49 protein-coding genes (1 of these 49 running past the window's edge) are annotated in these 57671 nt (G+C 70.0%); 23 read left to right on the top strand and 26 right to left on the bottom strand.

Annotated features, from left to right (window positions below; genetic code table 11):
• Positions 1–49 precede the first annotated feature (49 nt).
• Entirely contained in the window at positions 50–502 is a 453-nt protein-coding gene (locus tag OG395_RS20825) for a hypothetical protein (RefSeq protein WP_327244310.1), read from the top strand.
• Here OG395_RS20825 and OG395_RS20820 read toward each other — a convergent pair.
• The 5 genes from OG395_RS20820 to mce all read right to left on the bottom strand — a co-directional run bounded on the left by OG395_RS20820 (position 483) and on the right by mce (position 7913).
• A complete protein-coding gene (locus OG395_RS20820) occupies positions 483–1262 on the bottom strand; it encodes an ABC transporter permease subunit (protein ID WP_266981409.1) in 780 nt (259 codons plus the stop codon). The two genes, OG395_RS20825 and OG395_RS20820, sit on opposite strands and share 20 nt — an antisense overlap.
• A gap of 5 nt (positions 1263–1267) precedes the next feature.
• The gene (locus OG395_RS20815) at positions 1268–2281 is read right to left on the bottom strand and encodes an ABC transporter ATP-binding protein (protein ID WP_327244309.1); all 1014 of its coding nucleotides are present in this window, start codon (positions 2279–2281) and stop codon (positions 1268–1270) included.
• Between the two features lie 86 nt (positions 2282–2367).
• Positions 2368–3306, bottom strand: a complete 939-nt coding sequence (locus tag OG395_RS20810; protein WP_327244308.1) for a cellulose-binding protein — start codon at positions 3304–3306, stop codon at positions 2368–2370.
• Positions 3307–3491: 185 nt separating this feature from the next.
• Positions 3492–7319, bottom strand: coding sequence for a polarized growth protein Scy (gene scy, locus OG395_RS20805; protein WP_327244307.1), 3828 nt, complete (start codon positions 7317–7319; stop codon positions 3492–3494).
• A gap of 165 nt (positions 7320–7484) precedes the next feature.
• The gene (gene mce / locus OG395_RS20800; protein WP_327244306.1) at positions 7485–7913 is read right to left on the bottom strand and encodes a methylmalonyl-CoA epimerase; all 429 of its coding nucleotides are present in this window, start codon (positions 7911–7913) and stop codon (positions 7485–7487) included.
• A gap of 135 nt (positions 7914–8048) precedes the next feature.
• Between mce and OG395_RS20795 the strand changes: the two genes are divergently transcribed.
• The 4 genes from OG395_RS20795 (at position 8049) to OG395_RS20780 (ending at position 15188) form a co-directional block, all read left to right on the top strand.
• Entirely contained in the window at positions 8049–9251 is a 1203-nt protein-coding gene (locus tag OG395_RS20795; RefSeq protein ID WP_266981400.1) for an acetyl-CoA C-acetyltransferase, read from the top strand.
• Between the two features lie 41 nt (positions 9252–9292).
• Positions 9293–10252 (top strand): methylmalonyl Co-A mutase-associated GTPase MeaB, encoded by a 960-nt coding sequence (gene meaB / locus OG395_RS20790; protein WP_266981398.1) that lies wholly within the window; start codon positions 9293–9295, stop codon positions 10250–10252.
• Positions 10253–10414: 162 nt separating this feature from the next.
• The gene (locus OG395_RS20785) at positions 10415–12913 is read left to right on the top strand and encodes a protein kinase domain-containing protein (RefSeq protein WP_327244305.1); all 2499 of its coding nucleotides are present in this window, start codon (positions 10415–10417) and stop codon (positions 12911–12913) included.
• A gap of 28 nt (positions 12914–12941) precedes the next feature.
• On the top strand, positions 12942–15188 hold the full coding sequence (locus OG395_RS20780; protein WP_327244304.1) for a protein kinase domain-containing protein: 2247 nt from the start codon (positions 12942–12944) through the stop codon (positions 15186–15188).
• Here OG395_RS20780 and OG395_RS20775 read toward each other — a convergent pair whose 3' ends face one another.
• Positions 15189–15818, bottom strand: a complete 630-nt coding sequence (locus tag OG395_RS20775) for a PepSY domain-containing protein (RefSeq protein WP_327244303.1) — start codon at positions 15816–15818, stop codon at positions 15189–15191.
• A 120-nt stretch (positions 15819–15938) separates the two neighbouring features.
• Here OG395_RS20775 and OG395_RS20770 point away from each other — a divergent pair, with 120 nt between their 5' ends.
• Both OG395_RS20770 and OG395_RS20765 read left to right on the top strand, forming a co-directional pair.
• Positions 15939–16598 (top strand): response regulator transcription factor, encoded by a 660-nt coding sequence (locus OG395_RS20770; protein WP_327244302.1) that lies wholly within the window; start codon positions 15939–15941, stop codon positions 16596–16598.
• Positions 16595–18085, top strand: a complete 1491-nt coding sequence (locus OG395_RS20765) for a sensor histidine kinase (RefSeq protein ID WP_327244301.1) — start codon at positions 16595–16597, stop codon at positions 18083–18085. The genes OG395_RS20770 and OG395_RS20765 overlap by 4 nt, the downstream gene beginning before the upstream one ends.
• A 75-nt stretch (positions 18086–18160) precedes the next feature.
• On the opposite strand, the gene OG395_RS20760 is transcribed toward OG395_RS20765, so the two are convergent.
• The 4 genes from OG395_RS20760 to OG395_RS20745 form a co-directional block, all read right to left on the bottom strand.
• Positions 18161–18637 (bottom strand): MarR family winged helix-turn-helix transcriptional regulator, encoded by a 477-nt coding sequence (locus OG395_RS20760; protein ID WP_327244300.1) that lies wholly within the window; start codon positions 18635–18637, stop codon positions 18161–18163.
• Positions 18638–18775: 138 nt separating this feature from the next.
• Positions 18776–19543, bottom strand: coding sequence for an AIM24 family protein (locus tag OG395_RS20755; protein WP_327244299.1), 768 nt, complete (start codon positions 19541–19543; stop codon positions 18776–18778).
• Positions 19540–20190, bottom strand: coding sequence for an AIM24 family protein (locus OG395_RS20750; protein WP_327244298.1), 651 nt, complete (start codon positions 20188–20190; stop codon positions 19540–19542). Before OG395_RS20750 ends, OG395_RS20755 begins: the two co-directional genes overlap by 4 nt.
• Positions 20190–20822: an AIM24 family protein gene (locus OG395_RS20745; protein WP_266990470.1), complete on the bottom strand. Its 633-nt coding sequence runs from the start codon at positions 20820–20822 to the stop codon at positions 20190–20192. Before OG395_RS20745 ends, OG395_RS20750 begins: the two co-directional genes overlap by 1 nt.
• A 211-nt stretch (positions 20823–21033) precedes the next feature.
• On the opposite strand from OG395_RS20745, the gene OG395_RS20740 reads away from it, so the two are divergent.
• Together OG395_RS20740 and OG395_RS20735 are read left to right on the top strand one after the other, a co-directional pair.
• Positions 21034–21384, top strand: a complete 351-nt coding sequence (locus OG395_RS20740; RefSeq protein WP_327244297.1) for a DUF3817 domain-containing protein — start codon at positions 21034–21036, stop codon at positions 21382–21384.
• Complete coding sequence (locus OG395_RS20735) at positions 21381–21674, top strand: MTH1187 family thiamine-binding protein (RefSeq protein WP_030916057.1); 294 nt, start codon at positions 21381–21383, stop codon at positions 21672–21674. The genes OG395_RS20740 and OG395_RS20735 overlap by 4 nt, the downstream gene beginning before the upstream one ends.
• A 56-nt stretch (positions 21675–21730) precedes the next feature.
• On the opposite strand, the gene OG395_RS20730 is transcribed toward OG395_RS20735, so the two are convergent.
• Positions 21731–22729, bottom strand: a complete 999-nt coding sequence (locus tag OG395_RS20730; RefSeq protein ID WP_327244296.1) for an ArsR/SmtB family transcription factor — start codon at positions 22727–22729, stop codon at positions 21731–21733.
• A 74-nt stretch (positions 22730–22803) separates the two neighbouring features.
• Here OG395_RS20730 and OG395_RS20725 point away from each other — a divergent pair, with 74 nt between their 5' ends.
• The 4 genes from OG395_RS20725 (at position 22804) to OG395_RS20710 (ending at position 26976) form a co-directional block, all read left to right on the top strand.
• Entirely contained in the window at positions 22804–24285 is a 1482-nt protein-coding gene (locus OG395_RS20725; RefSeq protein ID WP_327244295.1) for an MFS transporter, read from the top strand.
• A gap of 10 nt (positions 24286–24295) precedes the next feature.
• A complete protein-coding gene (locus tag OG395_RS20720; RefSeq protein WP_327244294.1) occupies positions 24296–24805 on the top strand; it encodes a MarR family winged helix-turn-helix transcriptional regulator in 510 nt (169 codons plus the stop codon).
• 62 nt (positions 24806–24867) lie between these two features.
• Positions 24868–25200, top strand: a complete 333-nt coding sequence (locus OG395_RS20715) for a DUF3817 domain-containing protein (RefSeq protein ID WP_327244293.1) — start codon at positions 24868–24870, stop codon at positions 25198–25200.
• Positions 25201–25275: 75 nt separating this feature from the next.
• The gene (locus tag OG395_RS20710) at positions 25276–26976 is read left to right on the top strand and encodes an acyl-CoA mutase large subunit family protein (protein WP_327244292.1); all 1701 of its coding nucleotides are present in this window, start codon (positions 25276–25278) and stop codon (positions 26974–26976) included.
• 19 nt (positions 26977–26995) lie between these two features.
• On the opposite strand, the gene OG395_RS20705 is transcribed toward OG395_RS20710, so the two are convergent.
• Positions 26996–27625 (bottom strand): TetR/AcrR family transcriptional regulator, encoded by a 630-nt coding sequence (locus OG395_RS20705; RefSeq protein ID WP_327244291.1) that lies wholly within the window; start codon positions 27623–27625, stop codon positions 26996–26998.
• Between the two features lie 318 nt (positions 27626–27943).
• Here OG395_RS20705 and OG395_RS20700 point away from each other — a divergent pair, with 318 nt between their 5' ends.
• The 4 genes from OG395_RS20700 to OG395_RS20685 all read left to right on the top strand — a co-directional run bounded on the left by OG395_RS20700 (position 27944) and on the right by OG395_RS20685 (position 32107).
• Entirely contained in the window at positions 27944–28921 is a 978-nt protein-coding gene (locus tag OG395_RS20700; RefSeq protein WP_327244290.1) for a tetratricopeptide repeat protein, read from the top strand.
• Positions 28922–29519: 598 nt separating this feature from the next.
• On the top strand, positions 29520–30158 hold the full coding sequence (locus tag OG395_RS20695) for a DUF6230 family protein (protein WP_327244289.1): 639 nt from the start codon (positions 29520–29522) through the stop codon (positions 30156–30158).
• A gap of 97 nt (positions 30159–30255) precedes the next feature.
• Positions 30256–30843 carry a DUF6114 domain-containing protein gene (locus OG395_RS20690; protein ID WP_327244288.1) on the top strand — a complete coding sequence of 196 codons (588 nt, stop codon included), beginning with the start codon at positions 30256–30258 and terminating at the stop codon, positions 30841–30843.
• Entirely contained in the window at positions 30833–32107 is a 1275-nt protein-coding gene (locus OG395_RS20685; RefSeq protein WP_327244287.1) for a hypothetical protein, read from the top strand. The genes OG395_RS20690 and OG395_RS20685 overlap by 11 nt, the downstream gene beginning before the upstream one ends.
• Positions 32108–32209: 102 nt before the next feature.
• On the opposite strand, the gene pyk is transcribed toward OG395_RS20685, so the two are convergent.
• The 3 genes from pyk to pta form a co-directional block, all read right to left on the bottom strand.
• Positions 32210–33640: a pyruvate kinase gene (gene pyk, locus OG395_RS20680; RefSeq protein ID WP_327244286.1), complete on the bottom strand. Its 1431-nt coding sequence runs from the start codon at positions 33638–33640 to the stop codon at positions 32210–32212.
• 74 nt (positions 33641–33714) lie between these two features.
• The gene (locus OG395_RS20675) at positions 33715–35007 is read right to left on the bottom strand and encodes an acetate kinase (RefSeq protein ID WP_327244285.1); all 1293 of its coding nucleotides are present in this window, start codon (positions 35005–35007) and stop codon (positions 33715–33717) included.
• Between the two features lie 5 nt (positions 35008–35012).
• On the bottom strand, positions 35013–37085 hold the full coding sequence (gene pta / locus OG395_RS20670; RefSeq protein WP_327244284.1) for a phosphate acetyltransferase: 2073 nt from the start codon (positions 37083–37085) through the stop codon (positions 35013–35015).
• A gap of 272 nt (positions 37086–37357) precedes the next feature.
• Between pta and OG395_RS20665 the strand changes: the two genes are divergently transcribed.
• Positions 37358–38383 carry an ATP-dependent 6-phosphofructokinase gene (locus OG395_RS20665; protein WP_327244283.1) on the top strand — a complete coding sequence of 342 codons (1026 nt, stop codon included), beginning with the start codon at positions 37358–37360 and terminating at the stop codon, positions 38381–38383.
• Between the two features lie 167 nt (positions 38384–38550).
• On the opposite strand, the gene OG395_RS20660 is transcribed toward OG395_RS20665, so the two are convergent.
• The 6 genes from OG395_RS20660 to OG395_RS20635 all read right to left on the bottom strand — a co-directional run bounded on the left by OG395_RS20660 (position 38551) and on the right by OG395_RS20635 (position 44927).
• Positions 38551–39174 (bottom strand): helix-turn-helix domain-containing protein, encoded by a 624-nt coding sequence (locus tag OG395_RS20660; RefSeq protein WP_327249400.1) that lies wholly within the window; start codon positions 39172–39174, stop codon positions 38551–38553.
• A 165-nt stretch (positions 39175–39339) separates the two neighbouring features.
• A complete protein-coding gene (locus OG395_RS20655) occupies positions 39340–40167 on the bottom strand; it encodes a carbohydrate ABC transporter permease (protein ID WP_327244282.1) in 828 nt (275 codons plus the stop codon).
• On the bottom strand, positions 40167–41057 hold the full coding sequence (locus OG395_RS20650; protein WP_327244281.1) for a carbohydrate ABC transporter permease: 891 nt from the start codon (positions 41055–41057) through the stop codon (positions 40167–40169). Before OG395_RS20650 ends, OG395_RS20655 begins: the two co-directional genes overlap by 1 nt.
• The gene (locus OG395_RS20645) at positions 41054–42415 is read right to left on the bottom strand and encodes an extracellular solute-binding protein (RefSeq protein ID WP_327244280.1); all 1362 of its coding nucleotides are present in this window, start codon (positions 42413–42415) and stop codon (positions 41054–41056) included. The genes OG395_RS20650 and OG395_RS20645 overlap by 4 nt, the downstream gene beginning before the upstream one ends.
• Positions 42416–42561: 146 nt before the next feature.
• Positions 42562–43236, bottom strand: a complete 675-nt coding sequence (locus OG395_RS20640; protein ID WP_327244279.1) for a response regulator — start codon at positions 43234–43236, stop codon at positions 42562–42564.
• The gene (locus OG395_RS20635; RefSeq protein WP_327244278.1) at positions 43233–44927 is read right to left on the bottom strand and encodes a sensor histidine kinase; all 1695 of its coding nucleotides are present in this window, start codon (positions 44925–44927) and stop codon (positions 43233–43235) included. The genes OG395_RS20640 and OG395_RS20635 overlap by 4 nt, the downstream gene beginning before the upstream one ends.
• A gap of 130 nt (positions 44928–45057) precedes the next feature.
• On the opposite strand from OG395_RS20635, the gene OG395_RS20630 reads away from it, so the two are divergent.
• The 3 genes from OG395_RS20630 (at position 45058) to trxA (ending at position 47388) form a co-directional block, all read left to right on the top strand.
• Positions 45058–46422 (top strand): cation:dicarboxylate symporter family transporter, encoded by a 1365-nt coding sequence (locus OG395_RS20630; protein ID WP_327244277.1) that lies wholly within the window; start codon positions 45058–45060, stop codon positions 46420–46422.
• Between the two features lie 216 nt (positions 46423–46638).
• On the top strand, positions 46639–47043 hold the full coding sequence (locus tag OG395_RS20625) for a MerR family transcriptional regulator (protein WP_327244276.1): 405 nt from the start codon (positions 46639–46641) through the stop codon (positions 47041–47043).
• A 3-nt stretch (positions 47044–47046) separates the two neighbouring features.
• A complete protein-coding gene (trxA, locus tag OG395_RS20620) occupies positions 47047–47388 on the top strand; it encodes a thioredoxin (protein WP_327244275.1) in 342 nt (113 codons plus the stop codon).
• Positions 47389–47398: 10 nt separating this feature from the next.
• On the opposite strand, the gene OG395_RS20615 is transcribed toward trxA, so the two are convergent.
• A complete protein-coding gene (locus OG395_RS20615; protein ID WP_327244274.1) occupies positions 47399–48343 on the bottom strand; it encodes a TIGR04222 domain-containing membrane protein in 945 nt (314 codons plus the stop codon).
• Between the two features lie 129 nt (positions 48344–48472).
• On the opposite strand from OG395_RS20615, the gene OG395_RS58405 reads away from it, so the two are divergent.
• Both OG395_RS58405 and OG395_RS20610 read left to right on the top strand, forming a co-directional pair.
• Positions 48473–48769 carry a DUF4259 domain-containing protein gene (locus tag OG395_RS58405; RefSeq protein ID WP_442818580.1) on the top strand — a complete coding sequence of 99 codons (297 nt, stop codon included), beginning with the start codon at positions 48473–48475 and terminating at the stop codon, positions 48767–48769.
• Positions 48770–48811: 42 nt separating this feature from the next.
• On the top strand, positions 48812–51022 hold the full coding sequence (locus OG395_RS20610) for a HelD family protein (RefSeq protein WP_327249399.1): 2211 nt from the start codon (positions 48812–48814) through the stop codon (positions 51020–51022).
• Here OG395_RS20610 and glgB read toward each other — a convergent pair.
• From glgB to OG395_RS20590, 4 genes are all read right to left on the bottom strand, one after another.
• Positions 50979–53477 carry a 1,4-alpha-glucan branching enzyme gene (gene glgB / locus OG395_RS20605; protein WP_327244273.1) on the bottom strand — a complete coding sequence of 833 codons (2499 nt, stop codon included), beginning with the start codon at positions 53475–53477 and terminating at the stop codon, positions 50979–50981. The two genes, OG395_RS20610 and glgB, sit on opposite strands and share 44 nt — an antisense overlap.
• A 93-nt stretch (positions 53478–53570) precedes the next feature.
• Positions 53571–54974, bottom strand: coding sequence for a maltokinase N-terminal cap-like domain-containing protein (locus OG395_RS20600; RefSeq protein ID WP_327244272.1), 1404 nt, complete (start codon positions 54972–54974; stop codon positions 53571–53573).
• Between the two features lie 310 nt (positions 54975–55284).
• Positions 55285–56991 carry a maltose alpha-D-glucosyltransferase gene (gene treS / locus OG395_RS20595; RefSeq protein WP_327244271.1) on the bottom strand — a complete coding sequence of 569 codons (1707 nt, stop codon included), beginning with the start codon at positions 56989–56991 and terminating at the stop codon, positions 55285–55287.
• A protein-coding gene (locus OG395_RS20590; RefSeq protein WP_327244270.1) for an alpha-1,4-glucan--maltose-1-phosphate maltosyltransferase crosses the window boundary here: on the bottom strand, positions 56988–57671 show its end. It continues 1386 nt past the right edge of the window; the window shows 684 of its 2070 coding nt (coding positions 1387–2070); the start codon falls outside the window, past its right edge; the stop codon is at positions 56988–56990. The genes treS and OG395_RS20590 overlap by 4 nt, the downstream gene beginning before the upstream one ends.

Raw genomic sequence — 57671 nt, 5'->3', positions numbered from 1 at the left:
ATGACCGGATGCCGACTGCCGGTCAGCGGTCGTCGATCTCAGAGCCCGGGTGCATCCGCGCTGCCTGGAGACGTCGCCCTTCGACGGCAGCCGTGTCATCTGCAAGAAGTGGCTCAAGGTCCTGGACGAGAAGGGGCAGCGGGCCGACGAGCCTTCGTGGCTCGCCGTGGAGCGAGGGGCGCCCTTCACCGTATGGATCCCGGTGGACGCCACCGTGGGGCAGCTGCCTCTCTCCAGTATTCAGGGCAAGGATCTGTCCGCGTCGGAGGACGCCGAACTCATGGTGAGGCTGACGACGCGGGCGGTGGGACTCGGCAGTGAGGTGGCTGACGAGCGGTGGTTCGACCTGGACGCGGCCCGGGGCGACTTCGAGCTCGGCCGGTTCGTCCCGCTCAAGGCGGACCCTGAGCGGGACGTCTGGCAGTGGGAGGGCTGGGAGGACTTCGACTCGATACCGACCGAGTCCGAGTCGGACCTGTCGGCTACGCGTCCCGCTTCTTGAGCACGAGGTACCCACCGATCAGCGCGGCCACCACCCACGCGGCCAGAATGCCGAGTCCGCCCCACGGCCCGTACGGCGCCGGCTCGCTGTTCATGGCGGCCGGAACCACCTGCATGATCTTGGAGCCCGCCTGGTCGGGAAAGTAGCGGGCCACGTTCTTGGCGCCCGGGACCGCCGACAGGATCTGCGAGACGAGGAAGAAGAACGGCATCAGGATGCCGAGCGACAGCATCGAGCTGCGCAGCATCGTCGCCACACCCATGGAGAAGATCGCGATCAGCCCCATGTAGATGCCGCCGCCGAAGACCGCGCGCAGGACATTCTCCGCACCGATGTCCGTGCGATGGTCGCCGAGGAGTGCCTGGCCGAGGAAGAACGTGGCGAAGCTGGTGGCCAGCCCGACCACCAGCGACAGCACGCCGGCGACCAGGATCTTGCTGAAGAGGAACGAACCGCGCTGCGGCACGGCCGCCAGCGAGGTACGGATCATGCCGGAGCTGTACTCCGTGCTGACCACCAGGACACCGAAGACCACCATCGCGAGCTGGCCCAGGACCATCCCGGAGAAACTGAGGAGGGCCGGGTCGAAGGTGGCCTGCTCCGCCGCGGGGAGTTCGTCGAACTGGGAGTTCATCAGTGCGCAGAGCGCCGCGCTCATCGCCGCGGTGACGGCGAACGCGGAGATCAGGGTCCAGGTGGTGGAGGAGACCGTACGGATCTTGGTCCACTCGGAGGTCAGGACCGCGGGTACCGATGCCATCGTCGTCACGCCCCCTTTCCGGGGCCGGAGGTGCCGGACGTGAAGCTGTCGTGCTGCTGGTTCCACTGCTCGCCCCACTGGGGGCCCGCGGGCGGTGGCGGCCACCCGGCGTGGTCCGCATGGGCGTGGTACTCCACGGAGTCCGCCGTCATCTGCATGAACGCCTCCTCCAGCGAGGCCCGCTGGGAGCTCAGCTCATGCAGCACGATCTGGTGCTGCGCGGCCAGCTCGCCGAGCTGTTCGCTGGTGGAGCCGTCGATCTCCAGCACCCCGCTCCCCGATTCGACCGCGACGATGCCCGCCTCGTGCAGCACATCGCGCAGCCGTTCCTGCTGCGGGGAGCGCATCCGTACATAACCGCGGGAGTTCTGGTGGATGAAATCGGCCATCGAGGTATCGGCGAGCAGGCGGCCCTGGCCGATGACGATCAAGTGTTCCGCGGTGAGCGCCATTTCGCTCATCAGATGCGAGGAGACGAAGATCGTCCGGCCTTCCGCAGCGAGCGTCTTCATCAGATTGCGGATCCAGTGAATTCCCTCGGGGTCCAGACCATTGACGGGTTCGTCGAACATCAGGATCTCGGGATCACCGAGCAGCGCGGCCGCGATTCCGAGCCGCTGGCCCATTCCGAGGGAGAACGACTTGGACTTCTTCTTCGCCACCGCGGTCAGGCCGACGGTGTCGAGGACTTCCGGGACGCGGTTCTCCGGGATGCGATTGCTCTGCGCGAGACAGAGCAGATTGTTGTACGCGCTGCGTCCTCCGTGCATCGACTTGGCGTCGAGCAGCGCACCGATGTGTTTCAGGGGCTCCGACAGCTCACGGTAGTGCTTGCCGTCGATCCGCACCGATCCGCTGGTCGGGTTGTCGAGATCGAGCATCATCCGCATCGTGGTGGACTTGCCCGCCCCGTTCGGGCCCAGAAAACCCGTCACCATTCCAGGCCTGACCTGGAATGAGAGGTGGTCGACGGCAACCTTGTTACCGAAGCGCTTGGTGAGGCCATCAAGCTCGATCATGCGCTCACGCTAGAACGGCCACGCGCCCGGCGCCACCACAAGGGCGGAACCGGGCGCGCAAAGGGTACAGCTGAGGTACCGAGGCGTCAGCGGGTCTGCTGAGCCGGGACACCACGGGTGACGGGCTCGTCGTCCACCGGCGAACCCGCGGCGGCCACCGCGGCACCGGTCAGCGTCGCCAGCATCTCGCGGACGTTGGTCAGCTGCGCGTTGATGGAGTCGCGGCGGTTGGTGAGCGCCGCCAGCTCGCGCTCCGATTCGCTGCGGATCCGGTCGGCCTTGGCGTTCGCGTCGGCCACGATGTCCTCGGACTGGCGCTGAGCGGTCTCCACGGTCTGACGCGCCCGGCGCTCGGCGTCCGTACGGAGCTTCTCGGCCTCCAGGCGGAGTTGCTCGGCGCGGTGCTCGATCTCGGCGAGGCGCTTCTCGGCCTTGGCCTGACGGGACGCGAGGTCGCGCTCCGACTGGTCGCGGCGCTTGGCCAGGTTGGTCTCGAAGTCCGCGGCGGCCTGGGCGGCCTTGGCGCGGGTCTCCTCGAAGAGGGCGTCGGCCTCCTCGCGCTTCTGCGCCGCGTCCTTCTGGGCCTCGGTACGGAGCGCGTTGGCCTCACTCTTGGACTTCTCGACGATGCGGACGCCCTCGTCCTCGGCCTTCGCCTTGCGCTCGGCGGCGAACGACTCGGCGTCGTTGCGCACCTGCTGGGCGGCCGACTCGGCGAGCTCGCGGTGCTGCTCGGCGGCGCGACGGGCCTCCTCGCGCAGGTCCTTCGCCTCCTCCTCGGCGAGGCGGAGAATCTTCTCCACACGCGCACCGAGCCCCGCGTACGACGGCTCTGCGTCGTTCACCTGGGCCTGGGCGTTCTGCGTTTCGAGGTGAAGCTCCTCGATGCGCTTTTCCAGAGACGTGATGCGGGTCAGAGCACTATCACGGTCGGCGACCAGCTTGGTAATGCGGTCATCCACCTGACCGCGGTCGTAACCACGCCGCACGAGCTCGAAGCCGAAGGGGGAGGAAGGGTCACTCATGGGGTTCCTGTCGAAGTAAGACCGGTGAGGTGATAGAGGGAATCCTAGGGGCCTGGGCGGCGTGTCATCGAGTGGATGCCCGTTTGATCTGGAGAATGACACCCCTTTTGAGTGGCTGACCCCCGGAACCCTTGCCACTCGGAGGGTTGAACGTTCTTGTCGAAGCACGTGACACGGTCGGTCGACTACCCATCGGACGACTTGCCACTCGATCGAGTGCCTGCCGAGGCTCCGGCTTTGACGCCGGTGGACCCGCCACCCGCACCCTTTCCGCCGCCCGTCGGTGCCTCGAAGGACTCCAACGCCTCCAGTACGTCCTGGACGCGGGAGATCTCCGTGTTGATGTCCTCGCGCCGGCGCACCAGGACGTCGAGCTCGCGCCGACCCTCGTCGACCGTCCGCTTCGCCTCCTGCTCGGCGTCGGCCCGCAGCTTCTCGGCCTCGCGGACCATGGTGGCCTTCTTCTGCTCGGCCTCCTTCAGCAGCGACTCGGCCCGCTTGACCGCGGCGATCCGGACCTTGCTCGCCTCCGAATTCGCGTCCGCCAGCAGCTCCTTCGCCTTCGCCGCGGCCTCCTCGCGCTGTTCGGTCGCCGCCTTCATCAGCTTGTCGACGCGCTCGCCCGCCGTCTTCATCTGCTCGGAGGTCTCCCGTCGGGCACGGTCGTGCAGCTGCTCGATCTCGCTCTCCAGACGCGTCCGGAGCTCCTCCGCCCGCTCGCGAATGGCCGTGGCGTCCCGGCGCGCACCGACCAACAGCTCGTCCGCGTCCGTACGCGCCCGCTCCACCAGGGTGTTGCCCTCGACGGTCGCCTCGGAGGTGATCCGCACGGCCTCCTTGCGGGCCGCGCCGACCATCGTGTCGGCCTGCTCCTCGGCCTCGGTGGCGGCGCGCAGCGCCTCCTCCTGGGCCTTGTTCATGAGCTGGTCTGCCTGCTCGGCGGCGTCCGCACGGCGCTTCGCCGCCGCCTCGCGCGCCTCGTCGAGCAACCGGTCCGCCTCCGCGCGGGCCTCGCCGCGCAGCTGCTCGGCCGCCGCCTCCGCGTCGGTGCGCACCCGCTCCGACTCCTCACGGGTGCGTGCCGCGTGCTCCTGAGCCGAGCCGACAGTGGCCGCCGCCTCCGCGCGCAGCCGCTCCGCCTCGTCGGTCGCCTCACCGAGGAGCCGGTCGGCCCGGGCCGTGGCGTCGCCGACGAGGGTCGTCGCCTGCTCTGTCGCCTCGGTGCGGATCCGCTCGCTCTCGCCCGTCGCCTCGCCGACGAGCCGGTCGGCGTGCGTCGCGGCGTCCGAACGCATCCGGTTGGCGTCCTCGCGGGCCTCCGCACGGCTGCGGGAGGCATCCTGCTCGGCCGAGGCCAGCGCGTCCGAAGCCTCGGTGCGCATCCGCTGGCTGTACTCCGCGGTGTCCGAGCGCAGCCGATCCGACTCGGTGATCGCGTCGCTGACGGTCCGTTCGGCCATCGCCTTGGCGGCCTCGGACTCCTCCTGCGCCTCCCGGCGGATCCGGCTCGCGTCCTCGCTCGCCCGCTCCCGCTCCGCGTACGCATCGGCGCGGACCCGGTCCGCCTCCTCCTGCGCCTCGGCCTTCGTCCGCTCCGCCACGTGCTCGGCGGTGGAACGCAGCCCGGCGATCTCCGCCTCGGCCTGCTCCTGGAGCCCGGAGACCGAGTCCCGTACCTGCTGGGCGGTCTGCTCGGCCGCGGAGACCATCTCGGTCGCCCGCGCGTCCGCCTCCTCGACCAAGCGGTGCGCCTCGGCCTGCGCCTCCTCGACCCGCTTGCGGGCGGAGGCGAGAAGCTCCTCGCTCTGCTCGCGGGCGCGCTCGCGCTCCTGGTTCGCCTCGGTGCGCGCCGCGTCGAGAGTCTCCTCCGCCTCGCGGCGGCGCCGGTTCGCCTCCTCCTGCGCGGCGGCCAGCGCCTCGGCGGCCTCGGTGCCCACGCGTTCGGCGGCGGCCGCGGCCTCGGCCCGTACCCGGTCGGCACTGTCCTGGGCCTCGGACTTGAGCCGCTCCGCCTCGGCGGCCGCCTCGCTGCGCAGCCGTACGGCGACGGACTCGCCCTCGGCACGAGACTGCGACGCATCCGCCGCGGCCTCGTCGCGCAGCCGCTCGGCCTCGGTCTCCGCCTGCGTCTGCAGGGCGCGCAGCCGCTCGGCGGCCTCCGCGCGCAGTCGCTCGGACTCCTCGTTGGTCTCGCGGCGGATGCGCTCCGCCTCGCCGCGCGCGTCAGTCAGCGTCTGCTCGGCGGCCGTGACCCGGTCCGTGGCCTCGGTGCGCAGCCGGGTCAGCTCGTCGGCGGCCTCGGCCTGGCGGGCGGCGACCGCACGCTCGGTCTCCTCCCGGAGCGCGGCCGCCGCCTGCTCGGCCGTGGCCGTGGTGGACTCAGCCTGCTCCTCGGACTCCGTACGCAGGCGGTCGGCCTCGGCACGGGCCCGCTCCAGCGCCTCCTCGGCCTGGCTGCGCAGGGCCGTGGCGCGCTCGGCGGCCTCGGTACGGACCCGGTCGCTCTCGGTGCCCGCGGCGGTCCGCAGTTCCTCGGCGTCCGCCTTCGCCTTGGACAGCAGCTCCTCGGCGGTCTTCGCGCCTTCCTCGATCTGCTGGACGGCCTCGCGGCGGGCCTCGCCCCTGATCCGCTCGCCCTCGGCGACCGCCTCGGAGCGCAGCTGCTCGGCCTCGCCGCGCAGCCTGCGGGCCTCCTCCTGCAGTTCGACGGTCCTGGCCCGGTACTCCTCGGTGTCGTCCTTGGCCGCGCCCTTGAGCTGGTCGGCCTGTTCGGCGGCCTCGCCGCGCAGCCGGTCCGCCTCGGCTTCGGCCTCGCGGCGGATCCGGTCGGCCTCCTCGCTCGCCGCCTTCGTGGTCGCCCGTGCGTCGTCGGACGCCTTGGTCAGCACCTCCTCGGCGGTCCTGGCCGCCTTGGCGAGCTGGGCCGCGGTGTCCTCGGCGGCCGCCGTGCGGGCCTTCTCGGTCGCCTCGGACTTGATCCGGTCCGCCTCGGCGCGGGCGTCGGCGAGTGCCTGCTCGGCTTCCGCCTTCAGCGCCTCGGCGTCCTTCGTGGCCTCGCCGACCAGCCGGGCGATCTCCGACTTGGCCGTACGGGTGCGCTGCTCGTTCTGCGACTCGGCGCCGGCCAGCCGCTTGACCGCGGCCTCCTTCGCCTCGGAGAGGACCTTTTCCGCCTCCAGGCGGGCCTCGCGCAGTTGCGTCTCGGCCTCTTGCATGCGCTGCTCGGCGGCCCGGTTCAGTTCGGCCGTCTGCTGCCGGGTCTGTTCGGTCTCCGCGGTCGTGGACGTGCGCAGCTGTTCGGCGTGGCTGGTGGCCTCCTGCGCCTGGCTGGAGGCGGCGCCCAGCAGGCGCTCGGCGTCCTTGCGGGCGCGCAGCAGGATCGCTTCGGCCTCGGAACGGGCGGACTCCGCCTCGGAGCCGAGCCGCTGCCGGGTCTCGTCGGCGAGCCGGGCGGCCTCGGCGCGGGCGCCCGCCAGGGACTGCTCGGCCTCGGCCCGGGACTCGTCGAGCAGCCTGCGGGCCTGGGACTCGGTCCTGGCCCGGAGCTGCTCGGCCCAGGCGACGTTCTCGTTGACATGCGACTCGACGGTCTGGCGGCGCTCCGCCAGCTCCTGGTCGAGGCGCTGGCGTCGCTGCACGGCCTCGTTGTGAAGCTCGGCCTGCAGCCGCGCCTGGTGCTCGGCGTGCTCCTGCAGGATCCGCTGCGTCTGCGCCCGGGCGTCACGGAGCTCGCGTTCGGCGTCGGTGCGCAGCTGGTCGGCCTGGATCTGGGCATTACGGAGCAGTTGTTCGGCCTGGTAGCCGATGTCCGCGCTGTCGTAGGCGGGACGGGTCGCGAGATTGCGCCGAGCCTCGTGCAGCTTGGCGCGCAAGACCTCGACCTGGTAACCGAGGTCCTCGGCGTGCTGGACGGCCTTCTCCCGGTCGGTCTTCAGCCGGTCCATCTCGGCTTCGAACCGCGAGAGATGGTCGTCTTCAGCTCGGTGGCTCTCCTGGCGTTCGTAGCCCCGCACTGCGCGGTCCCATCCGTCCCCTGGTCGCAACTCTCCAAACGAGTACCGCTCGCCGGCGAACGGTCCCCCGGGGAATGGTGACAGATCAACGGCTGGGGACGCGGCGCGGCCCCGACCCGGCCCCGGCCCGGAACCGCCCACTCTACCGGGCCGGGTATCCGGAGGTCAGTGCTCCGCTCGGGACGTGACCAGTTCGGTGAGAACGCCATGGCAGTCCTTGGGGTGCAGGAAGGTGATCCGTGACCCCATCGACCCGGTCCTGGGCTCGTCGTAGAGCACCCTGACCCCCTTGGAACGGATGTTCGCGGCGTCCTCGTCGACGTCTGCGGTGCCGAAGGCGATGTGGTGGACCCCTTCGCCGTTCTTGGCCAGCCATTTACCGACGGCCGAGTCCTCGCGCGTGGGTTCCAGGAGCTGGAGGTAGGAGGCTCCGCCGTCCGAGGTCTCGTTGATCTTGAGCATGGCCTCGCGCACGCCCTGCTCCTCGTTGACCTCGGAGTGGAAGACTTCGAAGCCGTAGGTCGAGCGGTAGAACTCGACAGTTCTGTCGAGGTCGAAACAGGCGATTCCGATGTGGTCGATTCGCGTCAACATGGACAACAGTGGAGCGCTCCACCGATGGTTACGCAACGTGCGCGCGATCACACCCGCTGCAGGATGACGGGCGGGGTACCGCTCAGTACATTCGAGTAAACCCTCGTTCACATCTAATCCAAGGGGCCGTGCCTCATGTCTGGAACGACCGGTACCACCTCAGTGATCGTCGCGGGCGCCCGTACGCCCATGGGCCGTCTTCTCGGCTCCCTGAAGAGCTTCTCCGGAGCCGACCTCGGCGGCTTCGCCATCAAGGCCGCCCTGGACCGGGCGGGCATCGGCGGCGACCAGGTCGACTACGTGATCATGGGCCAGGTGCTCCAGGCCGGGGCGGGGCAGATCCCGGCACGCCAGGCCGCGGTCAAGGCCGGTATCCCGATGAACGTTCCCGCGCTCACCGTCAACAAGGTCTGCCTCTCCGGTCTCGACGCGATCGCCCTGGCCGACCAGTTGATCCGTGCGGGTGAGTTCGACGTCGTCGTCGCCGGCGGCCAGGAGTCCATGACCAACGCCCCGCACCTGCTCCCGAAGTCCCGCGAGGGCTACAAGTACGGTGCGATCGAGATGCTCGACTCGATGGCGTACGACGGTCTGACCGACGCCTACGAGAACATCCCGATGGGCGAGTCCACCGAGAAGCACAACACCCGCCTCGGCCTGAGCCGCGCCGACCAGGACGAGATCGGCGCCCTGTCCCACCAGCGCGCCGCCGCCGCCCAGAAGAACGGTCTCTTCGAGGCCGAGATCACCCCGGTCGAGATCCCGCAGCGCAAGGGCGACCCGATCCTCTTCTCCAAGGACGAGGGCATCCGCGCCGAGACGACCGTCGAGTCCCTCGGCAAGCTCCGGCCCGCCTTCGCCAAGGACGGCACGATCACCGCGGGCACCTCCTCGCAGATCTCCGACGGCGCCGCCGCTGTCGTCGTGATGAGCAAGGCCAAGGCCGAGGAGCTGGGCCTGGACTGGATCGCCGAGATCGGCGCCCACGGCAACGTGGCGGGCCCGGACAACTCGCTCCAGTCGCAGCCGTCCAACGCGATCAAGCACGCGCTGAAGAAGGACGGCCTGAGCGTCGAGGACCTCGACCTCATCGAGATCAACGAGGCGTTCGCGGCCGTCGCCGTCCAGTCGATGAAGGACCTCGGCGTCTCCCCGGAAAAGGTGAACGTCAACGGCGGCGCCATCGCGCTCGGCCACCCGATCGGGATGTCCGGCGCCCGCGTGGTGCTGCACCTGGCGCTGGAGCTGAAGCGGCGCGGCGGCGGCACGGGTGCGGCGGCGCTGTGCGGTGGCGGCGGTCAGGGCGACGCGCTGATCATCCGCGTCCCGGGCAAGTAGTCCTCGTAACGTACGCACAGAGTGAACCGAACGGAGCGGTGATGGTGGACGTCCCCACCCTGGTCGAGCAGGCCCGTGAAGGCCGGCCGCGGGCCGTGGCCCGGCTGATCTCCCTGGTGGAGGGGGCGTCACCGCAACTGCGCGAGGTGATGGCGGCCCTCGCGCCACTGGCCGGGAACGCGTACGTCGTCGGCCTCACCGGTTCACCGGGTGTCGGCAAGTCGACCTCGACGTCGGCGCTCGTCTCGGCGTACCGGCGGGCCGGCAAGCGGGTCGGCGTCCTCGCCGTCGACCCGTCGTCGCCGTTCTCCGGCGGCGCGCTCCTCGGCGACCGGGTCCGGATGTCGGAGCACGCCTCCGACCCCGGCGTCTACATCCGCTCCATGGCCACCCGCGGGCATCTGGGCGGCCTCGCATGGTCGGCGCCGCAGGCGATCCGGGTGCTGGACGCGGCGGGCTGCGACGTGATCCTGGTGGAGACGGTCGGCGTCGGCCAGTCGGAGGTGGAGATCGCCTCCCAGGCCGACACCTCGGTGGTGCTCCTCGCGCCCGGCATGGGCGACGGTATCCAGGCGGCGAAGGCCGGAATCCTGGAGATCGGCGATGTGTACGTCGTCAACAAGGCCGACCGGGACGGCGCGGACGCCACCGCGCGCGAGCTCAACCACATGCTGGGTCTCGGGGAGTCCCGCGGCCCCGGCGACTGGCGGCCGCCGATCGTGAAGACGGTCGCAGCCCGGGGCGAGGGCATCGACGAGGTCGTCGAGGCCCTGGAGAAGCACCGGGCGTGGATGGAGGAGCACGGCGTCCTGGCCGAGCGCCGCACGGCGCGCGCGGCCGGCGAGGTCGAGACGATCGCGGTCACCCGACTCCGCGAACGCATCGGCGACCTGCACGGCGACCGCCGCCTCGGCGCCCTGGCCGAACGCATCGTGGCGGGCCGCCTGGACCCGTACGCGGCGGCGGACGAACTGGTGGCGGGGATCACGGGCGAGTCCTGACGGGAGGGTTCCGGCGGGAAGTGCTGAACGACGAGGCCGGGGGCGGCGTGCGGGCCGCCCCCGGCCTCGCCGTTCGTGGAGAACCACGCCTGCGCGGAATGTGTCGAGTGCATGGAAGGATGCCGTCGGACGCATGTCATGCACACCGGGGGGAAGCGACACATGCTGGGGCCGCTGCGCGAGGATTCGCCCGGACGGATCGGGCCGTACGGTGTACGGGCCCGGCTCGGCGCGGGCGGTATGGGAGAGGTCTTCCTCGGTGACCGGGGGGACGGCAGCGCACCCGTCGCCCTGAAGACCGTGCGCCGGGACGTCGCGCAGGATCCCGGCTTCCGCAGCCGCTTCCGCCGCGAGATCGCGGTCGCCCGCTCCGTCACCAGCCCCTTCCTCGCGCCGCTGCTCGACGGGGACGCAGACTCCGAAGTGCCCTGGCTGGCCACCGGATACGTGGCCGGGCCGACCCTGTCCGCCGCGATCCGCCGGGCCGGCGCGATGGACGAGGGCGAGGTACGGATGCTCGGCGCCGGGCTCGCCCGCGCGCTCGCGGCCGTCCATGCGGCCGGCGTCGTGCACCGGGATGTGAAGCCCAGCAATGTGATGCTTGCCGAGGACGGTCCGCGGGTCATCGACTTCGGGATCGCGCGGGACGGCGGCGCCGCCCCGCTGACCACCACCGGCCGGATGGTCGGCAGCCCCTCCTTCATGTCTCCGGAACACGTGGCGGGCAGCGGGCGCGTCACCTTCGCCTCCGACGTCTTCTGTCTCGCTTCCGTGCTCTGCTTCGCCGCCACCGGCCGCGATCCCTTCGGTGACGGGCCGGTCGCCGCCGTGCTGTACCGGGTCAAGTACGTCGAGGCCGATCTCGAAGGCGTGCCGGACGCGCTGCGCGCCGTTCTCGCCGACTGCCTGACCGCCGAGCCCGCCGACCGCCCGACCGCCGCCGGACTCGTCGAGCGGCTCGCCCCGGGCGCGGCGCGGCAGTGGCCCGAGCCGGTACGGCAGCACATCGCCGAGTACGGCAGGGAACTGGCCCGGGTCCGCGCCCTCGACGGACCGCTGCTGCCCGGCTACACGCCGACCGAGGCGGCCGTCGGCAGCCGGGCGCTGATCCATCAACTTCCCACCCAGGGAACTGATTTCGCTCCCGGTCTGCATGTCGCGCATACGCAGGGCCCCGGGCTCCCCCAGGCCGGAGGCCCGCCCCGGCGGCGCGCCCTGGTGGCCGCTCTGGTGGCACTGGTCCTCGCGGGTGCGGCGACAGGCGCGATCCTGGCCCTGCGCAACAACGACGCTGGCAACAACACTGCTTCTTCCGGAGGGAGTTCGCCCGCGCCCGTCGCAATGGTCGCCGGAGTGGACGAGGACGGTGGACTGGACGGCTCGGGCACGGTTCCGTACGGCCGACAGGTTCGTCCCGCGGGATGGAAGCCCTGGCGGGGGAAGTTCACCAAGGCTCCGCTGGGCTGCACGGCGGGCAACCGCGTGGTCGTGTGCCGGATGGTGGACGGCACCTATGAGGCGCTGTCGGCAGCCGACGGCAGGCACTTGTGGTCCCGGGACGCGGGGGAGACCGGACGGTCCGCCGGCTACGGGCCGCGCGGGCAGTTCTTCATGCCCGCGGGCGCCACCCGTCCCGCCGTTTCCGGCGACACTGTCGTGATCGTCGCGGCGCAACGGGTGCAGGTCCTGGACGCCAGGACCGGCAAGGTCCGCTGGGACGCGCGGGCCGGCGGGGCCTATACGCCGGAGAGCAAACCGCTGGTCGCCGACGGCATGGTCTTCGTCGCGTCGCTGCAACTGCCCGAAGGCACAGAGCTCCTGGCGTACGACCTGCGGACCGGGACCGAGAAGTGGCGCGCACCGCTGGCCAAGAAGGATCTGGCCTCTTTCGAGAAGCGCAACTACTGGCCGCTCGCCGCCCAGGACGGGGCGCTCTACGCCATGACATCGGATGGTGTGAGGGCCTATCGGATCAAGGACGGCAACGTGCTCGGCACGGCCGCCGGACCGACGACGCAGACGACAGGTGACGAGATTCCCGACACCGGGTGCGACTCCGTCAGAGTGCGCGGATCCGCGGTCTTTTGCCCGACCTACGTGTCCACCGGTGAACGCGGCGACTTCCGGGGTGACCTGACCCTTCTGCGCTTGAAGGGACCGGGGCTGGGCGAGCCGGACGAATACCGCCTGCCCAAGGGATCCGTCGCTGACACGCTGCTGGGCGCGGTCGCCGACAACGTCGTGACCTTGCGGCGGCAGGCGCTCGAAGCCACCGACCAGGCCGGTGCCGCCCAGCCGCAGATGATTGTGGTCGGCGGGGCGGACGAGAGCGCCGTCGGCCGGTACCCGCTGAAACTGTCGGCGCCGGGCGGCCGGTCGAACCCCACCTCCGACCCCATGATCGTGGCGGGCCGGGTGGTGTGGGCGGACAGCTCCGCGCTGTACACCGTGCCGCTCGGTAGGGACGGCAGGCCGGGCGCGGTCCGCCGGACGGTGCTCAACGGGGCGCCGGGCCCGACGGTCGCGCCGGCGTACGACGCTGTCACGAACGGCGTGGACTTCGAGAAGGAACTCCTCGACCCGGTCCTCCTGCCCGTTGGCGGCGTGGTCCATGTGATCTACGACCAGGGCACGGTGGTCTCCGTGCCGCTGCCCGAATGAACCGTCCCCGGGTGAAGTGGAGTGTGCGGTGATCGAGCCGCTTCCGGCCGGACGACGTCGGGTGATCGGTCCGTACGAGTTGCTCGGGCTGCTGGGCGCGGGCGGCATGGGCGAGGTGTATCTGGCCAGGCCGGTCGTGCCCGAGGACGGGCGTCTCGTCGCGCTGAAGACCATCCGCGCCGATCTCGACCTCGACGACGGTTTCCGCATCCGTTTCCGCCGCGAGATCGACGCCGCCGGTCTCGTGCACAGTGAGCACACCGCGGCCCTCGTCGGTGGCGACTCCGGCGACCGGCTGCCCTGGCTGGCGACGGAGTATGTCCCCGGTCCCTCGCTCGCTGAAGCAGTCACGCGCAGCGGTCCGCTGCCGGAGCCGGTGGTACGGGCGCTGGGCGCCGGTCTTGCCCGTGCCCTCGCCGACATGCACGCCGTGCGCGTGCTCCACCGCGATCTCAAGCCCGGCAACGTGCTGCTGGGCACCCACGGGCCGAAGGTGATCGACTTCGGGATCGCCCAGGCCTTCGACGCCACTCAGCTGACCCGGACCGGGGTCGTGGTGGGCAGCCCGGGCTACATCTCGCCCGAGCACGTCAACGGCTCGCGGGCGCTCGTACCGGCGTCCGATGTGTTCTGCCTCGGCGCGGTCCTCGCCTTCGCGGCGAGCGGACGGGGGCCGTTCGACGACTCCGACATGGCGGCCGTGATCTTCCGGATCTCCCAGGGAGATGCCGAACTGGCCGGTGTGCCGACGCAGTTGCGTGTGGTGATCGAGCGATGCCTCAGCAGCAGCCCTGCCGACCGGCCGACCCCGCAGGAACTGATCGCCCTGTTGCAGCCGAGGGAAGCGGCGCCGGGGGGATTCGTATGGACGGACGGGGTGCGGGCGCAGCTCGCCTCGTACGAGGCCGATGCCCGCGCCTGTGTCGACGCGGTTCCACCGGCGTCGGCGGACCGGCCGATGCCCGCGCACCCTTCCCGAACGCCGACCTTCCCCGGGTATGCCCCTGCAGTCGGTACGACCGTGGCGGGCGGCGCATCCCGGAACGGGCGGCTGCGCATGGGAGCGGCGGTCGCCGCTGTCGTCGTATCTCTCGTGCTCGGCTTTGTGCTCCTGCCCGGTCTGTTCAAGCCGGGCGGAAGCGGCGGTGGTGCGGCGACCGGTGCCGGCCCGAGCGGGTCCGCGGCCACGCCGGCCGTGAAACGGCCGACCGGACCGGTCGTCGTTCCCGCCGCGGACGCGGGGCACACCGGAGACTTCGGGAGCGCGGGCGCGGACCGCTCGCTCCGGTCGGTCGACTGGCATCCTTGGAGTGCGAAAGTCGCGGACGGCGAAGTGGGATGTGTGCTGGCGAGCGCGGCACTGGTCTGCGCCGGAACCGGAGGCGTCACCGCGCTGAATGCCGCGGACGGCTCACAGCTGTGGAAGGCGGGTGCCGGGACGGGGGCGGCGTTGATGGGTGGGGCGGTGAAGGACACTGCCTACGCCTTCGCGGACGGACGCCTCGTCGCGTTCCGCATCCGGGACGGCCATGAGGCGTGGAGCCTGCCGCTCCCCGCCGGGCAGCGCGCCACCACCGCTATCGAGAAGGACGACGTCCTCCTGTACGTCACCCAGGACGAAGGAGCATCGGCGGGGAAGCTGTATGCCCGTCGACTCACCGGCGACCGCGCGCAGTTGTGGACGCGCCCGGTCGACGGGGGCGACGTCACGCTGGCCGCCGCCGGGGACCGGGTCGTCGTAGTGGGCCGTTCCCTCGACGTTCTGGACGCCGCGAGCGGCCGGCCGGCCGGACGAGTCGAGAACGGTGGAGACCGGTGCGGCTCACCGGTGCTCGCCGGGCACGAGCTGCTCTGCACGGCCGACGTCGGCCTGAACGTCATCGATGTGAACTCCCCGCAGCAGGGCGGGCGGACGATTGCCGAAGGGATCCATGCCATCAGGCAGCCCGCCGTCTCGGACGACGGCACGGTCGTCGTGACCGCCGAGAACCAGGTGTACGCGTACGGTCTTGCCGACGGCGGACTGAAGTGGACCAGCGGTGACACACTCGGCTTCGACGGCACGCCCCATGTGGTGGGTGACCAGGTCGTTGTCACCACAGAGGAGTCGATGGAGTCGTACGACCTGCATGCGGAGGGGAACAACGAGAGCAGGAGTGGGAAGCGCTACACCGGCTGGCCCGGGAAGAAGACCGAGCCGGTGCTGATCGCGAGCGGCGACATGAACTTTCTGATCTTCGCCACAGGGCTGGTGGTCTCGGGGTACGGGCTCTGATCAGTCGTCGCCGTGGTCGTCCCCGTGGCGGCCGTCGTCCGGTCGGTCCGCGGTGACCGCGGCGGTCTTCGCGTCCACGTTCAGCTCGTGACGGTTGCCGTCCTTGCCCGTGATGTCGACCTCCCAGTGCAGCGCGCCGCTCCGGCCGACGGTGTCGTCCAGCTCGATCGAGGTGACCGTGCCCGGCGCCGCGCGCAGTGCCGCGTCCACCGCCGCGCCGAGCGGGACCGGCGCCGAGCGGGGAGCGTGCCGGCCGCGGTCGTCGTTGTCGTCGGAGGCGTGCGTGCCGAGCACCTTCGCGCTGCGCGCGTCGACCGTCACGTCGTGCCAGGTCCGGTCGGAGCCGTACAGGTCGAGCTCCCAGACCGGCTTGCCGTCCTCGTCGTCCCGCTCGGCCTCGGTGACCGTGCCGGGGACCGCCTTGACGGCCGCCGCGACGGCGTCGTCCAGGCCGACGGGGGTGGTGGCGTTGCGGCTGCTGTCGTCGTGGCCGACGCGGGTGGTCGCGTTGCGACTGCTGTCGTCATGGCTGTCCCGGCCGTGGCCGTCCGCAAAGGCGACGGCTGTGGCGGTCCCGCCGCCGATGAGTACGGCCGCGGTGACGGCGGCGACGACGATCTTGCGCTTCATGTGGGTTCCTCCCCTGTCGGATGGCCGATGTGCGATGTCCTCCACACTGCGGGGGCGATGCTGAACGCAGGCTGAAGCCACCTGAAGCCGTCTTCAGGTTCGGTTTGCGACTCTGTGCGTATGCGCCTGTTGATCGTGGAGGACGAGAGACGGCTGGCGATGTCCCTGGCCGGGGGACTCACCGCCGAGGGCTTCGCCGTGGATGTCGTGCACAACGGCCTCGAAGGGCTGCACCGCGCGAGCGAGGGGGTGTACGACCTCGTGATCCTCGACATCATGCTGCCCGGGATGAACGGCTACCGGGTCTGCGCCGCTCTGCGCGCCGCCGGTGACGAGGTGCCGATCCTGATGCTGACGGCGAAGGACGGGGAGTACGACGAGGCGGAGGGGCTCGACACCGGCGCCGACGACTATCTGACCAAGCCGTTCTCCTACGTGGTGCTGGTCGCCCGGATCCGGGCGCTGCTGCGACGCCGCGGCGGTTCCGCCTCGCCCGTGATCACCGTCGGCGCGCTGCGGATGGACACCGCCGCTCGCCGCGTTCTTCTCGGCGAGGACGAAGTCACGCTCACTGCCAAGGAGTTCGCCGTGCTGGAGCAGCTGGCTCTGCGGGTGGGCCAGGTGGTGAGCAAGGCGGACATCCTGGAACACGTCTGGGACTTCGCGTACGACGGGGACCCGAATATCGTCGAGGTGTACGTCAGCGCACTGCGCCGCAAGCTCGGCGCGGCGTCCATCCGTACGGTGCGGGGCGCCGGCTACCGGCTGGAGGCGCTGTGAGGTCGGTACGGGCCAGGGCCGCGGCCGGCGCCATGGTCGTGGTCGCCGTCGCGCTGATCGGTGCGGGGATCGCCGTACTCCTCGTGCTGCGCGCCAACCTGACCGATCAGGCGGGCCTGCAGGCGGAGGTGGCGGCCCGGGAGGTCGCCGGGCAGCTGGCCCTCGATGTGCCGTACGGGCGGCTGGACCTGCCCGACGTGGAGGAGCACCCCGTCCAGGTGACCGACGGGGACGGGCGGCTGGTCGCCGCGTCCAAGGAACTGGAGGCGGTCTCCGGGACCGGCACCGACCGGGTCACGCCCAACGCGTCGCCGACGCCGGGAAGTTCCGGCAGCGGCAGCGGCAGCGACGACGACGGAAGCGGCGACCGCCACGGCGGCGACGACCACCGCGACGACGACGCGAACACCCCTGCCCGCGGTGAGGTGTCCACCGACGACCCGGACTTCACCAACGGCACCGCCACCGTCGACGGCGACACGGCCGACTACCGCTTCGCCGCCGTCTCCGCGACCACGAGCACCGGCGTGACCCTGACCGTCCACGCGGGCGCCCCGCTCGCCACCGAACAGAAGGCGGTGGGCAGTGTGCGCGCGGCGATGCTGATCGGGCTGCCCGTCATGCTTCTCGTCGTCGCCGCGGTGACCTGGCTGGTGACGAGGCGCGCGCTGCGGCCCGTCGAGGGCATCCGGGCGGAGATGGCCGCGATCACGGCGTCCGAGGACCTGTCCCGGCGGGTGCCGGAGCCCGGTTCGCGCGACGAGATCGCCCGGCTGGCCCGTACCACCAACGAAACCCTGACCGCGCTGGAAGCCTCCGTCGGCCGGCAGCGCCGCTTCGTCGCGGACGCCTCGCACGAGCTGCGCAGCCCGATCGCCTCGCTGCGCACGCAGCTGGAAGTGGGCGAGGCCCATCCGGAGCTGCTGGACCTGCGCGGCGCGGTCGCCGACACCGTACGACTCCAGGCGCTGGCCGCCGATCTGCTGCTGCTGGCCCGGCTGGACGCGGGGGAGCGGCCGGGGAACACCCCGGTGGACCTGGGCGCTCTGGTCCACGAGGAGGTCTTGCAGCGCACCGGCGACCGGATCCCGGTGGCGATGTCCGTACCGGAGTCGGGGCACCTCGAAGTCACCGGATCGCGCGGGCAACTGGCGCGCGTGATCGGCAACCTGCTGGACAACGCGGAGCGTCACGCGGAGAGCTCGGTGGCCGTGTCCGTCTTCAGGGATCACGGCAGCGTGGTCGTCGCGGTCACCGACGACGGGGCGGGCGTCCCGGAACCCGAACGCGAGCGCGTCTTCGAACGCTTCGTCCGCCTCGACGATGCGCGGTCCCGGGACGAGGGCGGCGCGGGTCTGGGACTCCCCATCGCGAGAGACGTGGCCCACCGACACGGAGGCACTCTGACAGCGACCCGAGCCGCAGAGGGCGGCGCCCGCTTCGCACTGCGCCTGCCCGGAACGGAATCAAGCCCATCGGGCGACTGAGGACAGAGCCCGCGCCCCCGTGCATCGCCGCATCCCCGTGCATCGCCGCCCCCGCACACGCGCGCCCGGGGCGTGCTACGGCTTGCCCCGCCGCCCCCGCAGATGCTCCGCAACCGGCGTCAGCGCCGCATGCAGGTCCGCCAGTGCCTCCGGCGTCAAAAGGTCCATGAAGTGCTTGCGCACCGATGCGACATGGTGCGGCGCGACCTTCTGCATCGTCTCCGCGCCCGCCTCCGTGAGCACCGCGAACAGACCACGGCGGTCGGATTCGCAGTTCTCCCGGCGGACCAGCCCCGCTGTCTCCATGCGGGTGATCTGGTGCGAGAGCCTGCTCTTGGACTGCAGTGTGGCCGCGGCGAGGTCGCTCATCCGCATGCGCTGGTCCTCCGACTCCGAGAGGTTCACCAGGATCTCGTAGTCGTTGTTGGTCAGGCCGAACGGCTGGAGGTCCTTCTCCAGCTGATGCATCAGCAGCCTGCTGACGTCCAGGTGGGTGCGCCAGGCGCACTGCTCCGCGTCGCTCAGCCACTGGGTGGCCGTCTCGGTCTCCATATGTGGATTCTACCTAAGATGTTGAAAGCCGGACGAAGTGGAGTGCTGTGATGCCCGGCACCGGCCCGGGGTTCCGGTTCCGGAAACGGCTCCAGCGCTGGGCGCGGGCGTTCGATGTCACACTCCGTAGACTACCGTTCACAAACCGAAGCGACGCTGGAGGTCCCCCAGCTGGCCGGGCAGACGGGGGTTGGCGCCGGGTTGACCCGCACCGCCACCGGGGACCCCTGCCTGCTGCGGCGTCGCCCCCGTCGGCTGCTCCGCCATCAGGACCTCGGTCGACTGGAGCAGCACCGTGCCCGCGCCGACGAACTCGAACTGATGCTCCTCGCCCGAGGTCCCGCCGATCCCGGTCAGCGACCGGAGACCGCCCATCACGCCCGTCATGTAGCCGTGGTCGTAGTGGTGGCACGGCGAGGGGCAGTCCGCCCAGCCCACCAGAGCCTGCGGATCGACCCGCAGCGGCGGCTCCATGAAGACCACCGGACCGTTGGACGCCGCTACGAACTTCCCCGTACCGATCAGCGTGAGAAAGCCCGGCACGATCGACTGCTTGAGTGCCAGCGTCGGCTGGTACGCGAGGAGGTTGCCGGACCGGATCGTCAGGTTCCCGTCGTCCAGGTCGTACGAGTTGACGTCGAAGGCCCGGTCGGCGAGCAGCATCTTGCCGCTGCCCTCGGCCACCACCCAGTCGCTCGCGTGCAGCGGCGAGTGGAAGCTCGTCCGGATCAGCCGTTCGAACCGTCCGTGGCCGATGCCGTTGAACTCGATCCGCCCGTAGTAGGCGATCATCTTGCCCTTCTGCAGGAACCACTGGCTCCCCTTGAGCTCCACACAGAAGGTGTACGCATTGACGTTGTCGTCCGACGGCAGCGTCATCGGGTCAAAGATCACGGGCGTGCTCACAGCTTCTCCTCCGACGCCTGGACGTACACCGCGCCGCTGCCACTCAGTTCCAGCTGGAACGCCTCGCCGGAGCCGCGCCCCACCATGTCGCGCCAGCCGAGCGCGGTGGAGAGCTTGTTGCGCACGTCGCCGTGGTGGGCGACATAGGCCTGCGGGTCCACATGCACCTCGCGTCCCGGCGTGATGGGCAGCTCGATCACCCCGCCGTGAGCCATCACCGCGACCGCGCCGTGACCCTTCAGCGTCGTGGTGAACAGGCCCTGCCCGGTCACCTGGCCGCGCACCATGCCCATGACCCCGCCCTGCGACCCCATGAACATCGTGCCCTGTTGCAGCGTCCCGTCGAAGGCGAGCAGCCGGTCGGCCTCCACGTACAGCGTGTCGCCGGCCAGGTTGATGACCTGGATGTGATGGCCGCCGTGGCCGAACATCACCGTGCCGCTGCCTTCGACGGTCATCAGTGGCGTCGCCTCATTCGCCATCCGGCGGCCGATCATCGACATCATGCCGCCCTGGCCACCCTGGATGTTCGGGGTGAACGACACCTCGCCGCGGTACGCGAGCATCGCGCCGCGCTGGCTGAACATCTTCTGGCCGGGGACCACCGTCGCCTCGACCATCTTCGAGTTGATCTCACGGAACGGCATCAGACATCGCCCCCGATGGTGTTCCGCTCGCTCGGCTGCACGTAGACGAGACCCTCGCCCTCGAATCTGATCTGGAACGACTCTCCCGAGCCCTCGCCCATCAGCGTCCGGAAGTTGACCCCGGACTGGAAGTGCTGCTGCAGATTGCCCTGGTGGGCGATGTACGCGCCGGGGTCGACGAACAACGGGTACTGGGCGGTCACCCGCAGCACCACGGCCGAACCGTCCGACATGATCGCCGCCTGGCCGGTGCCCTCGACGGTGGTGGTGAACAGGCCGTTGCCGGTCGCCCCGCCGCGCAGCCCGGTGAAGGTGGTCCCGGTGCGCAGCCCGGCATCGGTGCAGAGCAGGTTGCTCGCCTCCACGTAGAGCTTCTCGCCTCGCAGCGAGACGAGGTTGATCTCGCTCGCGCGGTCGGCGAAGTAACAGGTGCCCTGCCCGCTCACCTCCATCACGGTCATCTGCTCGCCGGTCAGCCGACGGGTCACCATGCCTCGGATGCCCTCACCGCCGCCGGACATCTTCTTGAACGCCATCCGGCCGTCGTACGCCACCATCGAGCCGTTCTTCGCCTTGACGGCGTCGCCGGTCAGATCGACGGCGAGCGTCTTGCTGCCTTGGAGTCGGAACATTGCCACCCAGTGACGGTAACGGCAGGGGGCCTGGGCCCGACAGGGTCTCTGGGCCTATCCGGACCCTGAGTCCACCCTGATATGCGCTGATACGTTCCCCGGAGTGTCACCGGGCCCCCGCCCCTGGGCCCGGTGGGTGCCGATGCCACAATGGGACACGCTTGTGCCTGTATTCACAAGCTGTGACGACCCTCCCACCGAAGGTGCCCTTGTGGACATCAAGACCGCTACCGCCCTGCACCGGCTGCGCCTCATCTCGATTCCCGAGGCGCTCTCCTTCCCGGCGCTGATCATCTTTGGCTCGATCCTCAGCCGCGTCTCGGACATCGACTTCCTGATGATGCCGCTCGGCATCCTGCACGGCGTGCTCTTCGTGATCTACGCCGTCCTGCTGCTGGACGTCTGGTCCAAGACCAAGTGGCCGTTCAAGCGCGTCGCGTTCTTCTTCCTGCTGGCGCTGCTGCCGTTCGGCGGGCTGTACGGCGACAAGGTGTTGAAGCGCTACGAGGCCGACGGCGTCATCGCCGCCCGCGCCCGCCGGGAAGGCGTGGTCAGCGCGTGATCGTCGCCTTCTCCGTCAGCCCGCTGGGGGTCGGCGAGGATGTCGGCGAGTACGTCGCCGACGCCGTCCGGGTCGTCCGCGAGTCGGGGCTGCCCAACCGTACGGACGCCATGTTCACCTCCATCGAGGGTGAGTGGGACGAGGTCATGGACGTCGTCAAGCGCGCCGTCGCGGCCGTCGAGGCCCGTGCCGGACGTGTCTCCCTCGTACTGAAGGCCGATATCCGGCCCGGTGTCACCGACGGGCTGACCTCCAAGGTCGAGACGGTCGAGCGGTACCTCGCCGGCTGACGTCCCCCCGTTACCACCCGGAGACCCCCCGCGCCGCACGGCGAGGGGGGTCTCCGTCACCCGGGGCGCGTCTCGGGCTCCACCGCCAGTGCGATCCCTAGCGGCGTCCGCTCGTACAGCACCTGGTGCCCGTACCGGCGCGAGGTCAGCAGCCCCGCTGCCCGCAACACCGACAGATGTTCCGACACGGAGGACGGCGCGAGGCCGAGCCGATGGGCGAGGGCGCTCGTCCCCGCCGGTTCGTCGAGCATGCACAGGAGATCGGCCCGCGCCCGCCCGACCAGCCGCGCGAGCGTCTGCGGCGTACGGTCGGCGGGTTCCGTCCACAGGCCACCGATCCCGCGCGCCGGATAGATCACCGCGGGCTGGTAGGGCGGCTCGTACCCGCTGACCACATCCGGCCAGGCGAAGACGCTCGGCATCAGGACGAGACCCTGCCCACCGAGCACCCGGGAGTGTCGGCCCCGCATCCCGACGAGCGTGAGCGTCGAGTCCGCCCAGCTCAGCTGGGGACTCAACTCGCCGAGCAGCCGTGCGAAGCCGACCGCGGCGAGCCGGCGCGAGTGGTACGCGATGTCCGCCTCCAGCAACGCGCGCAGCCGCGGCCAGTCCGGCTCGACCAGGACCCGCCATGCCTGTTCCAGAAGCGCGGACAGCTCCCGTTGCGCGCGGGCGGGGTCGTCGAGCATCGCCCGTCCTGCGGGGGAGTCCAGCGCCCCCGGCACACACGCGAGCGTCAGCGCCAGATCCTCACGGACGAGCTCGGGGTCGATGGCGCGTACCCCGGCGATCTCCTCCTCGAACGAGGCATAGGGCCCGAGCGGCGGCGGGCAGAGAAAGTCCGGATTGTGTCCGCCCGTCGGCATCAGCGACCAGAGCGGCCCGAGCTCGAGCCCGGTGGCGGCGCTCCGGATGCGCCGCAGCCACGGCTCGTGGTAGCCGTGGTTCCCCGGGCGCAGGAGGGTGCGTACCGCCTGTTGCGTCTCCCAGAGCGGGGAGAGGGCGAACCTGCAGCGCAGCAGATCGCTCTCGTCGAAATGCAGATGGAACGGCATCGGCGCACCTCGCGAAGATTCGGTGTCAGCCGAAAGTTTATGGAGCGCGGGCCACGCTCCTCCACGCTGCGTCCATGCCGAGCAACAGCCCCACCCCTGCGGGCGGCCCCCGCGATGCGGTGGACCCCCCGAGCGGCCCGACGGGCCCAACACCCCACGCACCGTCAGCCGCATGCCGCACAGCGAAGGTCGACCCCACGGGAGCGGCGCCGTCCCCGGCCCCGTCCCCGGAGCGCGCCGACCCCATTGACCCGAACCCGTCGCCCGCGCTCCGGACTGCGGCATCCGTCCCGGACCCCGGTACACCCCGCGGCTATCGCGCCGTCTTCGCCGTACGGGAGTTCCGTGCCGTCTTCGCCGCGCACCTGCTCTCCCTCCTCGGTGTCGTCGTCAGCGAGCTCGCGCTCACCGTCCTCGTCTACGACCTCACCGGCTCGCCCCTGCTCAGCGCCCTCACCTTCGCGCTCGGCTTCCTCCCGTACCTCGTCGGCGGCACGCTCTTCGCCGGGGTCGCCGACCGCTACCCCGCCCGCCGGGTCCTGGTCGCCTGCGATCTGATCTGCGCGGGCTGTGTCGCCGTCATGGTGCTGCCCGGCACCCCCGTCGGCGGGCTCCTCGCACTGCGCTGTCTCGTCGCCTCCGTGTCGCCCGTCTTCACCGGGACGCGTATGGCCGCGCTCACCGACATCCTCGGCGAGGGCGACCTCTATGTACTGGGCCGCTCCCTGCTGCGGATCGTCTCCCAGAGCGCACTGCTGATCGGCTTCGGGGTGGGCGGTGTGCTGCTCGCCGCGGTCTCCGCGCGCGGGGCGATCACGATCACCGTCGGGACCTTCCTCTGCTCGGCGGCGCTGCTCCGCTTCGGCACCCGCAACCGGCCCGCCCGGAGCGGCCGTGACGGTGGCGGCGCCCTGCTCAAGGACTCGCTCGCCGGAGCCCGTACCGTCCTCGCCGACCGCAGGATCCGCGCGCTGATGCTGCTCTTCTGGCTGCCGGCGATGTTCGTCGTTGCGCCGGAGGCGCTCGCCGCACCGTACGCGGACGAGATCGGTGTCGGTCCGGCCGCGCTCGGACTCCTCATGTGCGCGATGCCGGTCGGTCACATCGGTGCCGAGCTGTACGCGGGCGCCGTGCTCGCCCCGCGCCTGCGCTCCAGGATCGTGCTGCCGGTCGCCGCCGCAGGGCTGCTGCCCCTCGTGCTGTACGGGTTCCGCCCCGGCATGGTTGCGAGCGTCGTCGCGCTCGTGCTGGCCGGGGTGGGGGCGGCGTACGTCATCGGCCTCGACCAGTGGTTCGTCGACGCCGTCCCGGAGGAGCTGCGGGGCCGGGCCATGACCCTGCTCACCGCCGGGTTGATGACGGTCCAGGGCATCGGCATGGCACTCGCCGGGCTCGCCGCCGAATTCGTCCCCGTGCATCAGGTGGTCGCCGGGGCCGCCGTGATCGGTACGGTGTGCACGCTCGTCCTCGTCCGCGAGGTCAGAAGGACGGAACCCGTGCACGGTCCTCGGACCGAAGTTCGAGACGGGGCTGACCGGCATATGACCAGTGGGTAAGGTCGATGCCGTGCCGAAGCCGCTCAGTCTCCCGTTCGACCCCATCGCCCGCGCCGACGAACTCTGGCAGCAGCGCTGGGGTCCTGTCCCCTCGATGGGGGCGATCACCTCGATCATGCGTGCGCAGCAGATCCTGCTCGCCGAGGTCGACGCGGTCGTCAAACCGTACGGGCTGACTTTCGCGCGGTACGAGGCGCTGGTGCTGCTCACCTTCTCCAAGGAGGGGGAGCTGCCGATGTCCAAGATCGGCGAGCGGCTGATGGTCCACCCCACCTCCGTCACGAACACCGTGGACCGGCTGGTCAGGTCCGGTCTGGTCGGCAAGCGCCCCAATCCGAACGACGGCCGCGGCACCCTCGCCTCGATCACCGACAAGGGCCGCGAGGTCGTCGAGGCGGCCACCCGGGACCTGGTGGACATGGAGTTCGGGCTCGGGGTGTACGACGCCGAGGAGTGCGCGGAGATCTTCGCACTGTTGCGCCCACTGCGGATCGCGGCCAGGGACTTCGACGAGAAGTAGAGCCGCGCGCGACCCCCGGCCCGCTGCAAGATCGCCCCCGGCGCCCGGTTACGCTCGACGTCATGAAACGCAGCGTGCTGACCCGGTACCGGGTGATGGCCTACGTCACCGCCGTCATGTTGCTGGTGCTCTGCACCTGCATGGTCTTCAAGTACGGCTTCGACACCGGTGCGGGGCTGACGCTCGTCGTCTCCCAGATCCACGGTGTGCTGTACATCATCTATCTGATCTTCGCCTTCGACCTGGGCTCCAAGGCGAAGTGGCCGCTCGGCAAGCTCCTCTGGGTGCTGATCTCCGGCACGATCCCGACGGCCGCGTTCTTCGTCGAGCGCAAGGTCGTCCAGGAGGTCGAGCCGCTGATCGCGGACAGCTCCCCGGTGACAGCCAAAGTCTGACCCGAACCGCCCCGTGCAAAGCACCGGGCGGTTTGTCATCGACATTTACTAGGACGTCCTAGTAAATTGGGTTGCATGGACGCTGACGCGATCGAGGAAGGCCGCCGACGCTGGCAGGCCCGTTACGACAAGGCCCGCAAGCGTGACGCGGACTTCACCACGCTCTCCGGGGACCCGGTGGAGCCCGCGTACGGGCCCCGCCCCGGGGACACGTACGAGGGGTTCGAGCGGATCGGCTGGCCCGGTGAGTACCCCTTCACCCGGGGTCTCTACCCGACCGGCTACCGCGGCCGCACCTGGACCATCCGCCAGTTCGCCGGCTTCGGCAACGCCGAGCAGACCAATGAGCGGTACAAGATGATCCTCGCCGCGGGCGGCGGCGGGCTCAGTGTCGCCTTCGACATGCCGACGCTGATGGGCCGCGACTCCGACGAGCCGCGCTCGCTCGGCGAGGTCGGGCACTGCGGTGTGGCCATCGACTCCGCCGCCGACATGGAGGTCCTCTTCAAGGACATCCCGCTCGGCGACGTCACGACATCCATGACGATCAGCGGACCCGCCGTCCCCGTCTTCTGCATGTACCTGGTCGCCGCCGAGCGGCAGGGCGTCGACCCGGGGGTGCTCAACGGCACGCTCCAGACCGACATCTTCAAGGAGTACATCGCGCAGAAGGAGTGGCTCTTCCAGCCCGAGCCCCATCTGCGCCTCATCGGCGACCTCATGGAGCACTGCGCGCGCGACATCCCCGCGTACAAGCCGCTCTCGGTCTCCGGCTACCACATCCGCGAGGCCGGGGCGACGGCCGCGCAGGAGCTCGCCTACACCCTCGCCGACGGCTTCGGCTATGTGGAGCTCGGCCTCTCCCGGGGGCTCGACGTCGACACCTTCGCCCCCGGTCTCTCCTTCTTCTTCGACGCACACCTCGACTTCTTCGAGGAGATCGCCAAGTTCCGCGCCGCCCGCCGGATCTGGGCCCGCTGGATGAAGGAGGTGTACGGGGCCAAGACCGACAAGGCGCAGTGGCTCCGCTTCCACACCCAGACCGCCGGGGTCTCCCTGACCGCTCAGCAGCCGTACAACAACGTCGTGCGGACCGCGGTCGAGGCCCTGTCCGCTGTCCTCGGCGGTACCAACTCGCTGCACACCAACGCCCTCGACGAGACCCTCGCGCTCCCGTCCGAGCAGGCGGCGGAGATCGCCCTGCGCACCCAGCAGGTGCTGATGGAGGAGACCGGCGTCGCCAACGTCGCCGACCCGCTGGGCGGTTCGTGGTACGTCGAGCAGCTGACCGACCGGATCGAGGCCGATGCCGAGAAGATCTTCGACCGGATCAAGGAGCGCGGCATCAGGGCGCACCCGGACGGGCAGCACCCCATCGGGCCCATGACCTCCGGCATCCTGCGCGGCATCGAGGACGGCTGGTTCACGGGCGAGATCGCCGAGTCCGCGTTCCGGTACCAGCAGTCGCTGGAGAAGGGCGACAAGCGCGTCGTCGGCGTCAACGTCCACCACGGCTCGGTCACCGGCGATCTGGAGATCCTGCGGGTCAGCCACGAGGTCGAGCGCGAGCAGGTCCGCGAGCTCGCCGTCCGCAAGGCCGCCCGCGACGACGCCCGGGTCCGCGCCTCGCTGGACGCGATGCTGGCCGCCGCCCGCGACGGCTCGAACATGATCGGACCGATGCTGGACGCCGTCAGGGCCGAGGCGACGCTCGGTGAGATCTGCGGGGTCCTGCGGGACGAGTGGGGCACGTACACCGAGCCGCCCGGCTTCTGAGGGCCTCCGGGGCCGCCCGCTACGTGGCGGCTGCCGCGCCCAGCCCCGCAAGCAGCAGAACGGTGAAGCGCCGGGCCCAGTCCTCGTCGACGGGTTCGGCGCTCACCAGCGTCCGGTGCACGACCGCACCGGCGATCACATCGAAGATCAGGTCGGCGGTCGAGGCCGCCGACGCCTCGTCCGGTTCGACGGGCAGTTCGCCGCGCTGCTGCGCCCGTTGCCGTCCCAGCAGTACGAGCCGCTTCTGCCGGTCCACGATCGAATCGCGGATCCGGGTCCGCAGCGCGTCGTCACGGGTCGACTCGGCGACCACGGCCATCAGCGCCGTCCTGGTCTCCGGGCGGTCCAGCAGCGCCGCGAACTGCAGCACCACGCCCTGCACATCGGCCGACAGGCTGCCCAGGTCCGGCAGTTCCAGTTCGTCGAAGAGGACCGCGACGGCGTCCACGACCAGTTCGTTCTTGCCTGCCCAGCGCCGGTAGAGCGTCGTCTTGGCGACCCCGGCCCGCGTCGCCACATCGCCCATCGTCAGCTTCGACCAGCCGAGGTCGACCAGGGACGCGCGGCAGGCCTCCAGGATCGCCTCATCGGCCGCGGCGCTGCGCGGTCGTCCCGGTCGCGCGGGTTCGGGGTGGCCGTGGCTCAGCATGCCGAGACCATACCCGCCAGTAAGGAGAACCGACCGGTCGCGTTCGCCGTGAGACAGATCACCGGACACGCCTGTGCGTGAGAGGCGCGGGACAGTTACGCTACGGGCCGTAGCGTAAGGACGACGGTCAGGCCGTCGTCACGCCACGAGCGAACGACAGCCACAGGTGCCGGGTGGGGACCCGGCACCGAAAACAGGCCCTTCGGGGGTCATTGGACCGTGTAGGTCCGCGCGTCCCGCACGCCGGCGGGTACCACGGACGGATGCGCTTCCCGGATCGCTTTCCGGAACGGCGTGCCGAGGGGGGAGGATGTACGTATGCAGCCTAGGAACATGTCCATGAGCGGCGTCGTCGACCTCGCCGCGGTGAAGGCGGCCGGCGAGGCCAAGGTGAAGGCGGAGCAGGCCCGTGCCGAGGCCGCCCGGCAGGGTGGTGGCGGTGCCGTCCCCCCGTCCTCCCTGGTGATCGATGTCGATGAGGCGGGCTTCGAGCGCGATGTCCTCCAGCGCTCCGTCGAGGTTCCCGTCGTCATCGACTTCTGGGCCGAGTGGTGCGAGCCGTGCAAGCAGCTGGGCCCGCTCCTGGAGCGCCTGGCCCACGAGTACAACGGCCGCTTCGTGCTGGCCAAGGTCGATGTCGACGCCAACCAGATGCTGATGCAGCAGTTCGGCATCCAGGGCATCCCGGCGGTCTTCGCCGTCGTTGCCGGGCAGGCCCTTCCGCTCTTCCAGGGCGCGGCCCCCGAGACTCAGATCCGGCAGACGCTGGACCAGTTGATCCAGGTCGGCGAGGAGCGGTTCGGGCTCACCGGGATCGCGGTCGACCAGGAGGCCGCCGGCCCGGACGCCGGGCAGGCTCCGGCCGAGGTGCCCGCGGGACCGTACGACGCACTGCTCGAAGCGGCCGTACGGGCGCTGGACGCCAATGACTTCGGCGGTGCCGTCCAGGCGTACAAGAACGTGCTCGTCGACGACCCGGCCAACACCGAGGCCAAGCTCGGCCTCGCCCAGGCCGAACTGCTCGGCCGGGTGCAGGACATGGACCCGCAGCAGGTCCGCAACGATGCCGCCGAGAAGCCCGCCGATGTGGCGGCGCAGATCGCCGCCGCCGATCTGGACCTGGTCGGCGGTCATGTCGAGGATGCCTTCGGGCGCCTCGTCGAGACCGTGCGCCGGAATTTCGGTGACGACCGGGACGTGGCGCGGCTGCGGCTGCTGGAGCTGTTCGAGGTCATCGGCCCCGACGATCCGCGTGTCGTCGCGGCCCGCACGGCGCTGGCGCGCGTCTTGTTCTGATCTGACAACGCGGCCGTGGCGTCCCGTGGGCGTCACGGCCGTTTTCGCGATCCGGCGACAATAGTCGCCCTCGCTTTACCAAATCTTGATAAAAGCGCGGACTGTTACTGCCAGTAAATCGTGCGTGGGGTTCTGTCCGTTTAAGGGCCTCAATTCTCCCTTTCCTCCTTGCGAAGGTTGCCACCCTGTGTGGCCGGGTGGCGCCGCCCTGTCGTGCCTTGGTTATCGGGCCGTTACTAGCCAGTAACGAACCCCCTTGTGTCGCGGGCGCTAATGCACCACGATCGGCCACGCTCGGTCCAATGACGCCAGCCCGACCGCCAGTCGGCGCGGCGGCAGATTTGGGTCCCCACCGAGTGGGTCGGCGGCAGTGGCGCCGACCGCGGACAGGGGGGTTCCTGCCGTCCGGCAGGGCCTGTTCGAACAGGTTGCGCGAACGCGTGGCCAGTGGTTGTCGCTCGGGGGTGATCGCCAGTGATTCGGACGCGGTTCACGCCTCCGGTTCCGGCGCTCTCCTTTCCGAGGACGTAGCACTTCTCCCATCCCAGGACGGGCCCAGGCCCGGACCGGAGATGTACGTCCGAGAAGGAGGAAAGTCATGGAGTCCCAAGTTCGTGGCGGGACCAGATGGAAGCGGTTCGCTCTCGTCATGGTTCCGAGTGTGGCCGCGACGGCCGCGGTCGGTGTAGCCCTGGCGCAGGGTGCGCTGGCCGCGTCGTTCAGCGTGTCCGGCCAGTCGTTCAAGGTGACAGCGCAGCACCTGGACGGCAAGGGCTTCTCGCAGTACGGCGGCATAGACGTCGGCTACGCGGAGCTCAAGGGTGACGCGAAGACGGTGCACCCGGTCGCGATCTCGTCGTTCAAGTCGGCCGACATCACGGGCATGTGCCAGTCCGTCGTCACGCCGGACATCCCGGTCCTCGGGTCCGTCAGCCTCATGCTGAAGGCCGGCGGCGGCGGTACCCCGGTCCACGCCGAGAACCTGTACCTCGATGTCGCGGATCTGGACGCCGACGCCACGTTCAAGAACATCGACATCGGTGTTGCGGCGAAGGACGCCAGCAAGGGTCCGGCCATCAAGTCCGGCGAGAACATCAAGGAGAACGGTTTCGCCCAGCAGGCGGACCGCGCGATTCTCGACAACGTGAAGCAGAAGGCGTGGGCCACCACGGCCGGCACCTTCAAGCTCAGCGGGCTGAGCATGCGCCTCTACAACGGCGTCAAGGAGTGCTACTAAGCACTCCGTCCGGTCGGGCGGAGGAGCGGCCACGCTGCTCCGCCCGACCGGCTCCCTCTTCTTTCACAGCAATACCGGTTCCAGGGAGCTGTTTTCCATGAGCGCCGACTCCACGGGGCAGAACGAGCACTACACCCGCGTCCTTCGGCAGCGTTTCCGTGCCTGGCGGGGCAGCCGGCCGTTCTGGGCGGGCCTGCTCACCGCACTCGGCGGGGCGCCGATTGCGTACTTCCCGTACGCCAATCTCAAGATCGGCCACCTCACGCTGGCCATGGCGACCACCGCGGGTGCGGGCTCACTGATCATCGGTGTACTGCTGGTCACGCTCGGTCTGACCATGTGGTACCACCAAATCGTCCGGGTTTTCGCCGGTGTCGCCTCGATCCTGCTGGCGCTGGTCTCCATCCCGGTGTCCAACCTCGGCGGATTCCTCATCGGATTCCTGCTCGCCATGATCGGTGGCTGCCTCGCCCTTTCCTGGGCACCGGGCACGCCGGTCGCCGAGCAGTCGGCCGAGCCCGGACGTTCCCCGAAGGACCCGGCAGGGCCCGACGGTGCGCTGCCGGACGGTTCCGACCCGCAGCGCGGTGCCGCGGGGACGTACAGCCCCGGTCCCGCTCCGTGGAACGACGACAGCACGAACGGCAAAGTTGACGCAGGCGGCGGGAGGAACAGTGCGGGGTGACGAGACGCAGCTGAACTCGACCGGGGGCGAGGATCTCCGGGCGAGAAGCGGGCCGCGCCACGCGGCCCCGAGGAAGTCGCTGCTGACGAAGCTGCACATACCCGCAGGCAAGGCCTTCGCGCTCGCCGCGATGCCGACGGCTGTCTTCGTCGGGATGGGGCTCACCCCCAAGCTCGCGCTGGCCGACGACGCGACGGACATCCCGTTCGCGCCGGGCCCGTGTGTGACGCGCTCGGACGAGCCGAGCCAGTCGCCGGAGCCCTCGGCGTCCGCGTCGGAGACGAAGACACCGTCCCCGTCCACCAGCGCCTCCACCGGTGCCGCCGACAGTGGTGCGGACCAGAGCGCCGAGGCGACGCCGAAGCCGTCGGCGACCCCGTCGGCGGACGGCGCGGCGGACCAGCAGGGCGAGGCGCCCGCCGCGGCGCCGAGCGCCTCCCCGTCGCCGACGGCGACGGACAACCCGCTCGACCCGCTGGGTGTCGGCGACGCGCTCAAGGACCTCTTCGACGGACCGGGCCAGGAGACGGCGAGCCCGTCCCCGAGCGCCACCACCGCGTCCCCGAAGCCGTCGGCGTCCGCGACGAGCGAGCCCGCCGAGAAGCCCGTATCCAAGGTGACGGACGCGGCGAAGGACACGGTCGGCAAGACCGCCGACGCCATCCGCGAGGCGGCCGACAAGGCGGGCACGTCGGTCGAGGAGCTCGACGAGAGCGCCAAGGGACTCGACCCCAAGAAGGACGTCGACATCCCGGACGGTGCCAAGCAGCCGTTCCCGTGCCCCACCGCCGACCCCAAGGCGCTGGCCGCGGCGGACCTGGAGCAGGGCATCCCCAGGGTTCCGGACCAGCCGTGGATCCTGGAGAGTTCGCTGCTCACCCTGAACGGGCTCGACTACAAGGGCATCGTCGAGGTGGAGAAGGGCGACGGCACCACGAAGAAGGTGCTGAAGTTCACCGCGTCGTCCATCGACATCAAGGACCTGCACCAGCTGACCGAGGGTCCGGGCGGCACCACCGGCCACGTCCAGGCGCGAAAGGGTTCGACGTCCACCATCCGCGACGGCACGGTGACGATGTACACGGAGGAGCTGAAGGGCAACCTCTTCGGCCTCATCCCCATCACGTTCAGCCCCGAGACCCCGCCGCCGCTGAACGTACCGTTCGCGTTCTTCACCAACGTGAAGGTCACCCAGGCCGGCCAGTTCGGCGGCACGCTCACGGTGCCCGGGCTGCACAACTACTTCACCGGCGGCGCCAGTTGATGAAGTGACTCAAGGACCCGTCAGGGAGCCGCACAAGGCTGTGGCCCGCACCCCCGTCGAAGGGGATGCGGGCCACAGTCGTATGCCGGTGCGGTCGGCTCGTCAGCCGCGGTCGCTGCCGCCCACGTGGTGCACCCGGACCATGTTGGTGGTGCCGGGGACGCCGGGGGGCGAACCGGCCGTGATGACCATCGTGTCGCCGGCGTTGTAGCGGCTCAGCTTCAGCAGCTCCCCGTCGACCAGGTCCACCATGGCGTCGGTGTTGTCCACGTGCGGCACGACGTGGGCCTCGACGCCCCAGCTCAGCGCGAGCTGGTTCCGGGTGGACTCGTCGGTGGTGAAGGCCAGGATCGGCTGCGCGGCGCGGTAGCGGGAGAGCCGACGGGCCGTGTCACCGGACTTGGTGAAGGCGACCAGCGCCTTGCCGTTCAGGAAGTCCGCGATCTCGCAGGCCGCCCGGGCCACCGAACCACCCTGGGTACGGGGCTTCTTGCCCGGGACCAGCGGCTGCAGGCCCTTGGAGAGCAGCTCCTCCTCGGCGGCGACGACGATCTTCGACATCGTCTTGACCGTCTCGATCGGGTACGCGCCCACGCTGGACTCGGCGGACAGCATGACCGCGTCGGCCCCGTCCAGGATCGCGTTGGCGACGTCGGACGCCTCGGCGCGGGTCGGCCGCGAGTTGGTGATCATCGACTCCATCATCTGGGTCGCCACGATCACCGGCTTGGCGTTCCGCCGGCAGAGCTCCACGAGGCGCTTCTGCACCATCGGGACCTTCTCCAGGGGGTACTCGACGGCCAGGTCGCCACGGGCGACCATCACACCGTCGAACGCCATGACGACGCCCTCCATGTGCTCGACGGCCTGCGGCTTCTCGACCTTGGCGATGACGGGGACCCGGCGGCCCTCCTCGTCCATGATCTTGTGGACGTCCTTGACGTCGTCGGCGTCGCGCACGAAGGAGAGGGCGACCAGGTCGCAGCCCATCCGCAGGGCGAAGCGGAGGTCCTCGACGTCCTTCTCGGACAGGGCCGGGACGTTCACCGCCGCACCCGGCAGGTTGATCCCCTTGTGGTCGGAGATCACCCCGCCCTCGATGACGATGGTCTTGACCCGGGAACCCTCGACCTCGACGACCTTCAGCTCGACGTTGCCGTCGTTGATCAGGATCGGGTCGCCCTTGTCGACGTCGCCCGGCAGTCCCTTGTAGGTCGTACCGCAGATCGACTTGTCACCGGGGACGTCGTCGGTGGTGATGGTGAACTCGTCCCCGCGGACCAGTTCGACGGGGCCCTCGGCGAACTTCGCCAGGCGGATCTTCGGGCCCTGGAGGTCGGCGAGTACGCCGACCGCCCGGCCGGTCTCGGCGGCGGCCCGGCGGACGCGGTCGTAACGGCCCTGGTGTTCCTCGTGGGAGCCGTGGCTGAAGTTGAATCGGGCCACGCTCATGCCGGCCTCGATTAGAGCGACGAGCTGCTCGTGGGAGTCGACGGCGGGACCGAGGGTGCAGACGATTTTGGAACGGCGCATGAGGCGGATCCTATCGGTTTGTTTCACTGCGGAATATTCCGGCTGGTGGAAGATACAAAGGGGCGCAGGGGTGCTCAGTTGTCGACCTGTCCGAGCGGTTCGGCCTGCCCGGGCTGCGCGGTCCGTCCGAGCCTTTCGACCAGCGCAAAGGTCTGGTCGGCGATCTCCAGCTCCTCGTCCGTCGGCACCACGGCGACCGCGACCCGCGCGTAGTCCGGCGAGATCAGCCTCGGTTCACCGGACCGTACGACGTTGAGACCGGCGTCCACCGCGAGGCCGAACTCTTCGAGACCGGCGATCGCAGCCTCCCGTACGGGCGCCGAGTTCTCCCCGACCCCCGCCGTGAACACCACGGCATCCACCCGCCCGAGGACCGCCGAATAGGCGCCGATGTATTTCTTCAGCCGGTGCACATAGATGTCGAAAGCCAGCGCCGCCCGCTCGTCGCCCTCGTCGATCCGGCGCCGGATCTCCCGCATGTCGTTGTCCCCGCAGAGCCCGACCAGACCGCTCCTCTTGTTGAGCAGGACGTCGATCTCGTCGACCGACATCCCCGCCACCCGCTTCAGATGGAAGGTGACCGCCGGGTCGATGTCCCCGGACCGGGTCCCCATCACCAGCCCCTCCAGCGGGGTCAGTCCCATCGACGTCTCCACGCACCGGCCGCCCGCCACCGCCGATGCCGAGGCGCCGTTGCCCAGGTGCAGCACGATGACATTGACCTCCTCGGGGGTGCGTCCCAGCAGCTCGGCGGCCTTGCGGGAGACGTACGCGTGCGAGGTGCCGTGGAAGCCGTAGCGGCGGATGCGGTGGGCGTCTGCGGTCTCCACGTCGATCGCGTAGCGCGCGGCGTACTCCGGCATCGTCGTGTGGAACGCGGTGTCGAAGACGGCGACCTGGGGCAGGTCGGGGCGGAGCGCCTGTGCGGTACGGATCCCGATGATGTTCGCCGGGTTGTGCAGCGGCGCCACCGGGACGAGCCGCTCGATCTCCGCCAGCACCTCGTCGGTGATCACGGTCGGCTCGGTGAAACGCAGGCCGCCGTGCACCACCCGGTGGCCGATCGAGGCCAGCTCGGGAGAGTCCAGCCCCAGCCCGTCCGCGGCCAGCTCCTCGGCCGCCGCCTTCAGCGCCGCCTCGTGGTCGGCGATCCTGCCCGTGCGCTCGCGTGTCGCGGCGCCGCCGGTCAGCGAAGTGTGCAGCAGACGGGAGGTTTCCTCGCCGATCCGCTCGATCAGGCCGATCGCGAGCCGGGAGCGGTCCTCCATGTCGAGGAGCTGGTACTTCACCGATGAGGAGCCTGAGTTGAGGACGAGGACGCGACGGGCCTGCACGGCGGCGGAACCTTCCTTCATGGGGGTGGTCATGCGGATCACTCCTCGCCCTGGGCCTGGATCGCTGTGATCGCCACGGTATTGACGATGTCCTGGACGAGCGCACCGCGGGAGAGGTCGTTGACGGGCTTGCGCAGACCCTGGAGCACCGGGCCGACGGCCACCGCGCCGGCCGAGCGCTGCACGGCCTTGTAGGTGTTGTTGCCGGTATTCAGGTCCGGGAAGACCAGCACGGTCGCCTGCCCCGCCACCTCCGACCCGGGCAGCTTGGTCGCGGCGACGCTCGGCTCCACCGCCGCGTCGTACTGGATCGGACCCTCGATCCTGAGATCCGGCCTGCTCGCGCGCACCAGGTCCGTCGCCTGCCGCACCTTGTCGACATCGGCGCCCGTGCCCGAGGTGCCCGTCGAGTACGAGAGCATCGCGATCCGCGGCTCGACACCGAAGCGGGCGGCGGTGACGGCGGACTGGACGGCGATGTCCGCGAGCTGTTCCGCGTCCGGGTCCGGGTTGACCGCACAGTCCCCGTACACCAGGACCTTGTCCGAGAGGCACATGAAGAAGACCGAGGAGACGATCGACGCGTCCGGCTTCGTCTTGATGATCTCGAAGGCCGGGCGGATCGTCGCGGCGGTGGAGTGCACGGCCCCGGAGACCATGCCGTCGGCCAGGCCCTCCTGGACCATCAGCGTGCCGAAGTAGTTCACGTCCGAGACGACGTCGTACGCCAGCTCCACGGTGACCCCGCGGTGCGACCGCAGCTGTGCGTACCGCTCAGCGAACGCCTGGCGCAGCTCCGAGGTCTGCGGGTCGATCAGCTGCGTATCGGCGAGGTCGATGCCGAGGTCGGCGGCCTTCTTGCGGATGATGTCGAGGTCGCCGAGCAGGGTGAGCGCGCAGACGTCGCGGCGCAGCAGCACATCGGCGGCGCGCAGCACCCGCTCCTCGGCGCCCTCCGGCAGCACCACGCGGCGCCGGTCCGCGCGGGCCTGTTCCAGCAGCTCGTGCTCGAACATCATCGGCGTGACGCGGCCGCTGCGGGCCACCGAGATCCGCTCCAGCAGGGCGCCGGTGTCGACGTGGCGCTCGAAGAGGCCCAGTGCGGTCTCTGCCTTGCGGGGCGTCGCAGCGTTCAACTTTCCCTCCAGCGCGAAGAGTTCGCCCGCGGTGGGGAAGGATCCGCCGGCCACCGACACGACCGGGGTGCCCGGTGCGAGACGTGCGGCCAGCTTGAGTATCTCCTCGCCGGGGCGCTCGTTCAGGGTCAGCAGCACGCCCGCGATGGGCGGGGTTCCCGCGCTGTGCGCCGCCAGCGAGCCGACCACCAGGTCCGCCCGGTCCCCGGGCGTGACCACGAGACAGCCCGGCGTCAGTGCGTTCAGCAGATTCGGCAGCATCGCCCCACCGAAGACGAAGTCCAGCGCGTCCCTGGCCAGCCCCGCGTCGTCGCCGAGCAGAACCGTTCCGCCGAGCGCCGCGGTGATCTGGGCGACCGTCGGCGCGGAGAGCGCCGCGTCGTCCGGCAGCACCGAACAGGGGACGGGCAGCCGCGCCGCCAGCCGCTCGGCGATGACCTCGCGGTCCTCCGCCGCCACCCGGTTCACCACCATTGCGAGGACGTCGCAGCCCAGCCCGGCGTACGCCCGGTAGGCGTTGCTCGTCTCGGCCCGCACGGACTCCGCGTCCTGCCCCTTCCCGCCGACCACGGCGATCACCGAGGCGCCGAACTCGTTGGCCAGCCGGGCATTGAGCGCCAGCTCGTCGGGGAGCTGGGTGGCCGCGAAGTCCGTGCCGAGTACCAGCACCACCTCGTACGAGCGGGCCACCTGATGGAAGCGGTCGACGAGCCGCGAGACCAGTTCGTCGGTACCCTTCTCCGCCTGCAGCGCGGACGCCTCCGCGTAGTCCAGGCCGTAGACCGTCGCCGGGTCCTGGGAGAGCCGGTAGCGGGCCCGCAGCAGCTCGAACAGCCGGTCGGGGCCGTCGTGGACCAGCGGCCGGAACACTCCGACCCGGTCCACCTGACGCGTCAGGAGCTCCATGACTCCCAGATCGACGACCTGACGGCCGTCTCCCCGGTCGATTCCTGTCACGTACACGCTGCGCGTCACGCGTGCTCTCCCGTCGTTCTGTCCGGTTGGAGCGATATCGCCCCGTTGACGATACCTGCGGGGGCGGATATGCCGCCCGCCGGACGAAAGGCCCTGATCGGGTGCGGGAAGAACCCCGTCGCGCCCGGCTCTCCGTCCGGTGCGGTGCCGGTGGAAGAGTCGGTAGCGCGAGGTCCAGACCTGACGTGGGACAATCGTTGTGGCTCACGGTACGGGGGATTCTGTAGTCGCCCCCGGAATGCACGGCACTAGCGAGCAGGAGATACAGCACGATGCGCATCGGAGTTCTCACCGCAGGCGGCGACTGCCCGGGCCTGAACGCCGTGATCCGGTCGGTCGTGCACCGCGCCGTGGTGGGTCATGGTGATGAAGTCATCGGCTTCGAGGACGGGTTCAAGGGACTCCTCGACGGTCACTTCCGCCCCCTCGACCTCAACGCGGTCAGCGGCATCCTCGCCCGCGGCGGCACGATCCTCGGCTCGGCCCGGCTGGAGCGCGACCGGCTCCGCGAAGCGGCCGAGAACTGTGACGAGCTGAGCCGCCGTTACGGCATCGACGCGCTGATCCCGATCGGCGGCGAGGGCACCCTCACCGCGGCCCGGATGCTGTCGGACGCCGGAATGCCCGTCGTCGGCGTCCCGAAGACCATCGACAACGACATCTCGTCCACCGACCGCACCTTCGGCTTCGATACGGCGGTGGGCGTCGCCACCGAAGCCATAGACCGTCTCAAGACCACGGCCGAATCGCACCAGCGGGTCATGGTCGTCGAGGTGATGGGCCGGCACGCGGGCTGGATCGCGCTGGAGTCCGGCATGGCGGGCGGTGCGCACGGCATCTGTCTGCCCGAGCGGCCGTTCGAGGTCGCGGACCTGGTCAAGATGGTCGAGGAACGCTTCGCACGCGGCAAGAAGTTCGCGGTCATCTGCGTGGCCGAGGGCGCGCACCCGGCCGAGGGCTCGATGCCGTACGCCAAGGGCGAGATCGACCAGTACGGTCACGAGCGCTTCCAGGGCATCGGCAACCGGCTCGCGGTCGAGTTGGAGACCAGGCTCGGCAAGGAGGCCAGGCCGGTCATTCTCGGCCACGTCCAGCGCGGCGGCACGCCGACCGCGTACGACCGGGTGCTCGCCACCCGCTTCGGCTGGCACGCGGTCGAGGCGGCGCACCGGGGCGACTTCGGCCGGATGACGGCGCTGCGCGGCAACGACATCACGATGGTCCCGCTCGCGGACGCGATCACGCAGCTGAAGAGGGTACCGAAGGACCGGATGTACGAGGCGGAGTCGGTGTTCTGACCGGTTCCGGGCACCGGACGGGCCGGTGACGCCCGGCCCGTCCGGTGTTCGAGGGCGCGGAGGCTGCCCCCTGCGGCCGCTTTCTTTCGGATCACGCCGGATCAGGGGGCGCGTGCCGGACCCTGCGTGCCGGACCCCGCGGGCCGGCACGACCCGAACGACAGGCCCTACACCCCCGCCGTCTCCCAGAACCGCTCCACGATCCCGTCCAGGAACGCCCGCCCGGCCTCCCCGCCGGACCCCACCCGCTCCGCGCCCCCCGTGCTCCAGCTCAGCGTCGACACCATCAGCGCCTGGTAGTCCCCGTGCAGCCGCTCCAGCACAGCCTGCAGCAGTCTCCGCTCCAGCGGCACCAGCTTCGCGACCGGCCGGGTGTACGCCTGCCAGCGCGTCGTCACCGCACTGCGCAGCAGTTCCGCCAGCTCCTCGTAGCGCCCCGCCGCCGTCACGAAGCCGGCCGCCGACAGCCCCAGCGCCTCGCTGAGCGCCGCGGACTGCCGCTCGTTGCCGCGCCAGTGCCCCGACTCCTCCATCCGTAGATAGGCGGAGACCGCCAGCCCCACCAGCCGCGCGAGCTCGTCCGCGGCCAGGCCCTGGGCCACCCGGTGCTCCCGCAGGGAGCGGGCGGCGGTCAGCAGGTCGGCCGGCGCGCACCACAGGACTCCGGCGAGCGCCGTGAGTTCGTACTCGCTGGGCAGCGCGAGCCCACGTTCCCAGGCGGCGACGGTGTCCGCGCTGATCCGGAGTCCGTACTGGGCGCCGAGACCGTACGCGACATGGCCGGGCGCCATCCCCAGGGCCTCGCGCAGTCGGCGCGCGGCGGGGGCGTTGAACGGCGGTGTGGGGTGCACGGCCCCACCGTAGGAGTCGGGACACGGCCTGACTACGGTGTGTTCGACCGAGATCACGGCTCGTAGGAACGTCCTAGGTCGCCGGCGTCGCCCGCCGGTGCCCGCTCATCCCTTGACCGCGCCGCCCAGGGCGAACCCCCCGCCCAGCCGGCGCGAGATCAGGATGTACAGCAGCAGTACCGGCGTCGAGTACAGGATCGAGAACGCCGCCAGCTGCCCGTAGACCACCGCACCGTAATTGCCGAAGAACGTGAAGATCGAGACCGATGCCGGAAGCTGCTCGGGGGAGAGCAGCAGCATGAAAGGGACGAAGAAGTTCCCCCACAGCATGATGAACGTGTAGATCGTCACCACACCGACCCCTGGCCCCATCAGCGGCAGCACCACCCTGACCAGGGTCTGCAACATCGACGCCCCGTCCGTCCACGCCGCCTCCTCCAGGACCTTCGGCACTCCGTCCATGAAGTTCTTCATCAGCCATATGGCGAACGGCAGTTGGGCGGCGGCGAGAAAGAGCGCCGTTCCGTACATCGTATCGATCAGATCGACCTGGACGAAGAGCCCGTACACCGGCACCATGATCGCCGTGATCGGCAGGCATGTCGTGAACAGGATGGTCAGCAGGTACGGGCGGTTGAACCGCGAACGGTAGCGGGACAGCGGATACGCGGCCAGCGCCGCGCACACCACGGTCAGCAGCGTCGCACCCCCGCACAGCAGCAGACTGTTGAGCATCGGCGTGAAGGTGATCTCGTCGGTGAGGACCGCGTCGAAGTTCTCCAGGGTCGGTGAGGACGGCGGCCGGACCCGGAGATCGGCACTGCTGTCCAGCGAGGCGAACAGCAGCCACAGCAGCGGCAGCGCGAACGCCGCCGCCACCAGCAGGAGCGCTCCGTCGGACGCCAGCCGCGCCCGGGTGCGGCTGGACGTCATCACACCTCCACCTTCATCAGCCGCAGATAGACGACCGAGAACAGCGAACCGACCAGAAGCAGCAGCAGCGCCACCGCCGTCCCGTAACCGATCAGGCTGTTCACGAAGGCCTGGTCGTACATGAACACCGGCAGCGTCTGGCTGCGGTTGCCCGGACCGCCGCGGGTCATCGCCCAGATCAGCCCGAACACGGAGAGCGTGGACAGAGTGTTGAGCATCAGATTGGTGCCGATGGAGCGGCGGATCATCGGCAGCGTGATGTGCCAGAGCCGACGCGGCCCGCTCGCCCCGTCGACCTCGGCGGCCTCCGTGATGTCCTGCGGGATCTCGGCCAGTGCCGCCGAGTAGATCAGCATCGAGAACGCCGTCCCGCGCCACACATTGGCGAACGACACCGCCAGGATCGGCAGTGTGAACAGCCAGTTCTGGCCCGGGAGACCGAGCCCGTCCAGAATCGCGTTCAGGGTGCCCTCGCGGCGGAAGAACGCGTACAGCAGGAACGCCGCGACAATCTCCGGCAGCACCCAGGCCGTGATGACGAGCGCGCCCGTGACCGTCCGCACCGGACGGGACGCCGCCCGCATCAGACCGGCGAGCGCCAGCCCCAGCGTGTTCTGCCCGACGATCGACGACAGGAAGGTGAAGACGAGCGTCAGCTGGACGGCGTTACGGAAGTTGTCGTCGGCGAAGGCGCGGCGGAAGTTGGCGAAGCCGACGAAGTCGGAGGAGGACGAACCCGTCAGCTGGGTGTTGGTGAAGGCGATCCAGACGCAGTAGCCGATGGGGCCCGCGAGGAAGAGCAGCAGCAGGACGGTGGCGGGAGCGATCGGCAGCCACCGCCCCGCACGCCGCCACCGCCACGGTCCGGTTCCTGTCGCGCCGTCGCTCACTTCGTGACGACCGCGCCGTCGACGATCGTCCCCAGCTGCTCGTCGTACTCCTTCGCCGCCGACTCCGGTGATCCGTCGCCCGTCGTCACCTTCTCCATCGCCTCACCGATGGCCGTCGACACCTGCGGATAGACGGGCAGCGCCGGACGGTAGTGGGTGTACTGGACCAGGCCCGTGAAGAACTCGATACCGGGCATGGACTTCAGATACTCCGGATCCTGCGCCACGTCCTCGCGCACCGCGATCTGGGCATCCACCACAGCCCACTTCGCCGCGTTCTGCGGAGTCTGCATCGTCTTGATGAACTCCCACGCCAGATCGGCGCTCCTGGCCTTCTGCGGGATCGCCCACGTCCAGCCGCCCGACATGGACACCTTCCCGGGCGCCTGACCGTTCTGGGTGGGCATCGGGGCCTGGGCGAGTTCCGTCTTCCACTCGGGCCACGCCTTCGGCCCGCCGTTGACCCAGTTCTGCCCCATCCAGGAGCCGTCCAGCGAGATCGCCAGCTTGCCCTCGGGGAACCATTCGGTGGCCACATGCGTGCCGATATTGGGGTCGAGTGCGTCCGACGGATCCGGGCCGAGCTTCTCCCCGTACACGGTCCGTACGAAACCGAGCGCGTCCCGGAACCCCTGCCCGCCCGCCACCCACTTCTTCGCAGTGGGGTCGTAGAGGGGGTCCGCGCCCGTGCCGTAGAGCAGCATCTCGAAGCCCTGCATCACGGCCGCCTCGCCGGGACCCTTGCCCGTGTACACATTCAGCGGGATGACACCGGGGACCTTCTTCTTGATCGCCCGGGCCGCCGTCAGGATGTCCGCCCAGCTCTTCGGCTGCCAGTCGGCCGGCAGCCCCGCCCTGGCGAAGATCTTCTTGTTGAACCAGAGCCCGCGGGTGTCGGTGCCGTCCGGGACGCCGTACGTCTTGCCGTCCTCGGCCTTGGCAGCGGCCTTCGCCGTGTCCACGAACTGGTTCCAGGTGTCCCACTCGGCGAGGTACGTGTCGAGCGGCCGCAGGTAGCCCGCCTTGATGTCGGAGTTGATCCGGAACGTGTCCTCGTAGACCAGGTCCGGGGCCGTCTTCGGCGACCGCATCATCTGCTGCGCCTTGGTCGCGTAGTCGTTGTCCGGCGCCTGGATCGGAATCAGCTTGATCTTCTTGCCGGGATGTTCCTTCTCGAACTGCTTCTTCATCGATTCGAGGAAGGCGTCCTTGAACCGGATCTTGTTGTCCGTGGAGCGGTTGTACGCGACCTTCACGGTGTCCGGGTCACTTCCGGAACCGGAGGAGCACGCGGTCAGCGAGCCGGCAGCCAGAACGGTGACTGCGGCGGCGAGGATCAGTGGGGCGGTGGGGCGCACGGGCACGACCTCCTCATAGCCACGAAGGCTGAGACCGTGACCGTAGGACCGGCCCGTCGATGAGGTCAATGCCCGTGCAGGAAGCGCTTGTTGTGCCGTCAGGGGCTTTCTTCCGGATCAGGCCCCAGGGAGGTGGTCGCGGTCGTTCACCGCGATGCGGCCACCCACCGGTAGTGCAGCTCCGGCCGTCCGATCTGCCCGTACTGGGGGCTGCGAACGGCGCGCCCCGTCGACACCAGGTGCTCCAGATAGCGGCGGGCGGTGATCCGCGAGATGCCCAGCTCCACGCCGGTGGCCGCTGCCGTCACCCCGTCCGGGGAGGCCCGCAGCGCACGCGTCACCGCCTCCAGCGTCGGGCCGCTCAGCCCCTTGGGCAGCCGGACCGGCTGCGGCGCCCGCAGCGCGCCGAGCGCTCGATCCACCTCGTCCTGTCCGCTCGCCTCACCGGCCGCCGCACGGAACTTGGCGTAGCGGACGAGGCGGTCGCGCAGGGTGGCGAAGGTGAACGGCTTCAGCACGTACTGGACGACACCGAGCGACACCCCCTCCCGGACCACCGTCAGATCACGCGCCGACGTCACGGCGATGACATCCGCCGCGTGCCCGGCGGCGCGCAGTGAGCGCAGCAGCTGCAGACCGTGCCCGTCGGGCAGATACAGATCCAGGAGCAGCAGATCGATGGGAGTACGGTCCAGTGCCCGTACCGCCTCCGCACGCGAATGAGCGACCGCGGCCACGGTGAAGCCGGGGACCCGGCCCACATACAGCTGATGGGCGTCGGCGGCCACGGGATCGTCCTCGACGACCAGCACCTGGATCATGGGGTGGGCTCCTTGGGGGCGTGCGCGGACTCGGACGGCGTGGGCGCGGGCGGCAGCGGCAGCCGTACGGTGAACTCCGCGCCGCCGTCCGGGCCCCCGCTCAGGGTGACCGTCCCGCCACCCCGGTGCACGGCCTGCTGCACGAGCGCCAGACCGAGCCCGCGACCGGCGCCGTGCGTGGACCAGCCGCGGTGGAACACCTGCGCCGCGTCACCGGGATCGACCCCGGCGCCGGTGTCGGCGACCCGCAGCAGCAGCTCGCCGTCATCGGCGAGCGCGGTCACGGTGACCCGGGCACGGACCGGGCGGCCCACCACACCACCCCGCTGGCCGGGAACGCCTCCGGCGGGGGAGGGGCCCGTCGCCGCCTCGGACGCCGCATCCACCGCGTTGTCGATCAGATTGCCGAGGATCGTCACCAGATCGCGCGACGACAGCGTCTCGGGCAGTGCCCCGTCGTCGATCAGGCTGTCGTCCGCGAGCACCAGCTCCACTCCCCGCTCGTTCGCCTGCGCCGCCTTGCCCAGCAACAGGGCTGCCAGCACCGGTTCGGCGACGGCGCCGACGACCCGGTCGGTGAGGGCCTGGGCCAGCTCCAGCTCCGCCGTGGCGAAGCCGACCGCCTCCTCCGCCCGGCCGAGCTCGATCAGCGAGACGACCGTGTGCAACCGGTTCGCCGCCTCGTGCGCCTGCGAGCGCAGCGCCTGGGTGAAGCCCCGCTCCGAGTCCAACTCGCCGGACAGCGCCTGAAGTTCCGTGTGGTCGCGCAGGGTCACGACCGTGCCGCGCTGCTCGCCGCCCACCACCGGACGGGTGTTCACCACGATCACCCGGTCCGCCGTCAGATGCAGCTCGTCGACCCGCTCCTCGGAGGCGAGCAGCGCCCCGGTCAGCGGCGGCGGGAGCTCCAGATCGGCGACCCGCCGCCCGACCGCACCCGGGGGCAGCCCGAGCAGCTCCCGGCCCGCGTCGTTGATCAGCGCGATCCTGCGCCGCCCGTCGAGCATCAGCAGCCCCTCGCGCACCGCGTGCAGCGTGGCCTGGTGGTAGTCGTGCATCCGGCTCAGCTCGGCGGCGTTCATGCCGTGCGTGTGGCGCCGCAACCGGGCGTTGATCACATACGTACCGACGCCGCCGAGCGCGAGCGCCCCGCCCGCCGCCAGCCCCAGCGCACCGAGCTGAGCCCGCACCTGCGAGGAGACCCGCTCGACCGTGATGCCCGCGCTGACCAGACCGATGATCCTGCCGCCGTCCAGGATCGGGGTGACGACCCGGATCGACGGACCGAGCGTGCCGGTGTACGTCTCCGAGAACGTCTCTCCGCGCAGCGCCCGCGCCGTGTGCCCGAGGAACGTCTCGCCGATCCGGTCGGCGTCGGGGTGCGTCCAGCGGATCCGGTCCGGGCTCATGATCGTGACGAAGGCGATCCCGGTGTCCTTGCGGACCTGCTCCGCGTACGGCTGCAGCACGGCGGACGGGTCCGGGGTGCGGATCGCCTCCCGTACCGACGGGGAATCGGCCACCGCCATAGCCGCCGCCCGGACCTGCCGGGCCGCGGTCTCCTCCGCCTGTGCGCGGCCGGAGACGTACGTGAAGAAGGCGCATCCGGCCACCACGGCCGCCACCAGCACCACCTGCATGGCGAAGAGCTGACCGGCCAGGCTGCGCGGACGGGTCCGGGGGAGACGCATGGTCACAGTGTGCCTGGCCGAAAACATATGAACGAAATGTACGTAAGGGTGACCGCCATCACAGGGGGCGGGATATTCGCCGAGACCCCCAGGGACGGGGGACCGACCGGGACGAGCCGAGGAGAACCCCGTGGGAGTGCCAGCCGCCAGGCGGGACCGTACGCATTATCTGTATCTCGCCGTGATCGCGGCTGTGGGCCTCGGCATCCTGGTGGGCTTCGTGGCCCCCGGGTTCGCCGTGGAGCTCAAGCCGATCGGTACCGGCTTCGTGAACCTCATCAAGATGATGATCTCGCCGATCATCTTCTGCACCATCGTGCTGGGCGTCGGCTCGGTCCGCAAGGCCGCCAAGATCGGCAAGGTGGGCGGCCTCGCGCTGGGTTACTTCCTGGCCATGTCGGTGGTCGCGCTGGCGATCGGCCTGATCGTCGGCAATGTGCTGCACCCCGGCGACGGCATGCACCTCACGCAGACGGTGAAGGATGTCGGCCACACGGCGGCGAGCGACGCCGCCGAAGGGCCGGTCGACTTCCTGCTCGGCATCATCCCGACCACCTTCGTGTCGGCCTTCACCGGCGGCTCGGTGCTCCAGACCCTGCTGGTCGCGCTGCTCGTCGGCTTCGCGCTGCAGGCCATGGGCACGGCCGGTGAGCCGGTGCTGCGCGGGGTCGAGCACATCCAGAAGCTGGTCTTCCGCGTCCTGTCCATGATCATGTGGGCGGCCCCGGTGGGCGCGTTCGGCGCGATGGCCGCCGTCATCGGCGAGACCGGTGTGGACGCGCTCAAGGCGCTCGCCACGATCATGCTGGGCTTCTACATCACCTGCATCCTGTTCGTGGTCCTGGTGCTCGGCACACTGCTGCGCCTGGTGACCGGGGTGAACCTCTTCCAGCTCTTCAAGTACCTGGGCCGCGAGTTCCTGCTGATCCTCTCCACGTCCTCCTCCGAGTCGGCGCTGCCGCGCCTCATCGCGAAGATGGAACACCTGGGTGTCAGCCGCCCGGTCGTCGGCATCACCGTGCCCACCGGGTACTCGTTCAACCTCGACGGCACGATGATCTACCTGACCATGGCATCGCTGTTCATCGCCGACTCGATGGGCCAGCCGCTGGAGCTGGGCCAGCAGATCTCGCTCCTCCTCTTCATGATGATCGCTTCCAAGGGCGCTGCCGGTGTCTCCGGTTCCGGCATCGCCGTGCTGGCCAGCGGGCTCCAGTCGCACAAGCCCGCGCTGGTCGACGGCGTCGGCCTGATCATCGGCATCGACCGCTTCATGAGCGAGGCCCGCGCCCTCACCAACTTCGCGGGCAACGCCGTCGCCACGGTGCTCATCGGCACCTGGACCAAGGAGATCGACAGGGAACGGGTCGGCCAGGTGCTGGCCGGCGCCATCCCGTTCGACGAGAAGACGCTCACTCAGGACGATCCGCACGGCGCGACGGATGTTCCCGAGCCCAGGGACGGCGGGAAGGCGGACGTGACGGCGAAGGTCTAGTGCCGGGAGAGGCACGAGTCACGCGCGCGAGGCGGGGCCGGTACGGGAACGTCCGTACCGGCCCCGCCCCTTTTCAGCTGCCGCGTTGTCGACGGCACGGCGCAGCAGGCGGCAAGCGTGACGAACGAGGCGGCGAGCCCCGTGCATCACCTGCGCAGCGGAGACGGGGAGTTCCGGGCTTGCCTTGACGTCCGCGTCAAGGATTACCGTCGACACATGCGAATCGGGGAACTGGCCGAGCGGGCCGGGACGACGACGCGGACTCTGCGCTACTACGAGTCACGCGGACTGCTGCCTGCGCGGCGGGCCGTGAACGGGTACCGCACCTACGACGAGGACGATCTGCGCCTGCTGCAACAGATCCGGACCCTGCAGGACTTCGGGTTCGAACTGGAGGAGACCCGGCCGTTCGTCGACTGCCTGCGTGCGGGCCATCCGGCCGGTGACGCCTGCCCCGCCTCGCTCGCCGTCTACCGGCGCAAGCTCGGCGAGCTCGACTCGCTCATCGAGCAGCTCCAGTCGGTCCGCGCCCAGGTGGGCGCCGAACTCGCGAGGGCCGAGCTGGAGGCCGAGGCCGAGCTTCCTGGCGGCCCGGAACCACGTTGTGAACTGGGAGGATGACAGATGATTCATGCAGAGGGCGTGGCCGAGGTCACCGACACCACCTTCGACGGGGAGGTGCTGGGGGCCGAGCTCCCCGTCCTGGTCGAGTTCACCGCCGACTGGTGCGGGCCGTGCCGCCAGCTCGCCCCCGTGCTCAGCGCCATCGCCGCCGAGGAGGCGGACCGCATCAAGGTCGTCCAGCTCGATGTCGACCACAACCCCGGGATCACGAGCCGGTACGGGGTGCTGTCGATGCCGACCCTGATGGTGTTCCGGTCCGGCGAACCGGTGAAGTCGATGGTGGGTGCCCGGCCCAAGCGCAGGCTCCTCCAGGAGCTGGAGGACGTGTTCGAGACGGTGTGAGCCGCAACGCTCAGTAGTTCCCGCCACCGCAGCTGCTGCTGCCGCAGCTGTGGTGGTGACCCCCTCCGTCGTACGAGGAGCCGTGCGAGCCGTAGGAGTCGTGGGAGCCGCCGTACCCGTGGGAGCCGTGGCCGCTCTCGCTCACGTAGATGCCGGTGTTCTCGTCGGCGGAGTCCGAATCCAGTGCCTTCCCGTACTTGATCAGCATCCGTCCCACCGACGGCAGACGCCCCCCGCCCCCGCCCCACCGCTGAGAGCGCCGGCGCTCGCCCGGCAGCCCTCCCCGCCCGTCGAACACCACGGCCCCGAGCGCGGCCGCGGCCCATGGCTCGCTCGCGCGGAGCGTTGCGAGGCGACGGCGTCCCATCGGAGTCAGTGGGCCGCGCGCGGGACACAGCACGCACACGGCCAGACAGGAGAAGCCCACCACGAGGTAAGGAGCCGTCTGCCGCAGCCCGTGAGGGACGGCGAAGGCGGCCAGGACCGCCGTGCCGCACACCACGGCGACCAGGACCCGCGCGGCGAACAGCCGGGCCCGGGCGCGGGGCGGGGCCATGAGGAGACCGTATGAGACGAGGCGGTCGCCGATCTCGCGTACGGCCCCGGCCCGCACCGCCCGTACCCGCAGCAGCGTCGGCGTCGTGGAGCCCGCGGTCCGCCATTTTTCGACCACGGCTCGCTCCACCGGATGCTCGGGTTCCGTCCAGGGCTCGGGTAACCGCAGCCGCCCACCCGACCCGATCACGACGTTGTTGTCACGGCCCCACACGGTATGGAGAGCCGCCTCCACCACCCGCTCCGGTCCGCCCGCCAGCAACGCCGCATCGTACGGACCCAGCTCGGGCGCGCGATCCCGGCGCCGCCACGGCAGCAGTCGCCGACCGGAGAGGACCAGGCAGGCAGTGGCGGCGACCAGTGCGGTCGCGGCGTCGATGAGCGTGAGCGTGGTCCACATGGCAGCCCCCGATCCGGACGTGCTCCGGACGAATGTGCGTATGCGAGGGGTATCTCCGTGTGAAGCACGGTCAATCCGAACAAGCCTGATTTCAGAGCTTTTTCTGAGCTTGTTCCGAGCTGCTTGCCCGTGCCGGCGCTGCCGTCGGACTTCCCCGTGCTTGCGGTCCAGGCCATTGATCGCATCCTCGTGCCCGACTCCGAGCTCGCGGCCCTCTGGGTCGACTCCGGCGACGCCGACGAGTGGCGGGGCATCCTCGTACGGCCGTGCGCCGTGCTCGATGCGACGGGCGCGGCGACCCTCTGCCGAGAGCATCCTGGAAGGAAAACAAATACCCCGGTCCGAATTGACGGCCGGGGTATTTCTTCGCCTATATTGAATAGTTCCGTGTGTGCATTCCGCGCAATATGCGGAAAACTTCAATAATAATACTCTATCGCGCCAGGACCTGAATTGTCTACCGAAGAAATGCGGCAGGAACAGCAATTCGTCTCCCTTGCCCACGAGCGGCTCGACCAGCTCCGGGTAGCGGCCGAAGTCGGCATGCGCGCCACGATCGCGCAGCTCAGCACCGGTCGACAGGCGCGGGTGGAGCGCGATATCGGCGTCGCCGAGCACTCCGCCTCGCTCGCCGCGCTGAATGCCGCCGTCACGGGACTCTGTTTCGGACGGATCGACAGGCGCGACGGAGTCACCTACCACATCGGGCGCATCGGAATCCGGCGGGACGACACCGAGCGGACCCCGTTGCTGATCGACTGGCGGGCTCCCGTCGCGCGGCCGTTCTATCTCGCGACCGGGTACGAACCGATGGGGCTGCGCCGCAGGAGGCACATCACCACGCAGGGGCGCACGGTCACCGCGTTGCACGACGAGATCATGGATCTCGCCGACACCACCCGCACGGGTTACGAGTCGCACGACGCCGACGAGGTGCTGCTCGCCGCGCTGAACAGCGCCCGCACGGGCCGGATGGGCGACATCGTCTCGACCATCCAGGCCGAGCAGGACCACATCATCCGCGCCCCGCAGCGCGGGGTGCTCGTCGTCGAGGGAGGGCCGGGCACCGGGAAGACCGCGGTCGCGCTGCACCGGGCCGCGTATCTCCTGTACGCGCACCGGGAGCAGTTCGCCAAACGGGCCGTGCTGATCGTCGGGCCCAACCCGGCCTTCCTCGGCTACATCGGCGACGTGCTGCCCTCGCTCGGTGAGACCGGCGTGCTGCTGTCGACGGTCGGCGAACTGTTCCCCGGCGTGCACGCCACCGGCACCGACAGTCCCGCGGCCGCCGCCGTCAAGGGCCGGGCGGACATGGCCGGCGTACTGGCCGAGGCCGTACGGGACCGGCAGCAGGTGCCCGAGAAGGGCGAGCCGATCGTCATCGCGCACGACGACGGGGAGCTGATCCTCGACTGGGACATGGCAGTCGAAGCGCGGCACAAGGCCCGCGAGACCGGGCTGCCGCACAATCTCGCCCTGCCCACCTTCGCCTTCCGGATCATCGACGATCTCACCACGCAGCTCGCCGACCGCATCGGCGCCGACCCCTACGGCGGCCCGAACTTCCTCGGCCCCGACGACATCGCCCAGCTCGGCAAGGGCATCGCCGCCAGCGCGGAGGTGCACGCCGCCATCACCTCCCTGTGGCCCCCGCTCACCCCACAGGAGTTCCTCGCCGGCTATCTGGCGGAGCCCACGCATCTGGCCGAGGACGACGCCGAGCTGCTCCGGCGCGCGAAGAGGGCCGCCTGGACACCTGCCGACGTGCCCCTCCTCGACGAGGCCGCCGAGCTCCTCGGTGCGGACGACTCCGCGGCCCGGGCCGCCGCCGAGGCCGAGCGGGCCCGCCGGATCGCCTACGCGCAGGGCGTCCTCGACGTCTCGTACGCCTCCCGTACCTACGAGTTCGAGGACAAGGAGGACCTCGACGAGGACGCATCCGAGGTCCTCGCGGCGCACGACATCATCGACGCCGAACGGTTCGCCGAGCGTCAGGAGGAGGCCGACCACCGCAGCGCCGCCGAGCGCGCCGCCGCCGACCGGACCTGGGCGTTCGGGCACATCATCGTCGACGAGGCGCAGGAGCTGTCGGCCATGGCCTGGCGGCTGCTGATGCGTCGCAGCCCGACCCGCTCGATGACCCTGGTCGGCGACCCGGCCCAGACCGGCGACCTGGCAGGCTGCGATTCCTGGCAGGAGACCCTCGCGCCGCACGTCCAGGACCGCTGGCAGCTGGCCCGGCTCGGAGTCAACTACCGTACGCCCGCCGAGATCATGGAGTACGCGGCCGAGCGGCGCCGGGCCACCGATCCCGCCTTCGAACCCCCGCGCTCCATCCGCTCCACCGGTGCACGGCCCTGGGAGCGCACCCTGCCGCTCGCCGACGTGGCCGGGCTCGCCGAGGCCGAGACCCCGGCGGAGGGCAGGCTCGCCGTCATCGCCCCGCGCGAGCTCCACGCGGAACTCACAGGACTCGACGACGAGCCGCTGGATCTGCACCGGCCCGTCGTCCTGCTCGACCCGCGCCAGGCCAAGGGCCTGGAGTTCGACACGGTTCTCGTCGTCGCGCCCGCGCTGATGACCCCCAACGATCTCTATGTGGCGCTGACCCGGGCCACCCAGCGGCTCGGGGTCATCACACCGGCTTCAGCCACACCGTCGCCAGCGGAGGCAGAGTGAGCTGGACGCTCGTGCGGTGACCGTGGGCGGCGACGGACTCCGGCTTCAGCGGATCCGGGTTGAGGACGTCACCGCCGCCGTACCGTGCCGCGTCCGTGTTGAGCACCTCAGCCCAGGCGGACACGGACGGCGGCACGCCCAGCCGGTACTCGTGGCGGACCACCGGCGAGAAGTTCGACACCGCGAGCAGCGGCGCACCGTCCGCGTCGAAACGCAGGAAGGCGAAGACATTGTCCTCGGCGGCTCCGCCGTCGACCCAGGCGAAGCCCTCGGGGACGGTGTCCCGCTGCCACAGCGCCGGTGTCGCCCCGTACACCGCGTTCAGCTCACGCACCAGGTCCCGTACGCCCCGGTGGTCGCTCTCCGCCGCGTACGACGGGTCGAGCAGCCACCAGTCGGGACCGTGCCCCTCGGACCATTCCGCGCCCTGGGCGAACTCCTGCCCCATGAAGAGAAGTTGCTTGCCCGGGTGGGCCCACATGAAACCGAGGTAGGCCCGGTGATTGGCGCGCTGCTGCCACCAGTCGCCAGGCATCTTGCTGACCAGCGACTGCTTGCCGTGCACGACCTCGTCGTGCGAGATCGGCAGCACGTAGTTCTCGCTGTACGCGTACACCATCGAGAACGTCATCTTGTTGTGGTGGTACTTGCGGTGCACCGGTTCCTTCGACACGTACTCCAGGGAGTCGTGCATCCAGCCCATGTTCCACTTCAGCCCGAAGCCGAGACCGCCGAAACCGCCGGGGCCGACATGATGCGTGGCGCGCGTGACGCCGTCCCAGGCTGTGGACTCCTCGGCGATGGTGACGACACCCGGATTGCGCCGGTAGACCGTGGCGTTCATCTCCTGGAGGAAGGCGACGGCATCCAGATTCTCCCGGCCGCCGTGCTCGTTCGGAGACCAATCCCCGTTCTCGCGCGAGTAGTCCAGATAGAGCATCGAGGCGACAGCATCGACCCGCAGCCCGTCGATGTGGAACTCCTCGCACCAGTACGTGGCGTTGGCGACCAGGAAGTTGCGCACCTCGGTGCGGCCGAAGTCGAACTCGAGCGTGCCCCAGTCGGGGTGCGCGGCCCGGGCCGGGTCCGAGTGCTCGTACAGCGGACGGCCGTCGAATTCGGCAAGTGCCCAGTCGTCACGCGGGAAGTGCGCGGGCACCCAGTCGACGATGACGCCGATGCCGGCCCGGTGCAGTGCGTCGATGAGGTACCGGAAGTCGTCCGGTGATCCCATCCGCGAGGTCGGGGCGAAGAAACCCGTGACCTGATAGCCCCAGGAGCCGCCGAACGGATGCTCGGAGACCGGCATCAGCTCCACATGCGTGAACCCCAGATCACGTACGTAGACAGGGAGTTGCTCGGCGAGCCTGCGGTACGTGAGACCGGGTCGCCAGGACGGCAGGTGTACCTCGTACACCGAGAACGGCGCCTCGTGCACGGGTACGTCCCCGCGGTGCGCCATCCACTCCTGATCCCGCCACTCATGGTGCGAGGCCGTCACGATCGAGGCAGTGGCGGGCGGGATCTCGGCATGGCGGGCCATCGGGTCGGCGCGCACCGTGTGGGAACCGTCCGGACGGCAGATGTCGAACTTGTAGAGCGTGCCCTCCCCGATCGCGGGAAGGAACAACTCCCAGACCCCGGTCGAACCGAGCGAGCGCATCGGGAAGCCCGTGCCGTCCCAGTAGTTGAAGTCCCCCACGACCCGGACCCCGCGGGCATTGGGCGCCCAGACGGTGAACCGGGTACCGGTGACACCCTGGTGCTCCATGGGTTGCGCACCGAGGGCTGTCCACAGTTCCTCGTGCCGCCCCTCGCCGATCAGATGCAGATCGAGATCGCCGAGCGCGGGCAGGAATCGGTACGGATCCTGGACCTCGATCTCGTTGTCCTCGTAGCCGACCAGGAGCTGGTATTCGGGGACGGTGGGCATCGGCAGCAGCCCGGAGAACAGCCCGTCGCCGTCGTCGTGAAGCTCCGCCCGCAGCCCCTTGGCGAGCACGGTCACGGAACGCGCGTACGGACGCAACACCCGGAGCACCACACCGCCGCGAACCATGTGCGCGCCGAGCAGATCGTGCGGTGCGTGGTGCTCACCGGCGAGCAGTCGCCCGCGGTCGCCGTCGTCGAGGGCACGCACCGGCCGGACCCCGCGGCCACCGCCGCCCGTGCGCCGGGGACGGGGCGGTGCGGCATTGGTCCGCTTCTCCGCCCCCTTCCTCCGCTTGGCGGGGGAAGGCGTTGAGGCCGAGGGGCTCGCAGGTGCGGTCGGTGCCGCGGGGGCCGGAGCCGCTTCTGGCGTTGCGGGTGTCGCGGCGGCCGCGGCGGTGACTGGAGTCACGTCGGTTGCGGGTGTCGCGGCGGGCCCCGGGGGCGCGGGCTCGACGGGCGTCGGCGGGGGCGACGCGGCCACGGTGGGATCGGGCGCGGTGCGGGACGGCTTGCGGGCGGTCACAGGGACTGCCTCCTCGGGGGGTGTGGGTGAATCGGGGCGGGGCGTGACGGGCGGGGGAACGCAGCCGTGGCCGAAACCGGGTTGCGCGGCGCATCAGTCGACGGCGGCGGCCAGACGTTCGATGGCGGCCATCGGCACCGGCAGCCAGTCGGGCCGGTGCCGGGCCTCGTACACCACCTCGTACACCGCCTTGTCCGTCTCGTGGGCCCGCAACAACTCCGGTTCGCTGCGCGGATCGACGCCCGCGGCCTCCGCGTACCCGTCGCAGTAGGCGGTCCGGCAGTGTGCCGCCCACTCGGCGTTCCAGGGCCGGTGGGAGCGGGCCGCGTAGTCGAAGGAACGGAGCATGCCCGCGATGTCGCGCACGGGAGGCTGCGGACGGCGGCGTTCCAGAAGGGGCCGCGCCGGTTCGCCCTCGAAGTCGATCAGCGACCAGAAGCCGTCGGCCGCGCGCAGGGTCTGGCCGAGATGCAGATCGCCGTGCACGCGCTGTGCGGCCCAGCTGCGGCCCCTGTGGCCCAGTGCGGCAACGGCGTCGAACGCCGTACGCAGCCCGGGAACATACGGCGCCAGTGCCGGTACCGCGTGGGCAGCCGCCTCCAGCCGCTCCATCATCCCGGCGGCGAGATGCTCGGTCTGGGAGCGGCGCAGCACCGGCGTCGGCAGCGCGGTGGCGAGTGCCGTGTGCACCTCGGCGGTGGCGCGTCCGAGTGCGCGGGCCTCACGGGTGAAGTCATGGCCCGTGGCCAGTGCCCGTAGCGCAAGCTGCCAGCCGTCCTCCGCGTCCCGCAGGAAGGGCTGGAGAACGCCGAGGGTGAGCGGCTCCGATGCTGTCGCCTCGAACCAGGCGACGGGTTCCGGTACCCGACCGCAGCCCTCCCGGGAGAGGGCGCGCGGCAGTTCCAGATCGGGATTGGTCCCCGGGAAGACCCTGCGGAAGATCTTCAGGATGTAGGCGTTGCCGTAGACGAGCGACGAGTTGGACTGCTCCGTGTCGAGTACCCGCGGGGTGAGCCCGGCGGGGATGGGGGCGGCGCCCCGGTCGAAACGGAGGGGGCCGAGGGTGCCGGGGGTGCGCAACCGTTCCAGCAGAAGTTCGGCGAGCCGCGGATCGTGCAGCCCCTCGTAGACCGCCAGACCGGCGAGTGGGCCTCCCTTCACATGGCCAATGAGGGCGGGGGCGAGCCATGGTGGCAGCGTGGCCCGGACTCCGAGCAGCATCTGGTAGCAGTCGTCGGGCGAGGCCGGCATGGACGGCTGATGGACCCGGACCAGCAGATGGAGCAGCCCGGGCCCGTTGTCGGCGCCGCTCCCTGCGGATTCGGTATCCACCGGCAGTATTTCGGTCGCCGAGACAAGGGAGAAGGCCGTGACCGGCTGACCCTTGCCTGCGAACCACCGCTGCCGGGGCAGCCACTCATGCAGCAGTGGGGCGAGTGACGGGAGTAGTGCTGTGCTGTTGGCGAGGGCGACCCGAGTGGATGCAGCCTTCGACATGGCATCGCGTCCTTTCCCCGGGCACACCACAGGATGCGAAGAGTGTCCCGGATTGCGGCAATAGCTGTCCGGCTGTGCGGGACGTGTCGGGTCAGGATGGTCCGTACGGACTCGACATGCAGGGCTCCAGGAACCCCGAAGCCCCCTGGGGCCCCGCCGGACTCCGAAGAACTCCGGCGAACTCTGCGGAACTCCGAAGCGCTTTGGTGAATTCGGGGAGAGAAGCCCTGAAGAGCTCGATGTGGGGGAGATTGCCCCGTGCGGGGCGGCGGAAACCGCCCCGCTGGGTATGCGCGGAAGTGGCGCCGCATCAGATCGGCGGCGTGTCCTTCCGCAACCTGAACCAGTAGAACCCGTGCCCGGCGAGAGTCAGCAGGTAAGGCCACTGGCCGATGGCCGGGAAGCGCACCCCGCCGATCAGCTCCACCGGATGACGCCCGTTGAATGTCCGCAGATCGAGCTCCGTCGGCTGTGCGAACCGCGAGAAGTTGTGCACGCACAGCACGAGATCGTCCTTGTACTCACGGGTGAAGGCGAGCACCGCGGGGTTCGAGGACGGCAGTTCGTTGTACGAACCGAGACCGAAGGCCCGATTCTGCTTACGGATCTCGATCATCCGCCGTGTCCAGTGCAGCAGCGACGACGGCGAGGCCATCGCCGCCTCGACGTTGGTCACCTGGTAGCCGTAGACCGGGTCCATGATCGTGGGGAGGTAGAGCCGCCCCGGATCGCTGGAGGAGAATCCCGCGTTCCGGTCGGGCGTCCACTGCATCGGGGTGCGTACGGCATCCCGGTCGCCCAGCCAGATGTTGTCGCCCATCCCGATCTCGTCCCCGTAGTACAGAATCGGGGAGCCCGGCAGCGACAGGAGCAGAGCCGTGAACAGCTCGATCTGGTTGCGGTCGTTGTCCAGGAGGGATGCGAGACGCCGCCGGATGCCGATGTTGGCCCGCATCCGCGGATCCTTGGCGTACTCCGCGTACATGTAGTCGCGCTCTTCGTCCGTGACCATCTCGAGCGTGAGCTCGTCGTGGTTGCGCAGGAAGATGCCCCACTGGCAACCGGACGGAATCGCCGGGGTCTTCGCCAGGATTTCCGAGACCGGATAGCGGCTCTCGCGGCGCACGGCCATGAAGATGCGCGGCATCACCGGGAAATGGAACGCCATGTGGCACTCGTCGCCGCCGGCCGGGAAGTCACCGAAGTAGTCGACGACGTCTTCTGGCCACTGGTTGGCCTCGGCGAGCAGCACGGTGTCCGGGTAGTGCGCGTCGATCTCCTTGCGCACCCGCTTGAGGAACTGGTGGGTCTCCGGCAGGTTCTCGCAGTTGGTGCCCTCCCGCTGGTACAGGTACGGCACGGCGTCGACGCGGAAGCCGTCGATACCGAGATCCAGCCAGAACCGGAGGGCGGAGACGATCTCCTCCTGCACCGCCGGGTTCTCGTAGTTGAGATCCGGCTGGTGGGAGAAGAACCGGTGCCAGTAGTACTGCTTGCGCACCGGGTCGAAGGTCCAGTTGGACGTCTCCGTGTCGACGAAGATGATCCGCGCGTCAGGGAACTGCTTGTCGTCGTCGGCCCAGACGTAGTAGTCGCCGTACGGCCCGTCGGGATCGCTGCGCGACTGCTGGAACCAGTCGTGCTGATCGCTCGTGTGGTTCATGACGAAGTCGATGATCACGCGCATCCCGCGGTGGTGCGCGGCATCGACGAACTCCACGAAGTCGGCGAGATCGCCGAACTCCGGCAGCACGGCGGTGTAGTCGGAGACGTCGTATCCGCCGTCGCGCAGGGGCGACTTGAAGAACGGCGGCAGCCAGAGACAGTCGACGCCCAGCCACTGCAGGTAGTCCAACTTGGCTGTGAGGCCTTTGAGATCGCCGATGCCGTCGCCGTTGGAGTCGTGGAAGGACCGAACGAGGACCTCGTAGAAGACGGCGCGCTTGAACCAGTCGGGATCCCGGTCCTTGGCAGGGGTGTCCTCGAACGTGTCGTGAACGGGCTCATTGACAATCATGGTGTGGGTGACCCTCCGGTCGGCGGGGACGGTCGCAGGACGACGATGTGCGCGGGCGTGACGCCCGGCTCTAGGCGCACATAGAAGTTCCTGCCCCAGTGATAGGTGTGGCCGGTGAGCTCGTCGCGCACCGGCACGGTCTCGTGCCAGTCGAGGCCGAGTTGCGGCATGTCCAACGAGACCGTGGCCTCCTGGGTGTGGTGAGGGTCGAGGTTGACGACCACCAGAACGATGTTCGAACCCGAGCGCTTGCTGTAAACGATCAGCGCGTCGTTGTCGGCGGCGTGGAAGTGCACGTCGCGCAGCTGCTGCAGTGCGGGATGGCGGCGCCTGATCCGGTTGAGCGAGGTGATGAGCGGAGCCAGCGAACGGCCCTCGCGCTCCGCCGACTCCCAGTCCCTGGGCCGGATTTCGTACTTCTCCGAGTTCAGGTACTCCTCGCTGCCGGCGCGCACCGGAGTGTTCTCGCACAGCTCGTACCCCGCGTACACGCCCCAGGATGGCGAGAGTGTGGCGGCGAGTACGGCCCGCGCCTCGAAGGCCGGGCGTCCGCCGTCCTGGAGATAGCCCGGCAGGATGTCCGGGGTGTTCACGAAGAAGTTGGGCCGCATGTAGGAGGCCGCTTCACCGGCCAGCTCGGCGACGTACTCCGTGAGCTCCTGCCTGGTATTGCGCCAGGT

The organism is Streptomyces sp. NBC_01320 (genome assembly GCF_035974375.1).
Taxonomy (GTDB): domain Bacteria; phylum Actinomycetota; class Actinomycetes; order Streptomycetales; family Streptomycetaceae; genus Streptomyces; species Streptomyces yanii.
This window is presented reverse-complemented; position numbering and strand designations above follow the sequence as displayed.

What these genes read in the sequence shown, in the direction of transcription:
- OG395_RS20820 (WP_266981409.1), bottom strand. Translation starts at nt 1,262, where the DNA reads ATGGCATCGGTACCCGCGGTCCTGACCTCCGAGTGGACCAAGATCCGT.
- OG395_RS20815 (WP_327244309.1), bottom strand. Translation starts at nt 2,281, where the DNA reads ATGATCGAGCTTGATGGCCTCACCAAGCGCTTCGGTAACAAGGTTGCC.
- OG395_RS20810 (WP_327244308.1), bottom strand. Translation starts at nt 3,306, where the DNA reads ATGAGTGACCCTTCCTCCCCCTTCGGCTTCGAGCTCGTGCGGCGTGGT.
- mce (WP_327244306.1), bottom strand. Translation starts at nt 7,913, where the DNA reads ATGTTGACGCGAATCGACCACATCGGAATCGCCTGTTTCGACCTCGAC.
- OG395_RS20795 (WP_266981400.1), top strand. Translation starts at nt 8,049, where the DNA reads ATGTCTGGAACGACCGGTACCACCTCAGTGATCGTCGCGGGCGCCCGT.
- meaB (WP_266981398.1), top strand. Translation starts at nt 9,293, where the DNA reads ATGGTGGACGTCCCCACCCTGGTCGAGCAGGCCCGTGAAGGCCGGCCG.
- OG395_RS20785 (WP_327244305.1), top strand. Translation starts at nt 10,415, where the DNA reads ATGCTGGGGCCGCTGCGCGAGGATTCGCCCGGACGGATCGGGCCGTAC.
- OG395_RS20775 (WP_327244303.1), bottom strand. Translation starts at nt 15,818, where the DNA reads ATGAAGCGCAAGATCGTCGTCGCCGCCGTCACCGCGGCCGTACTCATC.
- OG395_RS20770 (WP_327244302.1), top strand. Translation starts at nt 15,939, where the DNA reads ATGCGCCTGTTGATCGTGGAGGACGAGAGACGGCTGGCGATGTCCCTG.
- OG395_RS20760 (WP_327244300.1), bottom strand. Translation starts at nt 18,637, where the DNA reads ATGGAGACCGAGACGGCCACCCAGTGGCTGAGCGACGCGGAGCAGTGC.
- OG395_RS20750 (WP_327244298.1), bottom strand. Translation starts at nt 20,190, where the DNA reads ATGCCGTTCCGTGAGATCAACTCGAAGATGGTCGAGGCGACGGTGGTC.
- OG395_RS20745 (WP_266990470.1), bottom strand. Translation starts at nt 20,822, where the DNA reads ATGTTCCGACTCCAAGGCAGCAAGACGCTCGCCGTCGATCTGACCGGC.
- OG395_RS20730 (WP_327244296.1), bottom strand. Translation starts at nt 22,729, where the DNA reads ATGCCGTTCCATCTGCATTTCGACGAGAGCGATCTGCTGCGCTGCAGG.
- OG395_RS20725 (WP_327244295.1), top strand. Translation starts at nt 22,804, where the DNA reads ATGCCGAGCAACAGCCCCACCCCTGCGGGCGGCCCCCGCGATGCGGTG.
- OG395_RS20715 (WP_327244293.1), top strand. Translation starts at nt 24,868, where the DNA reads ATGAAACGCAGCGTGCTGACCCGGTACCGGGTGATGGCCTACGTCACC.
- OG395_RS20710 (WP_327244292.1), top strand. Translation starts at nt 25,276, where the DNA reads ATGGACGCTGACGCGATCGAGGAAGGCCGCCGACGCTGGCAGGCCCGT.
- OG395_RS20705 (WP_327244291.1), bottom strand. Translation starts at nt 27,625, where the DNA reads ATGCTGAGCCACGGCCACCCCGAACCCGCGCGACCGGGACGACCGCGC.
- OG395_RS20700 (WP_327244290.1), top strand. Translation starts at nt 27,944, where the DNA reads ATGCAGCCTAGGAACATGTCCATGAGCGGCGTCGTCGACCTCGCCGCG.
- OG395_RS20695 (WP_327244289.1), top strand. Translation starts at nt 29,520, where the DNA reads ATGGAGTCCCAAGTTCGTGGCGGGACCAGATGGAAGCGGTTCGCTCTC.
- OG395_RS20690 (WP_327244288.1), top strand. Translation starts at nt 30,256, where the DNA reads ATGAGCGCCGACTCCACGGGGCAGAACGAGCACTACACCCGCGTCCTT.
- pyk (WP_327244286.1), bottom strand. Translation starts at nt 33,640, where the DNA reads ATGCGCCGTTCCAAAATCGTCTGCACCCTCGGTCCCGCCGTCGACTCC.
- OG395_RS20675 (WP_327244285.1), bottom strand. Translation starts at nt 35,007, where the DNA reads ATGACCACCCCCATGAAGGAAGGTTCCGCCGCCGTGCAGGCCCGTCGC.
- OG395_RS20665 (WP_327244283.1), top strand. Translation starts at nt 37,358, where the DNA reads ATGCGCATCGGAGTTCTCACCGCAGGCGGCGACTGCCCGGGCCTGAAC.
- OG395_RS20660 (WP_327249400.1), bottom strand. Translation starts at nt 39,174, where the DNA reads ATGGCGCCCGGCCATGTCGCGTACGGTCTCGGCGCCCAGTACGGACTC.
- OG395_RS20655 (WP_327244282.1), bottom strand. Translation starts at nt 40,167, where the DNA reads ATGACGTCCAGCCGCACCCGGGCGCGGCTGGCGTCCGACGGAGCGCTC.
- OG395_RS20640 (WP_327244279.1), bottom strand. Translation starts at nt 43,236, where the DNA reads ATGATCCAGGTGCTGGTCGTCGAGGACGATCCCGTGGCCGCCGACGCC.
- OG395_RS20635 (WP_327244278.1), bottom strand. Translation starts at nt 44,927, where the DNA reads ATGCGTCTCCCCCGGACCCGTCCGCGCAGCCTGGCCGGTCAGCTCTTC.
- OG395_RS20625 (WP_327244276.1), top strand. Translation starts at nt 46,639, where the DNA reads ATGCGAATCGGGGAACTGGCCGAGCGGGCCGGGACGACGACGCGGACT.
- trxA (WP_327244275.1), top strand. Translation starts at nt 47,047, where the DNA reads ATGATTCATGCAGAGGGCGTGGCCGAGGTCACCGACACCACCTTCGAC.
- OG395_RS20615 (WP_327244274.1), bottom strand. Translation starts at nt 48,343, where the DNA reads ATGTGGACCACGCTCACGCTCATCGACGCCGCGACCGCACTGGTCGCC.
- OG395_RS20610 (WP_327249399.1), top strand. Translation starts at nt 48,812, where the DNA reads ATGCGGCAGGAACAGCAATTCGTCTCCCTTGCCCACGAGCGGCTCGAC.
- OG395_RS20600 (WP_327244272.1), bottom strand. Translation starts at nt 54,974, where the DNA reads ATGTCGAAGGCTGCATCCACTCGGGTCGCCCTCGCCAACAGCACAGCA.
- treS (WP_327244271.1), bottom strand. Translation starts at nt 56,991, where the DNA reads ATGATTGTCAATGAGCCCGTTCACGACACGTTCGAGGACACCCCTGCC.